Genomic DNA, 57,671 nt, shown 5'->3' on the forward strand with positions numbered 1-57,671 from the left:
AAGCCAGGGCCTTGAGGTGCCGCAGATCCCGACGATGGCTATATTGACGCAGCAAGGACAGCACTTGATCATAGAGACAGGTGGTGGCTGGCATGGCAAAGACCCTGAGATATGCAATTCCAGCGTCTCATGTCACCTCACCTTTTCCCCCTCGCAGCACGAGGTTTCAAGCCTTTCACCCACTTCTGTCAGGCAGTCAGGTCTTGAAGACCCCTGGGTTCTGTGCATTACCGTTAACGTTTAGCGCTCGGTGAGTTTGGTGAGCAGGGTGTTCGACCGCTCCACGAAGGTTTTCATGCCCTCGGCGTCGAAGCCTTTTTGGGCCATCAGGGCGGTGTCGTAGACCTGGTTACAGATCATGTCGGCTAGGGCTCCGGCGGGGGAGGCATTGCCATCGGATCCGAGGATGGTGCTTTGGCTGAGGCCGAGTAGGTTTTGGATGAGCGGGTGGGCGGTGTTCACCATCAGTACATGGTCGTCGGGGAATTCCATCGCCTTTTGCTGAATTAGGGCGCTGATTTCCTGCATTCGACGGGCTTCTTCGGGCAAGAGCACCATGGCCGGGGGCGCATTTTCACCCTTCAAGGCTTGGGGTTTGACATTGACCCTGGGTTTGTTCAGGGATTTTTCAAACATTTCCTTGATTTCATCGTCACGGGTTTTATTAGTGGCCGGATCAACAATTTCGCTTTGCTTTTCTTTGTCGATCAAGGTGTCATCGAGATCGGCATCGACACGGACAAACTTCACCTCAGAATATTCCCGCTCTAGGGTCGGTACAAAGTGGGTATCGATGAAGGAATCCATAAACAGCACTTCTAAGTCCTGTCCTTTGAATAGCTCAATGTAGGTGGCTTGAGAGACTTCATCGGTGGCGTAGAACACGCGATTTTCGTGCTTGTCCTTGTTGCGTTCTAGGTAATCCTTCAGGGTGGTGTAGAAGTTGCCGTTGGCATCGGTGGCGGGCTTGTTGTCGGCTACTTCGGCGCAGGCATCCCCTTCTTCCGTCTGGACTTCCACCTTAGCCGCTTCCTCGGTATTGCCCAATTTAGCAGTGGTACGGAAGATCAGAATGTCTTTAACTTGATCCTTGAATTTGTCGTCGTTGAGGGAGCCAAATTTAACAAAGTTACCCAAATCTTGCCAGCTAGCAATGTACTTAGCGGGGTCATCGCGATACAGAGCCTTGAGGCTATCGCCTACTTTTTTGGCAATGTAATCGGCAATGCGGCGAACGGTGCGATCCCCCTGCAAAAAGCTGCGGCTGACGTTGAGGGGAATGTCGGTGCTATCAATTACGCCGCGCAGGGGCAACAGGAATCGAGGGACAACCTCTTCGCAGTTGTCGGTGACAAAGACCTGGTTGCAGTAGAGTTTGATGCTGCTTTTGGTGATGTCGATATCGGGCTTGAGTTTGGGGAAGTAGAGGATACCGTTGACCACAAAGGGGTAATCGGTATTCAGGTGAATCCACAGCAGCGGATCTTCCTGGAAGGGATACAGATAGCGATAGAACTCTAGGTAGTCTTCATCGGTCAAACTACTGGGGGATTTTTTCCAGGGGGCTTCGTGCTTGTTAACAATTTCACCATCCAACTTAATGGGGACGGGCATGAAGTCGCAGTAGGTTTTAATGAGCTGCCGAATCCGGGCGGGTTCGAGATATTCCTCCTCGCCATCCATCAAGTGCAGGATGATGGTGGTGCCCACGGTGGTGCGATCCGAAGGGCTGAGGGAAAACTGGGTCGTTCCGTCGCAACTCCAGTGAACGGCTTCGGAACCTTCCCGGTAGGATAGGGTGTCAATTTCAACCGTGGATGCCACCATAAAGGAGGAATAGAACCCAAGGCCAAAGTGGCCAATAATCGGGTCTTCTGTGGCGCTATCTTTATACTTGGTGATAAACTCTTCGGCGCTAGAAAAGGCCACTTGGTTGATATATTGCTTCACCTCATCGGCGGTCATACCGATCCCGGTATCGGATACGCTGAGGGTTTTCTTGTCTTTATCTAGCTTGATCTCGATTTCGGGATTGCTGATGTCGCCGCTATATTCCCCAGAACGAGACACCATGGAGAGCTTTTTAATGGCATCTACGGCGTTGGAAACCAGTTCTCGCAGGAAGATCTCATGCTCGGAATAGAGCGCCTTTTTAATAATCGGAAAAATATTTTCGGTGTGGATCGTAATATTGCCCTGTTCCAGAATCGTCGTCATGGCGGTTCGGTTACTCGGTGAGGTATACATTGCTATGGGCATTTTTGACGCTGCACCCCTCCCCACACAAGCGGCGATTCCCTCCCCCGCTAGGTACGGTTGCCCCTACCCGCCACACCTCGCCTCCAGGGCTTTGACTCAGCCCAACCCCTGTCCTGCCAGAGCTTTTCCCTGCGACCCGTGGGTTAGAGTACTCCATGAAAATAACTATCCCTTTGCCATTGCTCTTGGCCCTCACCCCTGCCCCTCTCTCTGAAAGAGAGGGGTTCTCAATCTGGCTCCCCTTCGCCCTCAGGGAGAAGGGGTTGGGGGATGAGGGCCAAGACGGGACGCTTTATTCATTGGATTACGCTTATTCCTTTTCCTTATCTCGCTGAGGCCAGAAGGGTGAGTTAAGTGAGTTAAGGTTGGTTAAGTTCCTTTGCTTCCGAAAGTTTTGGCAGGGGTTGGGCATTTTAAGGCTAGTAAGATGCCAAATAGGCCGTTTACTTTCGTCACCGCCGCCTCTGTGTATCCCCGTAGATGCCATGACTGTTACCCTCGACCAGACGCTATCCTCTGATCCCAGTCGGGCCAATCTACGTAGTTGGGTCGGCCTGGGGGTACTGTTGGCCCTGGTGTTGCTGGGAAACTATTTTCGCTGGTCGCTCTTTTTCCGCATTGAGTTCCTCTTTGGCACCATTGCGGTGTGGTTGGTGCTAAATTTCTATGGCCAGACCTGGGGGGCGGTGGCGGCCATCATTGGGGCAATCTGCACCTATTTTTTGTGGAACCATCCCTACGCCATCATTATTTTTGCGACAGAGTATTTGTTTGTGACGTGGTTCTATGTGCGTCAGCAGCGCCGCAATTTGGTGTTGCTGACGGCCCTGTATTGGGTGGTGCTGGGGATGCCATTGGTGTGGCTGTTCTATGGCCAGGTGATGGGCCTAGACCCCACCCAAACCCAGATTGTGATGCTAAAGCAGGCGGTGAACGGCATTTTTAATGCCCTGCTAGCCAGTTTGTTGATTATCTATGCCCCCGTGCATCGCTGGTTGCAGCGGCCCCAATCGGCCAGTGCCCTGTCCTTGCAGCAAACGGTGTTTAACCTGTTAGTAGCAGCGGCGTTTTTCCCTACCCTGTTGCTGTTGGCCATGGATAGCCATCGGGTGGTGGAGGATATTGTGGCAGAGGAACAAATTCACCTGGGGTTGATTTCCCAGCCCTTGGCCAACCGCATTGATAGTTGGTATCAGCGCCATGTGCAGGCCACCACGGCCCTGGCAGACCTAGCAACGGTGGCCGCGACGGTGGCTCCGCTGTCGAATACGGCACAGCCTACGCTCCAGGCCCAGGCCGCGACGATTCAAGCCCTGCTAGCAGACTTTCGGCATTTGGTGGTGACGAACAGCAGTAACGACATCATTGCCCAGACGTCCACCCAGCAACCCCTCCCCAGTCCGTTGCCGATGCCCAACAGCACGGGATCTCTCCGCCGATCCCCAACCCTAACGCTGGAAAGCCTGGATGGAGACGCCTTGCAGGAGGACAGTGCCCTGCTCAGCCAGCCCATTCTCAAGCGAGGGGAACCTCAGGGCTGGGTGTGGGGCGAAATTGACCTCAACGTGCTGAGAAATATCCTGCTCGACACGGCCCAGGATATTAGCTTCCAGGCAACGCTGCTCGACCCGAATCAGCGGGTGATGGTGAGTACGGATCCAGAACGGCCCTGGGGAACGCCCCTCAGTTTGCGCCAATCGGGGGAAGCGATCCCCCTGAGCGACTCGACCTACCAACTGCTGCCCGCCCTCGGTAGCCCGGACTACCATCCGGTGTATTTGGTGCGCTGGCGCAATTCCCACTTTGTGCGAGAAACGCCCCTATCGATCCTAGAGGGGTGGACGTTGATTGTGGAATCCCCCGCTCGGCCCCATGCCAAACAGGTGCAGCAGGAGAGCAGTAAGTCCTTATTGGTGCTGATGGTGGTGACGGGGCTTGCCCTAGGCATGGCAGCGGCCCTCAGCCACGCGTTTGTCAAACCGCTGTTTGATTTGACCCAGGCCACCACCAACCTGCCCACCCAGGTGCTAGAACGCCAGACGGTTCGGTGGCCCAGCAGCCCCGTGGTGGAACTGCGATCCCTGGTGAACAACTTTCAGCAGATGGCGACTACGCTGACCCAGAAGTTCCAGGAGCTTCAGCAGGCCAAACAGCACGCCGAGGTGGCCAACCAAACCAAGAGCGAATTTTTGGCCAACATGAGCCACGAACTGCGGACGCCCCTCAACGCCATCCTGGGCTTTACAGAACTGCTGATCCGCCGCCCCGACCTTGAACCTTACCGATCTGACCTCAACGTCATCCAAAACAGCGGCAGACACCTGCTGGATCTGATCAACGACATCCTCGATCTGGCCAAAATTGAAGCGGGCCAAATGAGCCTGCGATCCACCGACTTTCACCTCGATGGCCTGCTGGATGGCATCGAAGATTTATTCCAGCCCAGAGCCGAGACAAAATCCCTCGCGTGGGTGGTGGAGCGTTCCCCCGACCTGCCGCCGATGATCAACGCCGATGAGCGCAAGCTGCGCCAAGTTTTGATTAATCTGGTCGGCAACGCCATTAAGTTCACGGATCAAGGTCAGGTGACGCTGCGGGTACAGCCCCTCTCCACCCCACCCCCCACCGAAGCACTGTGGCTCCAACTGGACATTGAGGACACTGGCCCCGGTATTGCCCCGGAGGAACTGCCCCTGCTGTTCAAAGCCTTCTCCCAAACCGAATTGGGCAAGGCCAGCCACGAGGGCACCGGGTTAGGGCTGCGAATTAGTGACCAGTTTGTGCAGTTGATGGGGGGCACCATCGCCGTCCAAAGCCGAGTTGGGGAGGGCAGCCAGTTCCGGGTAACGCTGCCTGTGCAGATTGCCGAGGAGGGATTGCAGCCCGCCCCCGCCAAGACTCGCATCCCCCTAGGGCTCGATCCCTTTTCCCCAGAGTGGCGGATCTTGATTGTGGATGACCAGCCTAGCAACCGCGCCCTGCTCAATCGCTTCCTCTCCGACCTAGGGTTCAGCGTCCGCGAAGCCAGCAACGGCCAGGAGGCCATCGACCAATGGGGCACCTGGCGACCCAACCTAATCTGGATGGATATGCGAATGCCCGTGATGGATGGCTATGCCGCCACCCGCTACATCAAGGGGCACCTGCAAGGACAGGCCACCGCCATCATTGCCCTCACCGCCAGCATTTTTGACTCCGACCGACAACTGGTGCTGGATGCCGGATGTGACGACTTTGTGCGCAAGCCCTTCCAGCAGGCGGTAATTGTGGACAAGCTCATCCAACACCTGGGGGCTGAGTTTGTCTATGCCGATCCCGAACAGGACGCCCCAGCCTCCGAAACAGCCCCCCAGCCCCTCTCAGCGGATAGCTTGGCCGATCTCCCCGCCGAGTGGCGATCCCAACTCTATCGCTATGCCACCCAGGCCGACCAATCCGCTATGCAAGCCTTGGTCGATCAACTCCCTGAAGACCGAGCCCCCCTCCGCCAAGCCCTCACGGACTGCATTGAAAACTTCCAATTTGATAAGATCATGATCCTTACCCGCAGCACCGATGAGCCTCGCCCCTCCCGCTAAGTCCACCATTTTAGTGGTAGACGACATTCCCGATAATTTGCACCTGCTCACCCGAGAACTCACTGACCACGGCTACGAAACCCGCGCCGTTCTGACCGGAGAAATGGCCCTGACCGTGGCCCAATCTGCCGCCATCGATCTGATTTTGCTGGATATTATGCTGCCGGATATGGATGGCTATGCGGTTTGCCAAGCTCTCAAGGAAAATTCCGCTACCCAAGATATTCCAGTCATTTTTGTCAGCGCCTTAGATGACCCCTTTGATAAAGTAAAAGCCTTTGACGTGGGAGGGGTAGACTACCTTTCCAAACCCGTCAAAATGGTGGAGGTGATCGCACGGATTAACACCCAACTCAGTCTTCGCCATGCCCAGCAAAAACTTCAGCTATTTAACCAGAATCTCGAAGCCCTAGTGCAGCAACGCACCCAGGAATTAGCCCAGACTAACCAAGCGTTGCAAGCCGAAATTCAGGTGCGCCAACGGGCCGAACAAGACCTCCGTCTCAGCGAAGCCCGCTATCGGTTAATTGCCAACCACATGGGAGATTTGGTTTGCCTGCACAACCAAGACGGGGATTTTCTCTACATTAGCCCCTCGGTACAGTCCTTACTGGGCTATCGCCCCGACGAATTGCAGGGCAAAAGACTTCAGGATTTCTGCCATCCCGATGATTTGCCCTGTCTACAACTGCATTTTCAAGAGTCTTTTCAGCGGGCTGAATCCATCACCAGTGCCTATCGTTTGCGCAATCAGGCTGGAGGATATGTGTGGATCGAAACCCTAGCCAAAGCCATCATGGACGAGGGCGAACCGATCACCGGAATTGTCACCAGTTCGCGAGACGTAACTCGGCGGGTCAACGTGGAGCGCAAACTGCGCTACGAAGCCCTCCACGATGCCCTCACCCACCTACCCAATCGCGACTGGTTAGCTAAGCGCCTAGAGATGGAAATTCTCCAGTGTCGTCGCCAGCTCGGTCGTCAGTTTGGCCTGTTGATGCTCGATTTGGATCGGTTTAAGGCGGTGAACGATAGTTTGGGCCATTTGATCGGCGATAAATTGCTGATTGCCGTGGCAGAACGACTGAGAGCTACCGTTCGCAAAGTGGATATGCTGTCTCGCTGGGGCGGCGATGAATTTATCATCTTTGTCGAGCAGGTCAACCACATTGATGAACTAGTCCAGGTTGCTGAAGCCATCAACCAAGCCCTAGAAAGCCCCATGGAAGTGGATGGCAAAATTATCTTTACCACCGCGAGTATTGGGGTCTTGCTGGGCGGTGCCAACTACGGCACTAGCAACGAAATTTTTCGCGATGTGGATATTGCCCTCTATCGAGCGAAGGAACAGGGGCGCAATCGCTACGAAATCTTTGGCTTGGAAATGTATCAGGAAGCGCTGTCCCTGCTGACCCTGGAAAATGAACTGCGGGAAGCCATTAAAAACGAAGCATTTGTGGTGTATTACCAGCCCATTATCGATATCAAGACCCGCACTCTGATCGGCTTTGAAGCCCTTACCCGCTGGCAACATCCCCTGCGAGGGCTGATTATGCCGGGAGGGTTTATTGACCTAGCAGAGGATAGCGGACTGATTAAACCCATTGGCAAACAAATTTTATATCAGGTCTGCCACACCATTGCTGAATGGGAACGCTTGGGCTATTTAGAGGCATGGCTTCAGATTAGTATTAATGTTTCTGGTCAGCAGTTCCGAGACCATAATTTTATCGAAACCCTTGATCATATTCTGATTGAGACGGGGGTGAAGGGAACTCGTCTGAAACTAGAAATTACCGAGCGTATTTTGCTGGAACAATCCGATAGTATTGCCCGTACTCTCGACGCGATTCACCAACGCGGCATTACCCTCAGCATTGATGACTTTGGCACCGGCTATTCCTCCCTGCGCTACCTCAGTCAATTTTCGGTGGAAACGCTCAAAATTGATCGTTCCTTTGTGATGCAACTTCAGCCAGGGAAGTCGGGCATTGTGCAGGCCATTATCGATCTGGCCCACAATTTGGAGATGGACTGCATTGCTGAGGGTGTGGAAACGGAAGACCAACTGCACCAACTGCAACGGTTGGGGTGTGAAGCCGCCCAGGGCTACCTATTTGCCAAACCCATGCCCCCCGATCAGGCCGTACAATATCTGCAATCGGCCCCACCAACCTTGGAAACCCTGCTGTCTCAACTGTCTTAACCCATGGCCCTGTCCTCCCGTTCCCGTCTCTCCTTGCCTACGATGGGCTGCGGCACCTGGGCCTGGGGCAACCGCCTGCTGTGGGGCTACGACCCCGCCATGGACAACGAATTGAAGCGGGTGTTTAATGCCTGCGTGGCCCAGGGTGTCACCCTGTTCGACAGCGGTGATTCCTACGGCACAGGCCGCCTCAACGGACGCAGCGAAACCCTACTAGGCCAGTTTGCCAGCGCCTACCAGGGGCCAAACCAAGATCAGATTTGCCTTGCCACCAAACTCGCGGCCTATCCCTGGCGCATCACTCGCCAATCGGTTGTCCAGGCCGGAGATGCCTCAGCCCAGCGCCTCGGACGCCCCATCGACCTAGCCCAAATGCATTGGTCTACCGCCAACTATGCCCCCTGGCAGGAGGGGCCGTTTTTGGATGGCCTGATGGATCTCTACGAGCAGGGGCAGATTCAGGGGGTTGGGCTGTCGAACTTTGGCCCCAAACGTCTGAAACTGGCCCACCAGCGGTTCACCGCACGGGGTATCCCCATCGCCACCCTGCAAGTGCAGTATTCCCTGCTCTCCACCTACCCGGTCACGGAACTGGGCCTAAAGGATCTCTGTGATGACCTGGGGATTCGCCTGATTGCCTACAGCCCCCTGGCCCTGGGCCTGCTAACCGGGAAATACTCCCCCCAGGGGCCATTCCCCAAGGGCGTGCGGGGGCTGCTGTTTCGCCAACTGCTGCCCAAAATTCAGCCCCTTTTGCACACCCTGGCGGACATTGCCGATCAGCGCCAAAAAACCTCCGCCCAGGTGGCCCTCAACTGGTGCATCGCCAAGGGTACCATCCCCATTCCTGGGGCCAAGTCCCTCACCCAGGCCGAACAAAATCTCGGTGCCCTCGGCTGGTCGTTAGACAGCGGCGAAGTAGACGCCCTCGACCAAGCCAGCCGCCGCAGCGACAAACAAATGGTGCAAAACATCTTCCAATCCCGTTGATTCGATGGATTGACAACGTTTTCAAGTGCTACAACCGACTCAGTAAACCCATCTAAAATACATCTACTTGTTTAATCAAGGCTCGGAAAGTCGTTTAGGTCAGGAAAGTGCAGTAGCCTGGTGTGTTCAACTTTGACAAAACCATTTTCGCGATTAGGATCACATAAGTGTCAATGATGAGATATTGGGTCAATGTAACGTTAGTGATAGATTGAGTGACTCCCCCTTGGTGCTTATTCTAGGGGCTAACCATGCTTAGGGTAATTAGCTCAATGGGGCGAATAAAATCAGGGTCAGGGATCTACAAGATGCCCTATTGCCCTCGCTAAAAGCCTAGGTTATTCGGAAGTTTTCATCTTTAAGTTTTCATGGGGTCTCCGTTGAAATTTTGCTATCGATAGCTTAATTATCGTTTCATATTAACGTCATGGCTCGAAAGTGCATCTACTACATTCTTCTGTTCTGTATTGGGTTAGCCTGCTGGTCAATGTTGGCACACCCCAGCCTAGGTCAAGACTCGGATGCGGCACGGGTTCTTTTCATCAACTCCTACCATCGAGGCTATTCCTGGAGTGATGGCATTGAGGCTGGGCTGAGCCAGCGGTTAGCCGAATCGAAGCAGCCCGTTGAACTATCCATCGAGTTCTTGGATAGCCGCCGCTTTGCCTACGGTCAGCAGAGAGATTTTTTAGCCCAGGCCATGGCGGTTAAGTACGATCAGTATCGCCCTGATGTGGTGGTGGTTTCCGACAATGCCGCCTTCGATTTTGCGATGCAATATCGCCAGAAGCTATTTGCCGATATCCCCATTGTGTTCTGCGGCTACAACAACTTTCGTCCCGAAGTTTTGCAAGGCATTACCAATATAACGGGGGTGAATGAAGAAATTGCCATCATGGATACGGTGGAGATGGCCCTCCAGATTCATCCTAGAACGAGAACCCTTGCCTTCATTGTGTCTACGGGGGAAGAAAGCAGTCAACGCATTAAAGACGTAGCGGAGGAGACGATTTTCCCGGCCCTGCGCCAGCGGTTTGAGGTGGTCGTACTGGCGGATGCCCCCATCGAGGAAATCCAAACTCGACTGGCGGATCTGCCTGCTAATACCTTACTTTTCTTGAGCGGCCAAACCAGCACCCAGGGCGATGGCCGTGCCCTTACCCCCACCGAAAACGGACGTTTAATTACAGGGGTCAGTCCCTTTCCGGCCTACACCTTTTGGGATTTCCACATGGGCGAAGGGGCCATCGGTGGGCACATTATCACTGGCCCTGAGCAGGGCATCGCGGCGGCGGATTTGGTCTTGCGCATTTTGGCTGGAGAATCTGCGGATGACATTCCGGTGATCATGACCAGCCCCACCCGCAATATTTTCGACTATCGGGTGATGCGCAAATTTGGTGTGCGGCCTAGCAGTTTGCCCGCTGGGGCTGACATTATCCATCAACCTTTTCTGGTGTGGGAGAACTACCGTTGGCAGGTGATCGGCACGATCTCGTTGGTTGTGCTGCAAGCCCTATTGATTGCCCTACTGCTGAAGATTGCCCGCGAGCGCCGCCTTGCCCTACGTGCCCTCGGTAAAGAACAAGCCCGCCTAGAGGAACGGGTGGAAGAACGCACCATCGCCCTGCAAATGGCCAATCGGCAATTAGCCCATCTCAGCCGCACCGATGCCCTGACAGAACTGGCCAATCGGCGTTATTTTGATGAAACGCTGATGATGGAATTTCTGCGGATGCAGCGCTGTCACCATCCTCTGTCGCTGATTCTGCTCGATGTCGATCATTTCAAACCCTTTAACGACCACTATGGCCATGTGATAGGCGATGACTGCCTCCGTCGCATTGGCACCGAAATCGGCCACATGGTGCGCCACCCGCCCGACTTGGCCGCTCGCTATGGGGGCGAAGAATTTGCCCTGATTTTGCCCGAAACCGACCTGGCTGGGGCCAAAGCTTTGGCCGAACGCCTGCGCCGCCGGGTGGAAGAACTGGCCATTCCCCACCAGTTCTCCAGAACCCAGCCCTACGTCACCGTTAGCCTAGGGGTCGTTATGGTAATGGCCCAGGATGTGCCCCACGCCGAGGACGTGATTCGGCTGGCCGATCAGGCGCTCTACCAAGCCAAACTCCAGGGCCGCAACCGCACCATCATCCAAGCCATCTCTCTGCCCCTGACTCCCCATTCCTAAGCTCTCTGCATCCTGCCCCGCCCCCTCGGATCTACGGTTTGAGGGCGATGACGTACTGGTTCACCAGGCTATCGATTCCGGTAATGGCGGTGCCCACCACCACGGCGTAGGCTCCGGCTTCTAGGGCGGCGTGGGCCATGTCCGGCGAGGCAATCCCCCCTTCGCAGATCACGGGTACGGTGCAGTGGTCTACCATAGCCCGCAGCAAATCCAGGCTAGGGGGTATTTCCGTTTGGGTGGCCTCGGTGTAGCCAAACAGGGTAGTCCCCACGCAGTCGGCCCCGGCCTCGATGGCGTATAGGGCATTTTCCAGACTATCCACATCGGCCATCACGGGTTTATTAAGGCGGCGGTGGATATAGTGAATCAAATCGGCTAGGGTTTCTGCGCCAGGGCGAGGGCGCTGGGTGGCATCCACCGCAATGATGTCGCTGCCTGCCTGGGCCACGGCATCGGCATGGTGGGTCTGGGGGGTGATATACACCGCCGAGGGCGGCAACACCTGTTTCCATAGGCCAATGATGGGCTGACTCACCCGCCGCCGCACCGCTTCAATGTGGCTGGGGGAATCTATCCGCACACCCACAGCCCCCTGTTGCACCGCCGCCGCCGCCATGGCCGCAATCACCTCAGGATGATGCAACGGCGACGCCGCCGGAGCCTGACAAGACACCACTAACCCACCCCGCAGGGCTTGTAAACTCACATTCACGCGATAGACTCCCTGTGGCTACTCTCTATTGCTAACGTGGCTAAAATGTTGTCGAAATAGAATTACCACTGTAAAACAACCCTGCCACCTGTTACCCCATCGGCTAGGGTTAGATGATAATCTTGCGGGTCATGACAGGGGTTACCACTCATTTGCCCCTGGTTGACTGACAAAACGTACTAGAACCCATACCTATCAAAGGGTCAGGAGACCTGACCCCTACTTGACTAGACTTCAACCCACGGAAAATCTTTCACCGTTGGGAATCGCTCTTTCATGCCCCAGAGAACTTTGGGATGCCTAAAACATTCATTAATATCAATTTCTGGTATTTCTGTCTCGCCCAGGGGATTCTTAATGAAGAAGGCATTATAGCCATAGCGATTGCAGCCTACTAATCGATATCCCCTACTTCGTGCAAGTTTGACGAAGGCAGGTAACGAAGCCCCACAGAAATTAGGCATACCGAGGGTCATCGGATATTCACGGGCATTAAAGGAGTCGCTGTAGGGAACGGTTAACGCCCTGTCTGGTCCCAGAATGTCTTGATATTCCACCACCACCACACGGGGGGAAATGCTATCAATGGCCTCCCAGATCCAGTAATCTACGCCATCCATATCGATAGAGAGCAGGTCGATTTCCCCTGCAAACCCGTGGGTAGTGATAATGTCATTGGCATTGTCACGGGTGATCCAAGCAGGCACAAAGGTGGGTGGATAGACATAGGTATGGGGATTTTTCTGGTAAAATTCAAGGCCACGTTTGATACCCGCCTCATTGCCATCTACCAGTAACCCATGCCATCCATGGTGAATGATTAAGTTGGCCGCGTTGCATTCTATGCCGTCCCCAGCACACATCTCCACCGCTTTCTTGCTAGTAGCGCCAATAATGGAGAAGATATAGAGCAGAATACCGTCTTCATCGGTTTGCGAAAAGGCTTTAAAACCCACTTGACTGAACTGGGGTAACGCTCGCCCGGATTCCTTCAATGCCTGATAGGTGAATTGAAGTTGAAGTTGTGACGCCGCATCTGGATACTCAATCGTTGCACCTCTCTGCAAAAGAGGGCTAATCAGGAAGTCTCGACCACGAATTGCCAGTTTCTTGAGTGCATTCATCGTCGTTTCTCCTCCGTAGGGGGTACGTTGGTGGTGGCGCAGGTTCAAGGCCTGGGCAAATCGGGGGTTCACGCTTGGCGGCTGGCTAACCCCTGACGGCTAACAGCCTGACCCAAGGGTACCGTACTGGCGCTTGAAGCGATGATAAACCCAGGGTGGGCTTTTATAGGGGTTCTAGCGCAATGTTCGGCAAAGCCCCTGAAACCCATGTCTGGCAATCTATTGGCAGATCGTTCACGGTTTCCATTTGCCGATGAGTCCGATACCCTGATGCGATGACGGGTTTCTTGAGGCAATCTATGGCAGTTCGGCTTTCCAAAATTGCTCTGGTGGCGTCCATTGGGCTGCTGGCGCTGATCATTGTGGTCAACAACACCACGGATTACAACACCAATTTTCAGTACGTGCACCACGTCCTGTCAATGGATACAATTTTTCCCGATAGCACCCTTACTTGGCGGGCCATTCGCACCCCGGCCCTTCAGCACGCAGCCTATGCGACGATCATTGCCACCGAGGCGACCATTGCCCTCCTTTGCTTGGTGGGGGCGGCTCGGTTGTGGCAACGCCTAACCCAACCCGGATCAGCCTTTAACCAAGCCAAGGCCATTGCCACCTACGGACTGACCCTGGCCTTTCTGTTTTGGTTTGTGGGCTTCATGGTGATTGGGGGGGAGTGGTATGCCATGTGGCAATCTCCCGATTGGAACGGCCAACCCCCCGCCTTTCGGTTTATTGGCTGTGTGGGCCTAGTGTTGATTTACCTCAGCCTCGCCGATGCTGATTTACCCGCTGCCTAGGGTGTGTCATCCATTAGAAGATCCTCCTCGATCTCCTCGTCGGGGTCTTCAATGGCGGTGGGGTTGCCGTTGATGGCCAGTTTCTCGCGCACCTGGGCTTCAACCTTGGTGGCAAAGGCGCTGTCCTCCAGCAGACGGGTGATGGTGTTGTCGCGCCCTTGGCCGATGTTGTCGCCCTCGTAGCTATACCAGGCTCCCTTGCGGGTGATCACCCCGGTTTGTTCGGCCAGATCGACCAAACAGCCCATGGTGGAAATGCCTTGGCCAAAGAGAATATCAAATTCGGCAATGCGGAAGGGGGGGGCAACCTTGTTTTTGGCTACCTTCACCTTGGCCCGAATCCCGTATTCTTCGGTGCCCTTTTTCAGGGTTTGGATGCGGCGAATATCCAGCCGCACGGAGGCATAGAACTTGAGCGCATTGCCGCCCGTGGTGGTTTCGGGGTTGCCGTAGGAAATGCCGATCTTCTGCCGCAGTTGGTTGAGGAAGATCACCGTACACTTCGATTTGCCGATGCTGCCCGTAATTTTCCGTAGGGCTTGGCTCATGAGGCGGGCCTGCAAACCGACGTGGGCATCGCCCATCTCCCCTTCAATTTCAGCCCGAGGCACCAGAGCCGCTACCGAGTCTACCACTACCACATCAATGGCCGAAGACCGCACCAGTTGATCCACCACCTCCAGGCCCATTTCCCCGGTATCCGGTTGGGAGACCAGGAGTTCGTCAATGTTGACCCCCAGCGCCTTGGCATAGACCGGGTCGAGGGCGTGCTCCGCATCCACAAAGGCCGCTACCCCACCAGATTTTTGAATTTCGGCAATGGCATGGAGGGCCACCGTGGTTTTCCCAGAACTTTCGGGGCCATAGATTTCAATCACCCGGCCCTTGGGTAAGCCACCCCCCAGGGCCAAATCTAGGGTGAGGGCTCCGGTGGGGATGGTCTCGATTTGCATCCGGCTGGCTTCGCCCAGACGCATGATGGAACCTTTACCAAAATTGCGCTCAATTTGATTGAGCACCATGGTGAGGGCTTTTTGCTTTTCGGAAACGTCGCTGTTTTTAGGGGCCATAGCTGCCTAAGGGGGTAACGGGTCACAGGGGGCGGGGCGGTGGCCAAAGCCAACCCCAAGGAACTCAATGAAGTGTAATTTCTCTTGGCCAAAAGCTCCATAGCTCAGCCCAACATCCAGGCCAAAGTACGGAGGCATTGCATTCAACAATGCTAGTATAGTACACTTGAACCAAATTGCAAGCCATTGTTGCTGGCTTTCCGGCCCTCGGTTTCCGTCCGCACCGCATCCGCACCGCGTTTGAACTGCAACAGTGTGGCCTGAAGCCCGATCTCGCTGGTGCGGGGGCCACATCTGCTCCTATCCTACTCCCTCCCTTTCGCCAATACGAGGTGAATTTCCATGGCGATCAGTAAGCTTACCCACGTTCTCACCTTCCCTGGATGGATTGCCGCCATCACCTACGAGGCGGGGCAGGGCTACCGCTGCTGGGTGGTCAATCCCGATTTTGTGGTTCTCAATGATGGCGAACGCTACCGAACCAGCGGCGAAGCGATCCAGGCAGGCCGCATTTTCATCCACTACTCCATGGGGGCCGAACCGGATCGAGGCAACCGGGGGGGAATGCCGTAGGGCAGAGAAAGCCGTAAGGTCACTTGTTATGGCAACGAATGAACTTCGGTCGATTGTTGTCTTCAGAGGAACCCTGCTCTGCCTTAGCCCATCATCCTAGCCCGCTTGCTCTGATTGAAAAGGGCTACTTTCTACCGCAAATTGTTGGGCATAGAACTGGGCGTAGCGGCTCTTTTGGGCCAGGAGTTCGCTGTGGGTGCCGGATTCAATGATTTGCCCTTTTTCGATGACTAAAATGCGGTCGGCTCGGCGCACGGTAGCCAGACGGTGGGCAATGATAAACACGGTACGATCCCGCATGATCCGCTCTAGGGCTTCTTGCACCAGGGCTTCCGATTCGGCATCGAGGGCGGAGGTGGCCTCATCCAAAATCAGGATGCGGGGGTTGAGCAGCACCGCACGGGCGATAGCGACCCGCTGCCGCTGACCGCCGGAGAGGTTCACCCCTCGTTCGCCCACCCAGGTATAGTAGCCCTGGGAAAACTGGCTGATGAAACCGTGGGCATTGGCAATGCGGGCGGCTTCCTCGACGGCTTGGATGTCAAACTCTTTTTGGCCAAAGGCAATGTTTTGGGCGATGGTGCCGGAAAATAGGGTGTTTTCCTGGGGCACAATGCCAATTTGGCGGCGTAGACTCCGCAAGGACACCGTGGCGATGTCTAACTCGTCAATTAAGACCTGACCCGATTGCGGATCGTAGAAGCGGGGTAGCAGGTTAACCAGGGTGGATTTCCCCGCACCGGAAGCGCCGACGAGGGCAATTTTTTCGCCCGGAAGGGCCACTAGGTCGAGGTTGCGCAGAATGGGTTCCGCTGGGTTGTAGCCAAAGGTGACGTTGCGATACTCGACCCGTCCCGTCACCGGGGGCATTTCGGTGGCGTTGGGCAGTTCGCGCACGGCGGGTTCAATGTCCAGCAGTTCCACAATGCGGTCTACGGAGGCTTCCCCCTGTTTAAATTCGCTGTAGTTGTGGATGAAGTGGTTGACGGGGTCGATCAGCATCAGGGCGGCGATCACGTAGCTGCCAAAGGACGCCCCCGTGAGGTTGCCCTGGGAAATTTGCCAGGTACCCATCAGCAAAATCATCACCACCACTAGGCCGTAGAGGAAGCCCACCACGGGATACTGCACCGCCTGGAGCCACGCGGCTCGGTACTTGGCTTGGCGGTTCTTTTCGGCCTCCTGGGTGAAGCGCTCGATTTCGTAGTCTTCGGCGGCAAAGGCGCGGACGAGGCGAATGCCGCTAAACACTTCCGTAACCAAGGAGGACAAATCCGACACCAGGTTTTGGCTGCGGCGGGAGGACTTCAGCATTTGGTTGCCAAACCAGCCCGCCAGCACCGCCAATAGGGGAATCAACACCATCGCCGTGAGGGTGAGCTGCCAGTTGAGGTAAACCATGTAGCCCACCACCACAATCAGTTGCAGCAGGGAGGGGATGAAGTCGTGGAACAGCTTTAGCACCACTTCCCCGATGCGGTCGATATCTTCCGTCAGGCGATAGGCCAAATCCCCCGTTTGGCTGCGCTCGAAGTAGGCCAGACTCAGGCTATGAATGTGGGTATAGACCTGTCGCCGCACCTTAAAGGCTACCTCCAACGCCGCCTTCGACATGAAGGAATCCTGGATGTATTGGCCCACCTTCTGCACCGCAAAGCCCGCCATGGTGATGGCAATCAGCCGCGACACCGCCTGCACATTCCCCGCCGCCAGCAGCGCCAAGACTTGGCCCGACAACCAGGCCAAAATCGGCCAATAGCCCACAAAAATCAGCGTCCCAAACATGGCCTTGGCAATGGTGGGCCACTGCTGCCGCACGTAGGGGGCGAGAATCCAATAGTTTGAGCCTTGGCGACGAGGGTGGGTCAACGGGAAAATACCTATGAGCAATTCTTCCCCAAGCTATCAGGTTTAGCGGCCCTGTGCAGGGCAGCGGTGTGACATTATCGCGGTGTGACATTATCAAAGGCGTTGAAAAGGCGCACGGGTTCAAGACATGTTAAGCATGGGGTATTCCTGACGGTTTGTTGGGCCGTTTTCCCGACCCTGGTTTCTCCTGGATTGTTCTAATGGCTTCCTCCCCAATGTCCGCTCGTGCCACGCTGATTGGGTTCACCGCCATTGTGATGTGGGCCACCCTGGCGCTGCTCACCCAACTCAGTGGCCCCATTCCGCCCTTTCAACTAACGGCGATGGCCTTTACCCTCGCCTTTGGGGTGGGGGGCATCCTGTGGTGGCGGGAGGGAGGATCCCCCTGGCGCTACCTAAAGCTGCCCGTTGCGGTGTGGGCGGTGGGGTTGTTTGGGCTCTTTGGCTATCACTTTTTCTACTTTTTGGCCCTGCGCCATGCCCCAGCGGTGGAAGCCAGCCTGATCGCCTACCTCTGGCCGCTGCTGATTGTGCTGATGTCAGCCTGGTTGCCGGGAGAGCGGCTGCGTTGGTTCCACGGGGTGGGAGCGATGTTGGGGTTCCTGGGGGCGGGGCTGCTGATCACCCAGGGGCAGGGGTTATCCCTGCGGGCGGAATACACCACGGGCTACCTGGCGGCCTTGGTCTGTGCCTTCACTTGGTCGAGCTATTCGGTGCTGTCGCGACATTTTGGGGCCATTCCTACCCAGGCGGTGGGAGGCTTTTGCGGCGTCACGGCCCTATTGGCCTGGATGTGTCATGGGCTGTTAGAAACCTCGGTGTGGCCCGTGGGGTGGCAATGGCTGGCGGTGTTGGCGCTGGGCCTTGGCCCGGTGGGGCTGGCCTTTTTTACCTGGGATTACGGGGTTAAACAGGGCAACCTGCGGACGTTGGGCACCCTCTCCTACCTAGCACCGCTGTTGTCTACCCTCTTGTTGGTGGTGGCGGGGCAAGCGGATCCCTCCTGGACGCTGCTGCTTGCCAGTGGCTTGATTGTCGGTGGTGCCCTCCTGGCCTCTGGGACGTTGAAACCCTGAAGGCTGCTGAAGTAGGTCTCCCCGTCTACCCCAATCTCAACCCCAATCCCCTAGCAATTGCTATTGAAGCAATCGCTATCGCATCGGAGTGCCGTTGTCTCTAGGGTTTGGATGGCTTGGTTGAGAAGGCGATCTCCCTCCTCCAAGGTCTTGATTTGGCAGAGCTGATCCCGCAGGGGCGCGGCTCCCTCAAAGCCCTTGACATACCAGGTCATGTGTTTGCGGGCTTGGTGGATGCCCTTTTGGCCCTTGTATTGCCACAGCAAATGCAGATGTTCCTGGGCGCAGCGTAGTCGTTCTAGGGGCGTGGGGGGCGGTGACGGGAGGCCCGTTTTCAAGAACCGATCAATTTCCCCTACCAAAAAGGGATAGCCCAGGGTGCCACGGGAACACATCACCCCATCGGCCCCGGTTTGTTCCAGGCAGCGCAGGGCCGACTCCACTGAGACAATATCTCCATTGGCAATCACCGGAATCGATAGGGCCGCTTTCACACGGGCGATCCAGTCCCAGCGGGCGGGGCCGTGGTAGCCCTGGCGACGGGTGCGTCCGTGGAGGGTCAGCATTTTAGCTCCGGCGGCTTCCATGCGACGGCCAAACTCCACGGCGTTGATGTCGTCATCGTCCCAGCCAATCCGGGTTTTGACGGTCACCGGAACCGCCACCGCCTCAACTACGGCATGGACAATCGCCTCCGCCACCTCCGGCTGACGCAACAGGGAAGACCCGCCTCCCTTTTTGGTGATTTTGTTGACCGGACAACCCATGTTGATATCGATGGTTTTGGCCCCCTCCGCCACCGCCATCCGCGCCGCTTCGGCCATAAAGTCGGGCCGACAGTCGAACAACTGAATGCTAATCGGCTGCTCTTCGGGGCCAATGTCCATAATTTTTTCTAGCTCCCGCGCATGGCACAGCCCCGACGCCTGCACCATCTCCGTGTAGAGCATCGACTCCGGCGCATAGCGGCGCACCAGTTCCCGAAAGGCCCGATCTGTCACCCCCGACAGCGGCGACTGCAACACCCGACTGTGGATGATCACATCGCCAATCACCAAGGGATCTTGCAAGTGGGACGGGATGATGGACGACGGTAGGGTGGGGGTTGGCATGGCTCAGGCGTGGGAAGGGGGTGGGTCGAGGCAGGTGGGCTGCGTTTCTTTAAGCCTAGAATTGGCGAAACCGCCTATTCTAGGGATAAAACATTCTCATAAAACAGGGCGATGGGGCAGGTAACGTCAACGCTGGCTAGGGTCACCGTGTCTCCCGCTTGATAAGCCGTGTAAAGCCACAGACGACCTTCCCCACGACGATAAATCTCAACGTTGATTTGCGTGGAGCTAATGAGGACGTACTCCTGCAAGCTGGGCAGCAGGCGGTATTCCCTAAACTTATCGCCTCGGTCGAGGTGCTCTGTCCCCGGAGGCAGCACCTCAACAATCAGTTTGGGGTATTGAATCGCGGTAACGGCGGTTTTGTCGCGCTCATCACAGCTCATCACCAGATCGGGATAGCGATAGATCGAAGGCGTAACGTTGACCTTGGCGTCGGCAATGTTGATGCGACAGCCTTGGGCGCGTACCTGGGGCCGCAGGGCTGTGAGCACGTTGATGGCAATATCGTTGTGGGGTAGGGTGCCCCCTGTCATCGCCACCACGTCGCCATTCACAAACTCATAGCGCACCTCCTGGCTAGGCTCCCAGGCGAGGTAAGCGTCAACGGTCATGGTTGGGGGCTGAGTGGCGACATGCATAGGGGAGAACCATGGGAAAATCGGGGGATGCCGGGGGCTAGACAGGTTGCGCTGTGGCTATTGTAGACCGCCCTTGGAGGCCGCTGTTGGGATCCCCTCCCCGTCGGAATGTGTCTACACTCAAGGAAACGTCTTTGCCCTGAGAAACCATGCTGCTTCAGCCGGAACAACGCACCAAACTCGACCCCTCCGACGACGCCTATTTTTACGATATGCCCCGGTTTGTCACCCATGTAGACGAGGGCTTTATTCAGCGGCTGACGGATCTCTATCGCCAGCGGTTAATCCCAAGCAGCCGCATTCTCGACCTGATGAGTAGCTGGGTATCTCACCTGCCGGAGGACGTGGCCTTTAGCTGGGTGGAAGGCCACGGCATGAACGCCGAAGAACTGGCCAAAAATCCTCGCCTCGATCACTTCTTTGTGCAAAACCTCAACGAAAATCCCCGCCTGCCCCTAGAGGATGAGTCCTTCGATGCGGTGCTGAATACGGTGTCGGTGCAGTACCTCCAGCAGCCGGAGGTGGTGTTTGAGGAAATCCATCGAGTGCTGAAGCCCGGTGGGGTGGCCATCGTCAGTTTTTCTAACCGGATGTTTTACCAAAAGGCGATTGCTGCGTGGCGCGATGGCAGCGAAGCCGACCGGGTGGCCTTGGTGAAGGGCTATTTCAACGCCATCCCCGGCTTTAGCGCCCCGGAGGTGGTCGCCTACGCCCCACCCCTGCCCGGAATTTTGCAAATGTTGGGCTTGGCCATGGCCGACCCCTTCTATGCCGTCATTGCCCGCCGCCTAGCAAATCCCGGTTCCCCCCTTTTTAAGGGGGGCTAGGGGGGATCGATCCCCTATATCGTCTACGTCAAGGACTTATGTGTACCCAGTAGCCCTGGCAAGGGGGGCTAGGGGGGATCACGGCTAGGAGCCAAGCCAAATCGCCACTTCCATCGATAAGTCGTCGGGTGGTGATGGCCAGAGCGCTGGGGTGTCGAATCGTGAAAATTGGTTAAGCGCCAGCAACAGCCCGCTGCTCCTCAACTCCCGCAGGCTTCTCAATGGATGTGATAGGACGTTTGCCGGGATCTCGCCCCTGTCAATAGAAAAGTCTCTGGCCAAGAAATAGATCCCTGCGCCATCCGGGTATCGCATTGTAAACGAGTGTTGCAATCTGGTTACAACCTCTCAGGTACGGCCTGATCCGCCCAAATTGGCGTGATAGGATGCCACTCGTAGCTTTTGCGATTTTGGGAGACACATCCTTGTCACTTCGGGTAGCAGTAGTAGGATCAGGTCCGGCAGGCTCCTCGGCTGCCGAGACCTTGGTAAAAGCAGGTATCGAAACCTATTTGTTTGAGCGCAAGTTAGACAACGCCAAGCCCTGCGGTGGGGCCATTCCCCTCTGCATGGTGGAGGAGTTTGACCTGCCCCCCAGCATCATCGACCGCCGGGTGCGGAAGATGAAGATGATCTCCCCCTCGAATATTGAAGTCAACATCGGCGACACGCTGAAGGATGACGAGTACATCGGCATGTGCCGCCGCGAGGTGATGGACGGCTTCATGCGGGATCGGGCCGCGAAGCTAGGGGCCAAGCTGATCAACGGCACCGTCTACGCCCTGGATATTCCTAAGTCCAGTAACCAACCCTACACCCTGCACTACACCGAACACCGGGAAGACGGTTTGGTGGGCGACAACAAGTCTCTACAAGTGGATCTAGTGATTGGGGCCGATGGGGCGAACTCCCGCGTGGCCAAGGCCATTGATGCTGGAGACTACAACTACGCCATCGCCTTCCAAGAGCGCATCCGTCTGCCCGAAGACAAAATGGCCTACTACGAAGACCTGGCGGAAATGTACGTCGGCAACGATGTCTCCCCCGACTTCTACGCCTGGGTGTTCCCCAAGTACGACCACGTTGCGGTCGGTACGGGCACCATGCGGGTGAACCAAGCCAAAATCAAGCAACTCCAGGCCGGAATCCGCGCCCGTGCGGCCAAGCGCTTGGAAGGTGGCGAAATCATCAAGGTGGAAGCCCACCCCATCCCTGAGCATCCCCGTCCTCGCCGCGTCGTCGGTCGGGTGGCCCTGGTGGGCGATGCCGCTGGTACCGTCACCAAGTCCTCCGGCGAAGGCATCTACTTTGCGGCCAAGTCGGCCCGGATGTGCGCCGAAACCATCGTGGAATTCTCCAACGGTGGTCAGCGTATCCCCACCGAAGATGACCTCAAGGTGTACCTGAAGCGCTGGGATCGGCAGTACGGCATGACCTACAAGGTGCTGGATCTGCTGCAAACGGTGTTCTACCGTTCCGACGCCACCCGCGAAGCCTTCGTGGAAATGTGCTCGGATATCGACGTGCAGAAGCTCACCTTCGACAGCTACCTCTACAAAACCGTGGTGCCTGCCAACCCCCTCGTGCAGATGAAAATCACCGCCAAAACCGTCGGTAGCCTGATTCGTGGCCACGCCCTCGCCCCCACCCGGAGCTGGTAGCCCCCTGGCGATGATCTAGCTTCGGCCCAGGCCATGTTGCCCAGTGACTCACACCACGGGCGGCTAGGGTTCATCGCGTTTAAGCGCCCCTCTTTCAGCTTGGAAGGGGGGCGTTTAGCGTTGCCTCTACGGTTGAATGGGGTTGGGAATTGGGGTCGTCCCATGCGGATTTGGTATGAGGTCATCGGGTCTCCTCTCAACAGGGGCACTAAGATGTGAGGATACGCCTGCCCCAGTCTGTGCCTATGTCCACCACCGCCGAACGTCTGCACACCTTTGTGAATTACGTTTCTGAATATCTGAAGGGAGACGAAAAGGGGGAAGCCCAGAGTTTCCTGAATCAATTTTTTCGCGCCTTTGGCCACGCCGGAGCCATCGAAGCCGGGGCCACCTACGAAGAACGCATCCACAAGGGCAGCAAGAAGGGCAAAACAGGCTTTGCCGACCTGGTGTGGAAGCCCCGTGTGCTGATTGAAATGAAGAAGCGGGGGGCCGACCTCAGCAAGCACTATTCCCAGGCGTTTGACTATTGGCAGCGGGCGGTGCCGAATCGGCCTCGCTATGTGATGCTGTGCAATTTTGATGAATTTTGGGTCTACGACTTCGATACCCAAATCGATACGCCCATCGATAGGGTGCCCCTGGCCCATCTGCCGGAACGGGTGGCCACCTTTGGCTTTATGGAGGTGCAGGAGCGGAAATCGGTCTTTGGCAACAACCAGGTGGTGGTGACGGAAAAGGCCGCCAAACGCATGGGCGAGCTATACCAAACCCTGCAAGAACGCCTGATGCACGTTCGCCGCATTGACCGACCAGAGGCGGCCCTGGTGGCCCAGCGGTTTGTGTTGCAGTGCGTGTTGGCCATGTTTGCCGAAGACCGCAACCTGTTGCCCAACAGTCTGTTTGTAGCCTGTGTGCAAGATTGTCTGCAAACGGGGGCCAGTTCCTACGATGTGCTGGGGGGGCTTTTTCGAGAGATGAATACCCCCGGCATTACCCCCGCCGGACGGTTTGAAGGGGTTGAGTATTTTAATGGTGGGCTGTTTCGCCACATCGACCCTATTGACCTCACCAAGCAAGAGCTAAAGCTGCTGGAAATTTCGGCCCTAGAGGACTGGAGCAAGGTACGCCCCGCTATTTTTGGCAGCATTTTTGAATCCGCCATCGACAGTAAAGAACGCCACGCCCACGGCATTCACTACACCTCCGAGGCGGACATCATGAAAATTGTGCGCCCCACCATTTCCCGCTATTGGGAAGACCGCATCGACCAAGCCAACACCATCGGCGAACTCAATGCCCTCCAGCTAGAACTCCAACAATATCGAGTGCTAGATCCGGCCTGTGGATCTGGCAACTTTCTCTACATTGCCTATCAAGAACTGAAACAAATTGAACAAGACCTGCTAGACAAAATTGCCGAACGTCGCCGCTCCCCTCGCGACCAAATTCAGATGGGTTTTGTGACGCCCCTACAATTCTTTGGCCTCGATAATAACCCCTTTGCCGTAGAATTGGCCCGCGTGACGCTGATGATTGCCCGCAAAGTCGCCATCGACCGCCTTGGCCTAACGGAAGCCAATTTGCCCCTAGATACCCTAGACGACAATATCCGCTGCCAAGATGCGCTGTTTACTGAATGGCCCAAGGCTGACGCGATTATTGGGAATCCGCCATTTTTGGGTGGAAAATATATGCGTATTGCTATGGGAGATGACTATATTGATCGCGTTCTTAAACATTTTCCAGAGGTCAAGGACTCCGTTGACTTCTGTTGCTACTGGTTTCGGCTAGCTCATGATCATATGTTTGAAGATGGCAGAGCTGGCCTCGTAGGTACTAATTCTATAAGCCAGGGTAAGAGCCGAATAGCATCCTTAGACTACATAACTCAAAATAGTGGATTTATACATGAAGCCGTATCTACGCAAGACTGGTCAGGAGAAGCAAACGTTGATGTAAGTATAGTTAACTGGACAAAGAAAACACCCGCCTTACTTTATCTAGACAACTGTCTAGTGACTAAAATTAACTCGTCTTTAACATCTACAGCAGATATTTCAAACACTCAGAAAATATCATCAAATCTAAATTATTGCTTTCAAGGAATTACGCCAATTGGCAAAGGATTTATCCTAAGCAGAGAAGATCATGGAAAATTTCTAAATAAAAATTCAGTTTATGGCGATATTATAAAGCCCTTTTCAACTGGTGAAAATTTAACCAAAAATGCTCTGTGTATACCTGATAGATTTATCATTGATTTTAGGGATATGGCAATTGAAGATGCTATGAGTTATTTGGATGTCTTAGCTCATTTGGAGAAAACGGTTAAACCCGTCAGAGAGAAGAATAGAAGGAAGTCATATCAGGAAAATTGGTGGAGGCACGGAGAGGGTAGGCCAGCTTTAAGAGAGAAGTTAGACAAAATTGCATATTATTTTGCTGTCCCAGAGACTTCAAAATGGGCAGCATTTATTCCATGTTCTTCAAAGTGGCTACCTGGTAATGCAGTGCGAGCAGTCACATCTGATGATTTTTATATATTTGGAATTTTGGCATCAAAGATTCATCGTTTTTGGGTCAGCGCTCAAAGCTCTACTCTAGAAGATAGAACTAGATATACTCACCAGACCTGCTTTGAAACCTTCCCCTTTCCCCAAACCCCCAGCCCCGCCATTGTGCAAAAAATCCGCGACAAAGCCCTAGAACTGCACCAATACCGCAGCCAACAGATGGAGCAAAAACAATGGGGCATCACCAAACTCTACAACGCCTACTTTGATGAACCCGCCAGCCAGCTCTATAAGCTCCACAAACAACTCGATGCCCTCGTCCTCCAAGCCTACAGCTTCAGCCCAGACGACGACCTCCTCGAAAAACTCCTAACCCTCAACCTCGCCCTCGCCGCCCAAGAACAAAACGGCCAACCCGTCATCGGCCCCTGGGATCCGACCACTCCACACCCCCCTTCCCAAGGGGGCCGGGGGGGATCTAATCTCAGCCGCAGTGGAGATCCCCCTAAATCCCCCTTAGAAAGGGGGACTTTGAAAGGGAATCCTTCTTCCCAAAAGGGAACGCTAAATAAACACCCCCCTTCCCAAGGGGGGCCAGGGGGGATCTAATCTCAGCCGCAGTAGAGATCCCCCTAAATCCCCCTTAAAAAGGGGGACTTTGAGTAAACCCCCCCCTTCCCAAGGGGGGCCGGGGGGGATCCAATCTCAGCCGCAGTGGAGATCCCCCTAAATCCCCCTTAAAAAGGGGGACTTTGAGGAAACACCCCCCTTCCCAAGGGGGGCCGGGGGGGATCCAATCCTTAACGAGTAAAGATGAGTATTAGCAATGACCAGACTTAGCAGCAGTGAATTTCATCTACCCTACAACCCTGCCCTAGTGGAGAGGGCCAAGCAACTTCGTAAAAACATGACCCCAGCCGAGAAAAAACTATGGTATCAATACTTACGAGACTTCAAGTATCGTGTTTTAAGGCAGCGCCCCATCAATCAATTTATTGTTGATTTCTACTGTGCCCATCTGAGATTAGTCATCGAAGTTGATGGAGACAGTCATTTTAGTGACAACGCACAAGCTTACGATAGTGACAGAAGCCGAGTTCTAGAAGGTTATGGATTAAACGTCTTGAGGTTTACAAATGAACAAGTCTTACAGGATTTTGAGGCTGTGTGCGCCTCAATCGCTATTCTCGCAGAAAAATCGTGATTCCATAAAAATCGAGGAGTTTGAAATTAGCTTACTCAGCGAACCCATACTCGCTGAAGAATGGCTTACCCCTGAAGAGGATGAAGCATGGAAACATTTGTAAAAGGAAGCATGGCCATTTTTCCTTTTTGATCACGATTCTGAGGCATTAAAGTCGGATAAATTTGATAGCCATATGTCCCTGACTAATTACCAAGAAGTCCAGACCTACCTTAAATTTCTACCCCTTTTACAAGACTTACCCAAACAACCTTTTTTCATTGTTTATGATGCTGAAGCAGATGTACTTTATATCGACTTCAACAATCCCCCTCAATCCGCCGACGATAGCGAACTTACCGACGACGACATTGTAATTCGCTACGACGAAACCGAGGCCATCATTGGGTTAACCATTCTCAACGCTAGCCAGCGCTAATCGTGAAGATAATCACACAGGCTGTCATCAAGTCAAGAACGTTGCCGCCATTCTATAAATTTTTCAAGAAAGACGCGATCTTTTTCAGGAGATCATCTCTGAAGCCTTAGAAGACATGGCCTTAGTGAAAGCCATTGACGAAGGAAAAGACTCTGAGCCCGTCAGCCGAGAAACTATCTTTGCGATTCTGGAGCCGACAGAGTGAACATCGAATTTCGTAAAACCTTTGAAAAAGACCTTAGAAAAATCGAAGTTAATCATCATTCTGGCTTGACACCTCCACTATGGCCACAGGGCAGCACAACGCGAACGGTGGTTCCAGCTTCAGCGGTAGATTCAACCGTCAACATTCCCCCGTGGGCTTCCACAATGCGCTGGACGATGGCAAGGCCCAGGCCATTGCCCCCCGCCTTGGTGGTGAAAAAAGGTTGCCCCATCTTGTCTAGCACCGCTGGCGGAATCGGGTCGCCGCCATTGTGGATGCTGACCCAGAGGTGATGGGGTGTGGGGCCAGGGGCAATGTGCCACGTCACCGACTCCCCAGGGGGGATGGCCTCACAGGCATTGCGTACCAGGTTGATGAACACCTGCTTAAGTTTGTCCACGTCGCCCAAAATCCAGGCTTCGGGGAGGTCAGACCTAAACACTAGCGACCGTCCCTTGGCCATGGGCAGGGTGGCGAGATGGTTCTTGAGTTGCTGGGCAAAGGCGACAAAATCAAAGGGGAGGGTTGTGAGGACGGGTTCGCGGGCGTACTGCAAAATTTCGTTGAGCAATTGCTTGAGCCGATCCGCTTCCTCTAGGGCGAGGGATAGCCGTTGTTGGGCACGCTCTGGCAGGGCCATCTCCCGAAAGGACTCTAGCCCCATCAGAATGGTGGTGAGGGGGCTACGGACTTCGTGGACAATCATGGCGGCGAGTTCGCCAATTTCCGCCAGTCGTTCGGTGGCGACCTGGGCTTGTTTGCGTTCGGTAATGTCTCGCACCATGGAGATGATGCAGTGTCGTCCCTCCAGCGACACCACCGCCGCCGAAATTTCGGCGGGCACCGCCACCCCCCGTTTGGTCATGCAGGAGAGTTCGTTTGTCCAGCCGTGGCCCTCCTGCAATACCGTCCGGCCAAAGGCTTGGAAGGCCGATAGGTCATGGGGATGAATGGCGGAAACGGCCACCGTGGTCAGCAGTTCTTCGTGGCTATAGCCCAACATCTGGCTGGCCTTTGGGTTGGCTTCCAGGAAGCGGTCGGCCTGGGGGTCGATTAAGAAAATGGCGTCGTTGGAATGGTGAAAGATGGTTTGCAGCCGTTGTTCGCTCTCTGACGGTGATCCATCAACTACGGCTGACGCATCATCGGCCCATGATTCCGACCGTTCTCCTGGTGGCCCTATGGTCATGGCGTACCCTAATGTGTGGCCCAATGGCTTGGGCTACCATGGTAACAGATCACAAAAATGGCCCAAGCCCTTAGCTAATCTTGACTTGAGCCATTTGAGTTTGTCCTAGGTTTGGGCATAGCGATGATGGCTACGGCCCAAACCTTAAGCTAGGATCCACGCTGGTCGCGGTTGTAGTCCACCAGTTCTCCCAGGCTAACCATGCCGTCGCCATTTAAGTCTGCGACTGGATCGTGGATTGTGGTTTGGGAGGCCATCGCCGCTGAGGCCAGGGTCAAGCTGGAGATCAGAATCGTCAAACCAGAGATGATAGTCCGTTTCATGGGGTTCTCCTAGGGAGGGAAATGTCCCTCGTGTTGTGTGTGGTTTACAGTTCCCATGGTGCGGGTCTGGCCTGAGTCCTCCCTAAGCGGCGGATAGACGATTGCCTAGAATATCGTGAGATTACGCTGAGAAAGCGGCTTCTCGCAGCACATAGCCGACGCCGCGCACGGTTTGAATCAGGCGGGGTTCGCCCTCGGCCTCTAGTTTGAGGCGCAGGTAGCGAATATAGACCTCGATGATGTTGGAGTCGCCCATGAAGTCGTAGCCCCACACTTCTTCGAGGATGCGGTCGCGGGTGAGCACCTGGCGGGGGTAAGTCATCAGGTAATCCAGCAGGTCAAATTCCTTGGCGGTTAGTTCAATGGATCGCCCATTACGAATCACCTGGCGGCTTTTGCGGTCTAGGGTGAGGTCGGCATAGACTAACTGCTCGGCCTCCTGGGGCTGGAGGGAGCGCAGGTGTGCCCGCACCCGTGCCATCAGTTCTTCGATGCTGAAGGGTTTGATCACATAGTCATTGGCTCCCGCGTCTAGCCCTTCCACCCGGTCGCTGATGTCGTCCTTGGCCGTCAGCAAAATGATCGGGATCTTCGATCCAGTTTGGCGTAGGCGACGGCAGACCTCCACCCCGCTCAGTCCCGGCATCATCCAGTCCAAAATAATCAGGTCGGGCGCTTGCTCACGGGCCGCCATCAACCCCGACAGACCATCGTGGGCCACGCTCACCTCATAGCCTTCGTAGGTCAGTTCAAGCTGCACAAACTGGGCCAGGTTCGCCTCATCCTCCACCATGAGAATCTTTGCTAGCGTCTTTGCTGTCATCGCCTGCCTTGCCTCCTGTGGATTCATGGATACTTGATGAATGGATGTTTGATCAATGGATACGAAATCCGACTGGTTTTCCCTGGGTATCAGTGGGCGAGGAGACCTCGCCCCTACGGTCTCTGCTACCCTGCCGAGGATCGGGGTAGCGCAATGGTAAAGACGCAACCCTGCTGGGGCTGGGATCGCAAACTCACCTGGCCCGCCATCGCCTCCACCAAGGATCGCACTAGGGTCAGCCCCAGGCCGGTGCCGCCGCCCTGGCGAGATCGGTCTTCATCCACCCGGTAGAAGGGGTCGAACACCGCCGCTTGATCCGGCTCTGGAATCCCCGGCCCTTGGTCGTGGATTTGCACCAAGGCCCAATCCGGCTGGCCCAACACCTGCACCCGAATCGGCTGGTGGGAATAGCGCAGGGCATTGTCTAGCAGTTCCACTAAGGCCGCACACAGCCTCTCCCGATCCACCAGCACCACGGGGGATATGCCTGGAGCCTCCAGCCGAATTCGCGACGGGCCATCGGTTGGGTCATCCGCCTGATCCTCAGCCAGAGCGATGGCAGCTTTGACGATATCCACCAGGTCGGCAGGGGCCAGGGTCAGGGTTCGCTGGTGGTTGTCGAGGCGGGCCAGTTCCAGTAGTTCCGTCAATAGGTGGATGGTGCGGTGGGTTTCGGCGGCGGCAATTTCTAGCCCCTGGCGCTGGGGTGGGGTGAGGGTATCGGCTCGTCGCAGGGTGCTGTCGAGATAGCCCTGCACCAGGGTCAGCGGTGTGCGTAGCTCGTGGGAAATGTCGTTGATAAACCGCTTTTGCTGTGCCCAAGCCTTGGCCAGTCGGGTCAGCATCAAATTATAGGTCTGCACCAACTCGGCCACCTCCGTGGGGGCGGTGGGCAGGGCAAACGAGTGATGGCCTAGGGTTTCCGCCGTCACCTGGCTGGCGAGGTGGTTGATCTGGCGAATGGGCCGCAGAGCACGACGGATATACCAGGTACAGACCAGGGCGAGGAGCGCCACCATCACCAACCCCGTTAGCCACAGCATCCGAATCAACTGCTGAAGCCCTTGGTATTCCGCCGTGATGTCGTTGGCCAAGTGCAGGGTAGCGGCGGGGAAGCCCTCCATCGCCAACGGCTCGGCACAGACCACAAACACCCAGGTTTGAATCGGCTGGATCGCGATGCCTTCCGCCATCGCCTGGGTAAGCAGCGCCTCAGCCACCCCAGATCCCTGCCACGATCCCATGGTGAGCGTTTCCGACTGGGCCACCACATCCCCCGCCGAAGTCGTCACCCATAGGGCCAGATCCCCGGTGGTGCGGTGATTGATCACCTTCTGCATCGCCATTTGAACAGACATCTGATCTGCGTAGTGATCCACATCCTCCCGAAAGCGGGCCACCACCAAACTGGCCTGATGAACGTGACTATCCAGCAAAATCGCCTGGGTACGCCAGCCCAGCCACCCAGTTAGCCCCGCCATCGCCACCAGCGACGCCAAAACCACCCCAGCGGTGAGCCTCACCTGAAGCGAGTTGAGGTCAACCCAGCGTTGGAAAAAGGTGTGTAAGCGGTGCCCTACCGTGGCCATGGTCGCCCCAGGAATGGTCAAAGATTCGCTAACCCTAGCGCCTCATGGGTTTAAACCTAGCAACCCCACCTGAGAGTTTCCTGATAAAATCAGGGCAATTTGCAGGCTATTGGGCCTAGGCATCGCCATTTTTGCGAGGGATGATCAGCATGGCGAGATGGCAAAATCGTACAGATGTTGAGTCGAATGGATTTTAATATCGAATGGATCTCAATGCTGACAAAATTAATCGTCGCCACTTTTTGATGGGCGGTGTAGCGGCGGGTAGTGCGGCCACCTTTGGCACTGAGTCCATGCGTCGGCAGCGGGCCGCCGAGCGACAGGCGATGATTGATGCCTACGCGGCCCAGTTCTATAACCCCAACGACATCATCCAGGCGGCGGTGACGGGCGATACCCGCATGGTGGAGGAGTTTCGGGCCATCCAAGACTCGGCAGCGTTTCCGGCCCCTCCCATTCCCTACAACCGCGAAATTTCCAAGCGACTGATTTTACTGAGCCGCCTTGCCACTCAGCAGTACATCACCGGGCGCAACGACCCCACCTACGACGGCAACCTTCAGCAGTTATTTGACTATGACAAGAGCCTGGATAAGTACCGCTTGGTCACAAATTTTCGCGGCCAGGAACGCCAGGTTAACGACACCGTGGAAATTCAGATTCCCCAGGAGTTGATCGACGACCCCACCCTGATCAACAACCCCACCGCCTTAGAAGACGGCCTCTCCCAAACCGAAGATGTCATCCGCACGGGCGTGACCACCGCCGTCAGCGTGGGTCGCCGCATTGAGGTGTTTTTCGGCTTTTTGTTGGAATCTGACGACGACAGCATCCTGGTGTTTCGCGGCACCCAGCGCACCTCCGAATGGATTGGCAACATCTACGCCGTGCAGCAAGACTACATCGACCCCAATACCGATCAGCCCATCGGGCGCATCCACACCGGATTTCGCCGCATCGCCGATGGCATCATCAACCCCTTGGCGGTGGATGCGGTGCGCCAAATTAACCCCAACAAACCCTGCTACGTGTCCGGTCACAGCCTCGGTGCGGCTCTGGCGACGATTTTGGCGTTGGATATTGCCCTCGCCATGCCCACACTTCAGTCCCAGCTTCAGGTCTATGTCTATGCCACGCCCAGGGTGGGCAACCCCAACTTTTCCCGTAGCTATGCCCAAATTTTGCCCAACAGCTACCGCATCACCAACCTAGCCGACCCCATCCCCACCATGCCCCCCACCCGTCTGCGGGCGGAATTTGTCCACATTGGCGAAGAATGGGCCTTCCTTAGCCAGGGCGGCGACATTTTGCCCAACCACATTGTGGACACCTACCGTCGCGCTATCAATGCCGAAGTGGAAAGTAACCAGGGTCGAAATTTTCCCCTATCAGGGTTAGCCTAGACCTAGTGTCGAACGCCCTGTCTTCCCCCACCCGTGCCCCGTGCCCACTCCCGCCGAACTCAACCGCGAAGCCAAAACCGACCTGCGTCGCCGCCTGCTCCAGGCTCGGCAAAAAATCCCTGCCCAGGTGTGGCGACAGAAGAGCGACCAAATTTGCGATCACCTCGACCACTGGGACTATTTCCGTCGTTGCCGCGTGATTCTGGCCTACACCAGCTTCCGCCAAGAACCTGACCTCAGCCCCTTGACGCAGCGCCATGCCTACTGGGGCCTGCCCCGCTGCGTGGGGAAAGACCTACATTGGCACCTCTGGACAGCCCAGAACCCCTGGCCCCTCACCAAGGGAGCCTACGGAATTTTAGAGCCTCACCCAGAATCTCCTGAAGTGGATGCCAACCTGGTGGATTTAATCCTAGTGCCCGCCGTCGCCTGCGATGTGAAGGGCTATCGCCTGGGTTATGGGGCCGGATACTACGACCGCATGTTAAGCCAGCCGCCCTGGCGCACGGTGCCCACGGTGGGAATTGTGTTTGAATATGCCCGCCTGCCCAGCCTGCCTAGGGACGTTTGGGATCGGCCTATGCGAGGCATCTGTTCGGAAAGTGGCCTATTTTTGTCCTAGCTCTTTTGGGGGCGATGGGGTGGTGAATGGGGTTGGGCCTAGGGGGCTGGGTGCGCTGTTCCCTTCCCCTGTCCACCCATCTCAATTTGTGTCTAATTTAGCGTTTGGAACCCAAGTAGGGCATTACTAGACTATGTTTCATCATGGGTAAAAGCGTGTTGATCCGTCCTGATGCTGATCTATTCCCAGACTTTAACGCCGCTGCCAAGGCCGTTTTGACCTACCTTCAGCAGACCTTGGGCTTTGGGCTGTGGATGGTGACCCGCACCGAGGGCGAAGACTGGATTGTGCTCCAGGCCCAGGATCAGGGCTACGGGGTGAAACAGGGGGATGTGTTTCGCTGGACAGATTCCTTTTGCTCGCGCATGGTGGCTGGGAAAGGCCCTTGCATTGCCCCCAATTCCATTTTGGTGCCCGCCTACGCCGAGGCTCCCATCGCCGCCCAGGTGAAAATTGGAGCCTACGTGGGGGTGCCCCTGGCTACCGAGGATGGCACCCTGTTTGGCACCCTGTGCGCCATCGACCCCACCCCCCAACCCGACGCCATTACCGAACATCTGCCCCTGATTGAACTGTTGGCCAAGCTGCTGAGTTCCATCCTCCACGCCGACATGGCCGCCGCCGAGCAAGCCCGCCGCGCCGACCGCCTCCAAACCGAAGCCTTCACCGATGCCCTCACCGGGCTCTACAATCGCCGAGGCTGGGATCAACTCATGGCCGAAGAGGAAGAAAGCTGCGCCAACTATGGCTTTCCCGCCTGTGTGGTGGTGATTGATTTAGACAACCTAAAGGTGGTGAACGATAGCCTGGGCCATGCCGCCGGGGATGATTTGATCCAACGGGCGGGGCAAATTTTGAGCCAGGAAACCCGCAAGCACGACGTGGTGGCTCGCATTGGTGGCGATGAATTTGTGGTGCTCTGTACCGAATGTTCGACTATCCAGGGGCAATGGCTGGCCGAGCGGCTTCAACGTGCCCTCTTCAGTGGCCAGATTCAGGCATCCGTGGGGGTGGCTACCCGACACCCCAGCCGAGGGCTCAAAGCCGCCTGGGCCGAGGCCGACCACGCCATGTACCAACAAAAACGCGGGAGTAAGCGCGTCCCCATCCCACCCCATTGAGATACCTCAACCCAGGGGTGCTGAAGACCGTCCGGGACAGTCGGTTTGGCGATCCTTCGGCTTTGGGAAGAGACTGCTATGATTTCTGTGATTTAGATGATTTGATGTCCCCATGGCCTAGGTCTCGGTCACCGGGCCACCCCATCCCCCATTCTGAGCAGCCCTATGTTCTACTTCGATCCGATTTATCTGTTGCTGATGCTTCCCGGCATGGCCCTGATGTTCTTAGCCCAATCCAAGGTCAAGGGCACCTATCGCCGCTATTCTCAAGTGCAATCCACCATGGGGATGACGGGAGCCCAAGTGGCCCAAACCATTTTGATGAAAAAAGGGGTCAGCGGTATTCGCATCGAACCCGTGGCGGGCGAACTCACCGACCACTACGACCCCAGCGCCAAGGCTGTGCGGTTGTCCGAGGGGATCTACAACTCCACCTCCCTCGCCGCCGCCGCCGTGGCCGCCCACGAATGTGGCCATGTTCTGCAAGATGTGGAAGGCTACAAGTTCATGAACCTGCGAGCGGCCCTCGTTCCTGCCGTAAACCTGGGTTCTCGCCTTGGCCCCATCTTGATTATGGCAGGGCTGATTCTCAATTTCCTCAACCTCGCCTGGATCGGCATCTTCTTCTTTGCGGCGGTGCTGCTGTTCCATGTGGTCACCCTGCCCGTAGAATTTGACGCCTCCGGTCGCGCCCTCCGCCTCATCGACGAACTGGGCATCCTGCAAGGCGAGGAAAACAAAGGCGCTAAGGCCGTCCTCAGTGCCGCCGCCCTCACCTACGTGGCTACGGCCTTCTATGCCTTCCTCAATCTGCTGTACTACATTGTGTTGATCAACCGCCGCCGCTAGTCATCCAGGGATTCGTCTTCTATCGCCCCGGTTTCTCACGGGTGCAGAGACCTTTGGATTGGCTCAGGGTGGGCTGTTTCAAGCCAGGGCTTAGGCTAAGGTAGGGAGAGTCTTAAGGTCGGGATAGCCTACCGTTAGGGCGATTCCCGATCCTTTCAGCCCATTCATAATTTTTGGCCCATTGACTCCAGTTCTATGACCCTCCAACGCTCGCCGCTGCCGATTTTGACCCTGGTTCATCAGGCTACTTCCACCCCTGGGCTGGTAGGGGCAATTTTGGCGGAGATGGGCTATCGCCTGGATATCCGCTGTTTGGCAGTGGGGGATGCGTTGCCGCCAACCTTAGATCACCACAGTGCCGCCATCGTGTTTGGTGGCCCCATGAGCGCCAACGATGATCACCTGCCCTTCATTCGCCAAGAACTAGACTGGATTCCTACGGTGGTGACCGCCCAAAAACCCTATCTGGGAATTTGCCTAGGGGCGCAGTTGTTGGCCCGTACCCTAGGGGCGAAGGTGGCTCCCCACCCCGATGGTCTGCGGGAAATTGGCTATTACCCAATTACTCCGACCCCAGTGGGGCGAACCTTCCTGCCCCGGCCCATGCTGGTATATCAGTGGCACCAGGAGGGCTTTGAGGTACCCCAGGGTGCCCACCTGTTGGCTAAGGGAAACACCTTTAGCCATCAAGCCTTTGGCTACCAGCGGGCCTATGGGCTGCAATTTCATCCCGAAATTACCACCACCATGGTGAACCACTGGACGACGGAGGGGGCCGATCAACTCGCCTACCCCGGTGCCCAGGGCCGCACCTACCACATCAGCCACCATCGCCTCTATCGGCAATCGGTGGAGGGATGGCTGCGGCGATTCTTGGCCCAGTGGCTAACCACACCTACTCAGGCGGAACGGGCTTGGGGGGAGTGCCACAGTCCCAGCCACGCTCAGTCCATGGCCTATCGGGATAGATCTCGGGCCTAGGGATAGCGTTGCAGAATACCGCTGCAAATCCCGACTTCGGACTATGGTGGAGGAGGTTCTGCGCCGTCTCCCGTGGTGGCCAACCGTTGCCTGAGTCCTGGGTGAGTATCCATGCCAGATCGAGCGGATCCTATCTCTGCGATGCCCCCAGGGGATTCCTCTGCCGATTCCTCCGTAGCGTTCTCTGCCGATTCCTTGGGGCATTCCTCCATCGACCCCGATCCGGCCCCGGCATCGGGGTCGGCAGCACAGGCCGCTTTTTTAGTCTGTGGGTTAGGGAGTTTGGGCCAGCATTGTGTGATCAATCTGAAAACCTTTGGGGTACCCGTATATGGAGTGAATGACGCCCAACCGGAACAGTGGGAAACCGCCCAGGTTCCCGATCTCATCGACCATTTGGTGATTGGTGATTGTCGTTCTAGTGAGGTGCTAGAACGGGCGGGGGTACACCATTGTCGGGCGGTGTTGCTAGTCACCCAAGATGAGCGGGTGAACCTGGAGGCGGCCCTAACGGCGCGGGTACTGAACCCCCAGGTGCAGTTGGTGATGCGATCAGGTCAGCAAAACCTGAATGACCTGATGGAGCAACAGTTGGATCACTTCGTTGCCTTCGAGCCCACCCAACTGGCGGCCCCCGCCTTTGCCCTAGAGGCACTGGGAGACACCCTACTGGGCTACTTCACCCTAGAGGGCCATCGGTTTCAGGTGGTGCGGCAGCGGCTAGAGGCGGGTCATCCTTGGTGTCGCCATCGTCCCCTGCACGAACTGAACAGTCGCCAGCGGCGGCTCCTGTCCCACCATCGGCCCCAGGCTGGGGATGAGAAGGTCTCCCCGGCCCAGGTGAGCCCGTCGGCTCTGTTTTATGGCTGGCAACCCCACGACCTCCTCCAGCCCGGTGATGAGGTCGTCTGTTTGGACTGTGATAGTCCCCCTGTGCAAGCGGCTTCCCCGATGGCCAGGGAGGATCAGGGGCGCTTGGCGCGGCGTGGCCAAAAGCGGGGCCAAGGGCAGGGAGATGGGCCAGCGATCCACCAGGGGGCTCAGTGGACGGCCCTCCGAGACCGCCTAGTGCGTTGGTGGCAGGGGGGCGAGACACCTAACCCCATTCGTCAGGTGGCGATGCTTTGCGGGGGAACGGTGGCGGGGCTGTGTCTACTGGGCACGGCCCTGCTGGATGCCAATGCTCCGGCGGAAATGTCCCGCTTTGAAGCTTTTTTGCTCACCTTCATTACCCTGTTTGGTGGCTACGGCGATGTCTATGAAACCCTGGCCGAGTTTGATCACCCTCGTCTATTGCAAAGCTTTGGGGTGGTGTTGACCGTGGCCGGGGCCGCCTTTGTGGGGGTGCTCTATGCCCTGTTGACGGAAAAGCTGCTCTCCCTGCGCTTCGAGTTCATGGAGCGGCGTCCGCCCGTGCCGGAACGGGATCATGTGGTGGTGATCTGGCTGGGCCGGGTGGGGCGTCAGGTGATCAGCCTGCTGCAAGATCTAAAGCAGCCCGTGGTCGGCATCATGCCCCAGATGGTCGATACCGACCTGCTGCCCACCATTCCCCTGCTGACCGGGGACATTGCCACCGCCCTAGAACGGGCCAACCTGGGCACCGCCAAAAGTGTGGTGGCCGTCAGCGATGACGAAATTCAAAACCTAGAACTTGGCCTCATGGCCCACCGCCTCAATCCCCACTGCCGCGCCATCATTCGCACCTACGACCAGCGCTTCACCAACCGGGTGGCCCAGATTTTTCCCTTTACCCAGGCGATTTGCGCCTCGGCTATTTCCGCCGAAGCCTTTGCGGGAGCCGCCTTTGGCGAGGATGTGATTGCCCTGTTTCGGCTGCATCACCAAACGGTGCTGGTCACCCAATACACCATCGAGGCCCACGACACCCTCAACGAGTTGCTGCTGTCGGACATTGCCTATGGCTACGGCGTCGTGCCCGTTTGGCACCAGCGGCCAAATCACACAGGACAGGTGATGCCCTCGGAGGACACCGTGCTCTACCCAGGGGATCGCCTGGTGGTGTTGGCCTCCATCCAGGGGTTGCGCCGCATCGAGCAGCGACAACTGGCCCCCAAGGTCTGGGCGGTGGAGGTAGAAGCCGCCCTCACCGCCGATGCTGGCTTTGATGGAGCCTCCGAAATTGCCCGCATCACGGGGCTCAATCTAGGTACTGCCCGCCAGTTCATGGCCCAAATCCCAGGCACCATTCCCCAGCCCCTCTACCACCACCAAGCCCTGCGGCTGGTGCGTCACCTCCGTCGTGTCCGTGTGCAGGCTAGGGTGGTGTCATTCTAGGGTGGCGTCATGCTTGGGATGCGACCCACAACAGTGGTGCATGGAACCTGGTAGCCTGATCTGTCGTCTAGGGGTTCTAAGTCTGGCCCTTTTGGCCAAATACCTGTTGCAGAACGGCCCAGCGAGAACAGTCCCAATGGTCGATGTGGGCACAAATTTTGCCCGCGTCATTCAAGGTGAGTTCGCTACGTCCGGGGATACCCATGGCGGGCTTCCAGGGCAGCGGCGCGACCCAGTTCAAGGTCCAGCGGCTGTGGATGTGGTGGGGGTCAACGTACTCAATGGCGTGGAGTTGTAGGTCAATGGCTTGGAACCAACGGGTGATGAAGCCAATCATCTGCTGGTAACGCTGAAGGCCACGAAACTCGTTGAGGGGATCCTTAAAATACACATCCTCCGCATAGAGGTGATAGCTCTGCTGGTGGGGAAAGCGCTGATAATCTTGGCGCAGTTGTTCTAATACATCCATGGTGATTCCGACTTGATTAGGGGGACGCTGTGGCTTTGAACCCGTTGGGCCGATCCACCGTTGGGGGCCGATCCAGTCTGATACAAGGGCGACTTCCGGAGGGCTTGATGCAGGGGGCAAGGGGCAGGATTCAGAGGGCAGAATTCAACAACTTCAATATCGACAACTTCAATAACCGTGTGATTGTGAGGCATGAATCATGATGATGACAAAGTTTAAGGGGCGCTCGGCAGGTTGGTTAGGATTGGCCGCTTTGGCCACCGTGGTTGCGGCTTGTTCCGCCCCTGCCACCACCGCTTCTTCAGTTACCGAAGCGACGACCACCACCCTGCCCCCCTACCTCCCCGATTGGGAGGTGTACGACATCGTGGATGACGCCAGCTTTGACCTGCCAACGGGGGAGTTAACCCCCTTTAGTTTGGCGCAATCGCTCCTGCAAGAACCAGAAACCTGGGAGTGCTTTCGGGTTTCCCAGGTGCGGGTGGAAGCTCTGGACGACGGTGGCATGGCCGTTCTCGCCACCAAGGTGGGCCTGTGTGATGATTCGGTGGCCGCCATTGAGCAGCGCATTGATCTGACCCTCACCGAGACGGGCTGGGCCTTAGATCAGGCGGGGCAACGCTTCGGCTGCGCCAGACCCGAGTTTGCCTGGGCCGCACCGGGCACCCTTTGTCCCTAGGCCCAGGGTTTTAAGACCATCTTGGCCTTCAGGATGGGTTCCCCGTCCCGCCATTCCAACTGGCCAATGCCTAGGAAGTCGCGGCCCTCGGCGGACAGAATGCGGTAGGGCTGATCGGCCTCTAGGGGCACCGGGGGCGGAAACTTTTGACCCTGCTGCCAGCGACGGGCCAGATCGGTGTCTAGGGGCAGGGTTGGCAGATGGGTGAGGGCCGATTCTGGGGCATGGAGTTGGATGGTCTGGCTCTCTACCTGCTGCTTCACCTGATCGAGGGTCAGACTGGAGGCCAGATCAAACCCATTGCTGCGGGTGCGGGTGAGGTGGGCGAGGGTGGCCCCCGTCCCTACCTGTTGACCCAAATCGCGGGCCAAGGATCGGATGTAGGTACCGGGGCCACAGTCCACCGTTAGGGTGAGTTCGGGATAGTCTCCCGGTTGCCAGCCCTGCACCGTGAGGCGGTGGATCACGACGGTACGCGGGGGCGGCGTCACCACTTGGCCTCGGCGGGCCAAATCGTACAGGCGCTTCCCCTGCACCTGAATGGCGCTAAACACCGGGGGCACCTGGGCCAGAGTGCCTACAAACTCCGGCAGGGCCGCTTGGACGGTCTCTAGGGTCAAATCCGTGGCGAGGCAATGGCTCAGCACGTCGCCCTCTAGGTCGTCGGTGGTGGTGGTCAGGCCAAAGCGAATCACAGCTCGGTAGGCTTTGTCTGCCGCCAGGTAGGGTAGCAGCCGCGTGGCCCGTCCCACCGCTAAAGGCAGCACCCCCTCAGCCAAGGGATCGAGCGTGCCGCCATGGCCCACTTTGGGAGTGCCCAACAGCCGCCGCACCGTCGCCACGCAATCGTGGGAGGTGACCTGACAGGGCTTGTTTAAGTTTAAAAAACCGTCCACAGCGACTTCAACGCCCTACAGCTAACGACCTGACCTAAAACGACCTAACCTATATGCGGGAGTTTGTCGTAGCCGCCACCGAGATAGATGGTCTACGTCATGGGGTTAAGTTCTGCAACCGTTTCAGGCAAACCCGATATTAGCGTGATTGCGGTCTCTAGCCCAGGCTCCAGCCGCAGCAGGGCCAACCGTAGGCAAGTACAATAAGCATTATGCTCAATGCTGACGGTCATGTCAGCGCTCTTATCAAAACCGTCTCCCCGACCATCCCGCACCCTAGGCAACCCTATGCCCCTCGGCCACGAACCTCCCCAACTGCTGAAACGGCGCTTATTCTACGAAGGCCGTAAGTTCAACTTTGAGGTCAATCGTCTGCGTCTGCCCAACCAGGCCGAGGGAGAGTGGGAATGTGTGCGCCATCCCGGCGGTGCCCTAGCGGTGCCCCTCACCGATGATGGTCGCCTGATTTTGCTGCGGCAGTATCGGTTTGCGGTATTGGGGCGGCTGCTAGAATTTCCGGCAGGCACCATCGAACCCAACGAATCGCCAGCGGAGACCATTCGCCGCGAAATCCAGGAAGAAACGGGCTATGCCGCCACCACCTGGCTCCCCATCGGCACCTTTCCCCTCGCTCCGGGTTATTCCGACGAGTTCATCTATGCTTTTCTGGCCACCGACCTGGAACCCGTGGAGGCCGTGGAGGGGGACGAAGACGAAGATATGGAAGTGGTGTTGATGACCCCGGCCCAGTTTGAAAAGGCCATCATGGCCGGGGAAGCCGTGGATGCCAAAACCATCGCGAGTTTTTTCCTAGCCAGACCCTTCATCGCCAAACTAACCGATTTTTAGCGTTCTCTCCCAGCGCAACCTACGGCGACATCTACGACAACTGGCGGAACTTGGGCGGCGTTTAGGGCACCGGGCCGAAGCCTGGGCAGCTTATAAGCAAGGCTCAGGGGCGTGGGCGGCGGGAACGCTGGCTGCGACTAAAGCCCCATGTTGTGCATTGACCTCAGGGAGGATCGCTGTGTTTAAGTCCGTGGGTCAGCGGGTGTGTGCGTTTGACTTGGAATGGGTGCCCGATGCACCCTCAGGGCGGCGAGTGTATCGGTTGCCGGAGATCCTACCCGATGGAGAGGTGTTTCAGGTGATGTGGCAACAGGGCGGAGCCACGGAGGAGAAACCTCGGCCCTACCTGAAAACAGCCCTGTGTCGGGTGGTATCGGTGGCGGCGGTGATCCGGGAACAATCCCGTAAGGGCGAGGTGACGCTGCGGCTAACGGCCCTGCCCAAGCACCTCGACCAGCCCATGGCAGAAGGGGAATTAATCGCCACGTTTTTGGGCTACGTGGGTCAGCAAAAGCCCCAGTTAGTCGGGTTTAACTCCCACACTTCCGATCTACCGATTCTGCTCCAGCGGGGCATGGTCACGGGCATTGCCGCTAAGGATTTTTGCCATCGCCCAGACAAACCCTGGGAGGGCATCGACTACTTTGCCCGCCACACCGAGGCCCACATCGACATTAAAAACCTGGTTAGCGGTTGGGGCATTGGCACCCCCTCTCTGCACGAGCTGGCGGCGGCGATGGGTATTCCCGGCAAGATGGGCACAGACGGCAGTAGCGTCGTCGATCTCTGGGTGGAGGGCAACCTGCGGGCCATTGTGGAATACAACCACTTTGATGCCCTCACCACCTATCTGGTGTGGCTGCGAACGGCCCTGTTTGCGGGCTTTTTTAGCCCTGAGCAGCACCAAGTGGAGGAAGACCGAGTACGGGATCTCCTGCATCGACGCATTGCAGCGGGCGACCAGCATTTGGCCCAATATTTAGAGCAGTGGAACCGCTTCCAGCCCCAGCCCGCCGATACCGTGGCCATTGACCTCTCCCCCATTACCGAGGTGGCGATGGCCGAAATAGCGGCCTAATGGTTCAGCAAGATAGGGCGGCGGGTCGGTAGAACATCAAGCCGATAGGATGGTGAGGGTTAATGCAAACCATCGTCAATAAAGGGTAGGATGTCTGGCAGGGTGGGCCTTACCTTCCCCGTTGCCCACAGTGACTCACGCGATGACTTCCCAGGATATTCTGCGCCTTGATGCCATTACGAAGCGATATACCCCCCATGGCCCCCCGGCGGTGGACGGGGTGAGCCTCGGGTTGTGCCAGGGCGAGATTTTGGCGTTGCTGGGGCCTTCGGGTTGTGGCAAAACCACCCTGCTGCGGCTGATTGCCGGGTTTGAACACCCCGATCAGGGCACCATCTACCTGGGGCAGCAGCCCGTCTGTGGCCCCTGCTGGATCCCCCCAGAGCGGCGGGATGTGGGCATTGTGTTCCAGGACTATGCCCTGTTTCCCCATCTGACGGTGGAGAAAAATGTGGCCTTTGGGCTTCAGTCCTTAGTTCGTCTGGGCAGTTTGAACCCTAAGCAGGTGCAGGCCCAGACCCAGGAATCCATTGCCCTGGTGGGGTTGACTGGGTTTGAGACGCGCTTTCCCCACGAACTGTCTGGCGGGCAACAGCAGCGGGTGGCCCTGGCCCGTGCCCTGGCCCCTCGGCCCACGATTATTTTGCTGGATGAACCCTTTAGTAACCTAGATGTGCAGGTGCGGATCCATCTGCGCCAGGAGGTGCGAGATGTGCTGAAACAGGTGAACGCCTCCGGGGTCTTCGTTACCCACGATCAGGAGGAAGCCCTCGCGATGGCGGATCAGGTGGCCGTGATGCGCCAGGGACGGTTAGAGCAGTGGGGCAGCCCCGAAATGGTCTATACCGCCCCCGCGTCCCGTTTTATTGCCAGCTTTGTCACCCAGGCCAACTTTCTCCCGGCCCGCCGCACCCCCCAGGGCTGGGAGACCGAATTGGGCACCCTGACCCAGGTGATCCAGGCTGATGGGCTCCCTCCCGCCGATACCCTGGCCCAGGGGGAGGTGATGATTCGTCAGGAAGATCTGGCCCTGCAAGCGGTCGATCAGGGGCTGCTGCACGTCAAAAGTCGCCAGTTTTTAGGTCGAGAATACAACTATTGTCTCGCTACTCCCTCCGGGCACACCCTCCACGCCCGCCTACCCATCAGCCAGGTTATCCCAGTGGGAGGGCAGGTAAACCCAGTGATCCCACCCCACCCGCTGTGGATCTATCCCAGCCCAGCCCCGGAGGCCTGAGCCCGCATCGCACGGGGAGGATTTAGAAGACGTGCGGCCATTGTCCGGGTGCATACCGCAAAAACACGGAATAGCTAGGGTACTATACGAAAAGAAGCATTAACTGATATAAATACTGATATAGCTATTCTTTGACGGGTAGGTATACCTCAGCAATATCACCCCTGAGACATTGGGGGTTGAACCCTTTGACAGGGCTGCATCTCACCGAAATTCGATTGATACGTCACTGATCCTGGTCACTCATTCTAAATTAGCCCAGCCGTCCTAGCGGATTTTACTGATGAGGTGAGTGTTGCCTAAGACCTCAATACGCCCGTGTTGTGTGCCCCCCTGTGACCCGTTGCGACCCCCTTTGCGACCACTGATGCCTCTCCGGTGATTGCCATGAGCCCCTGGGATTCCCTTGATTCTTGGTCTGACTACTCGAATCGCCCTCCCGCTAGTTTGGAGGAGACGATTTATCAGCATTTTCAGCAGTGGCGGCGGCAGGAAGCGCCCCACGAGTTGCTGAATCGGTTTCGTCAATTGCTGACCCAAGGGGACAGCTACCCCGATGCCACCGTGGCGCGGGCCTTGTTTGCCCTGGCGAAGGAGCCCAATGCCGAGCGGGAATTTAAGTACGTCCTCAACCGCTGTTGCTATACCCTGATTAATTTCTGGTATACCCAGCCTCGGGATCACTGGGCGATTCCTGAACTGATTGGGTTGTTTGACCACAACTCGGCCCCCGCCAATGCGCCCGATGTGCGGCGGGTTCAGGCTTTGATGAAGTCCTTTGCGACCAGTGACCAGTATGCGGCCCTGGGGCGTTTGGCTCAAATTTTGAGCGCGCCAAAGCGGGGATCCGGAACTCAGGCCGCCGTGGAAGAACAGCCCCTCGGCTACCGGATTTCCCACTATCCCTTTCTGTATCATGGCAGTTTGCTCACCAAGGATAGCGACCAGGAGCAGGCGCAAAACGTCGGCGATCTGCGGCACAAGGCTGAGCTAAAGTTGGCGGTGAATTTGGCCCGTTACCACAGTGGCCTAAAGCAGCGGGGTGAAGATCGGAGGCTGGCTAGCCCAACCCTGCTGCCCGCCGCCGATTTTCAGCAGGCCATGGGCTACTACACGGGCAAGGTTGATGGCCACCGCGCCCAAAGGGACTTGGCCTCCTGGTTTTCCACCTATAGCAAAACCGCCCGATCCTTTGGCCGTTTTAAGGATGAGTTTGTGGATTATTTGATCGGGCCAATTGCGGCCCTTGAACCCAAATACAGCGGCAACCACTTTACCCGTAATCTGCGCCAGCATCTCTACGACACCCTGCCCCAGTTTGATGACCAACCCATCAACGACTTTATCCTGGTGGAAACCTGCCGTCAGGTGCTGAATTTTCTGGTGGTGGATAACCCCAAAAAGCCCGTTTTCCGACGCTATTGCCACCTGATCGAGGACATTGGCCACACCCTCACCATGGGGCTGTTGCTGCGGATTGTGCTCTTTTGCGCCAAAGCCAAACCCTGGTTAGAGCGGCGCTTTTCGATTCTGTTCAATCTGCACGAACGCCGCCTGTGCAAAGAGGTACCCTGGCTGGTCACCAGTTTGGAACATGCTAACCTAGCACTTATCACTAACTTCAATGACGTTGGCTACCAATTTTAGGTAGGAAAAATTTCCAGGAACAGTGTTTAGGAACGGTCTGGCATGGGACAATCTCGCATCGATCTGCCTGAGACAAAACAACCCGGTGCCCAATCCTGCTCAGTCACCCCCGATTTCCCCTCTAAAGCCGGATGGCGGTGGAGGGGTTTGCTGGCTGGATGTTTAGGTTGGAGCCTTTTGGCTGGGCCGAGTTGGGCTTTGTTATCCCCAGTGCCAGCCCCCCTGTCCACAGGAGGGGAATTGCGGTCAGCAACCCCGCCCTTGCCACCGCTGGGGGAAGCGACCGACCACTTGCCGCCGAGGGTCGATCCGATCTATGCCAGCCATGTGGTGCTGCGGCTGTCGGATCGTCGCGTGTATCTCTATGATGGCGACCAGCTATGGGTGTCCTATCCGGTGGCGGTAGGGCGCGAAGGCTGGGCCACCCCCACCGGGAACTTTATGGTGCAGCGCAAACAGGCCGATCCCACCTGGCGGCATCCCTTCACCGGGGCACTGGTTCCCCCCGGCCCAGACAATCCCCTCGGTCGTCATTGGGTGGGCTTTTGGAGCGATGGGAATAATGTGATTGGTTTCCACGGCACCCCCCAGGAGGAGTTGATTGGGCAGGCGGTGTCCCATGGCTGTGTGCGGATGCGCAATGCCGATGTGGCGGAATTCTTTGAGCGGGTGCAGGTGGGGACTCCGGTGGTGGTGGAACCCTAGGCGAGGTGGGTTGGTTCTAGTTTGTACCTGTCATGATCCCTAGTCTGTGCCTGCCATGATCAGGTCGAAGCCGTAGTCGATGTAGGTGGCGTTGGGCATGAGGGTACCGAGCAGATTGGCTCCGGTGAGGTCGGTGCCCGTTAGGTCGGCATTGCGTAGGTCGGCCCCTTGCAGGTTGGCTTGGCTGAGGCTGGCCCCGCGTAGATTCGCCCGCTTGAGGTTCGCCCCGCGCAGGTCGCAACCGCTGAGGGATGCATCCACCAATTGGGCATGGCTGAGGTTGGCCCCGGTCATCTGTGCCCCAGAGAGGATGGCTTGGTAGAGGTTCGCCGCCGATAGATCCACCCGGATGAGTTCGGCTCCGATCAAATTGGCCCGATGCAGGATAGCCCGGTGCAGACTCGTGCGATCTAGCACCGCACCGGGCAGAAACGCCCCCGCGCCGTTCACCCCTTGTAGATTGCATTCCACCAGTTCAATGAAGGGAAACTTCACATCTTTAAACGACAGATGATGCAGATCTAGGTGCTCAAACCGCAGATGGCCCTGGTTGTAGCGCTGGATGAGATCGGTAATGGAGAAGCGATTGAGCGGCAACATGGGTACACCACAAACACAGCTAAGGACGGCGACCACACCGCCGAGGCGAAAGACCCTTGAGTCCGCCGCCCTTGACCTGATAGGAACGAGTAGATGAGCGCCCTGGAGATATCCTTAGCACAGGTGGGCGGGCTACCGAGGAGGTCAATCCGACTGTCACAACCGCAACCAAGGATAACCATGCCGTTGGCCGCCAGGGTTGAGAGCCCGTGGAGATGCCCTACTTCCATACTATAGGTTGTACCAAGAAACCGAGATTCAACGGTTGCGAAGAATTTATTAAATTACCGAGGTACAGCGCTCTTGCACCCTTGGGGATCAAGGTCTGCTCCCCTGGAGTAGCCGTGGCTGAACTCCGAACCACGCGGGCCTGTGAAGGTACGCTTCATTTGCGCATCGTCCATCGGGAAGCAAGCTACACTGACCATGTCTGTGCCTGGGTAAACGGGAGATTGTGGCCATGGCTGGGGTGCCGCTGCCGGGGATCGATCTAATCAAAACCTTTGAGGGGTCTCATCTGGAGGCCTATCCCGACCCTAAAACGGGGGGCGCACCCATCACCATTGGCTGGGGTTCCACCCGCGACCGTCAAGGTCGTCCCTTCAAACTGGGAGACCGCATCACCCAGCAGGAGGCCGATGACCTGCTAATGGATCAAGTGATTCGATCCTACCTACCGCCCCAATCCCGCATCCCCGGTTGGGATCGCCTCAACGACAATCAGCGGGGGGCCATCCTCAGCTTTGCCTATAACCTGGGAGCCCAGTTCTATGGGGCCAACGGCTTTGAAACGATTTCGCGGGTACTCCGCAACCAAGAGTGGCACAACCTAGAAGCGGCCTTGATTTTGTATCGCAACCCCGGCAGTCGGGTGGAGGAAGGCTTGCTGCGGCGTCGGTTGTCGGAGGCCAATGTGTTTTTATCGGGCACTCCAGGGGTGTCCCTCAGTGCGGCGGGGCAGCGCTACCTCTCTGGAGGCCGCACCCGTGACCCCAACTCCCCCCTCAGCCGCGAGGCCCAAGCCTACCTGGCCAATCGGCCCCGCGTCACCAGTGGCGGTGCGGCGGCAGCCAATCCCCCGGTGTCTCCCGGTAGTCGGCCCCTGCGGCTAACGACGCCCTACCTGCAAGGGCCAGATGTGCAGCAGGCTCAAGCGGCCCTAGTCCGCTGGGGAGCCAACCTGGTGCCCGATGGCGTCTTTGGCCCCACGACCCAACGAGCCGTCATCCAGTTTCAGGCGGCCCAGGGGTTAGAACCCGATGGGGTGGTAGGGTCTCAAACCTGGACGGCTCTCCAGCGCCAGGTGGCCGTTCCGCCGCCGCCCGCTGTCCCGCCCCAGCCGCCTCGATCCTTGCCATCGACCCCAGCAACCGCCCCTAGCCTACCCCGCACCCTGCGGCTAACGCACCCCTTCACCACGGGGTCTGATGTGCGTGATTTGCAGCAGGCTCTAGCCCGGTCGGGGGTGGCCCTCGTGGTGGATGGTGTCTTTGGCCCCGGCACGGATCGGGCGGTCAAGTTGTTTCAATCAAACCGGGGGTTAGCTGCTGATGGCGTTGTGGGGCCGCGCACTTGGGCCATGCTCCAGGGATCGGCCACTCCCGCCGCCCCTACCGCCAGCCCCCGCGCCCTACGGCTTACCCACCCCTTTACCACGGGGCCAGATGTTCGGTTGCTGCAACAGGGGCTCACCCGATCTGGGTTTACCGTCGCCGATGATGGCATCTTTGGCCCCGGCACCGAACGAGCCGTAAAACAGTTCCAAGCCAGCCGTCGCCTCGTGGCCGATGGCATTGTGGGGGCACAAACCCGCGCTCGGCTGGGGCTTTAGATGAATGCCGGAGGTTAGCGGTAGTTCGTGAATTGCAGGGCTAGGGGCCAATCTTCCTGCTTCACCAACTGCATGGCCTGTTGCAGGTCGTCTTTGGATTTACCCGACACCCGCACCGCATCCCCTTGGATGGAAGCGGTCACTTTTTTGAGGTTGTCGCGGATCAGCTTCGACACCTGCTTGGCCATCTCCTGACTCATGCCCTTCTTGAGGGTAATCTGCTGGCGCACTCGGTTGCCGCTAGCGGATTCCACCACACCGTAGTCAAAAATTTTCAGGGACAAGTCCCGCTTCGCCGCCTTCTGATGCATCAGTTCCTTCACCGAATCCAGGCTCATCTGGCTGGCGGTTTCGATGGTGATGGTGTCGTTACTGAGTTCGATGGTGGTTTTGCTGTCCTTCAGGTCGTAGCGACTGGTGACATCGCGGCGGGTTTGGTCGAGGGCGTTGACCAGTTCTTGGCGGTCAAAGTCGCTGACAATATCAAAGGAAAACGTAGAGGCCATCGTGGAGGGTCTCCCAAATACCAACAATTTCTAACTACCGCGTTCTAGCCGTTGTGTTCTAACTATCGCGTGAATCACCACCAGCCTACAGGAAGGCGGCACGACAACTCAAGACATACAGGGTGAAGGTGCCCAGGTTGGCCAACCCAAACATCAGCGAACGCAACATAGGCACATCGGCAATATAAAACACCGGATACAGCGACCGGGCCACCAAATAGACCACCGTGGCCCCTAACGCAACCGAAGACTGGATCTGGGTGACGTAGGCCATCAATGCCGCCGGAGCAAAGAGAATCATCGACTCGAAGGCGTTTTCGTGGGCCCAGGTGGCCCGCTGAGCGTAGGGGGGCAACTGGGGCAGCATGGCACGAGGGGCAGATTTGTCGTAGCCCAGCTTAAAGCGGGCATAGCCCACGGCCAAGAAGGGCAGATACACAAGTACCGCTGCCAGGGGAATACTGAGCAGGAGAAAATCGGGCATGGCCATGACAATTTCCTAATCGAAGTAAAACAGCGTCACGATTTTACGCTGGTCTTCGGCATCCTGGCAGGTGCGCAGCAGGGTGTGGCTGTCGTGGAAGGCGAAACAGATCAACTGCTGGCAACGGGAGATAATTTCCTGGTTGCAGATGGAACTAGCCTCCGCCAAGGATAGAACATCGTTGGAGGGATTCTCCACCAGGTGCATCACGTCCTCCAGTTGATCCCGTGATTCGCGAGGCTGGCGCTCTAGGCTTTGGGGCAAAATTACCGTCAACAGGTTGGGATCGGCCTTCATCGCCCCCCGAATGGCCGCCGAATTCGTGCCCGTCGCGCCGGAGGTGATGACTCGGTTTCCCCCCAGCACGAGGGCATAGGTCATCAGCTCGATGAGCTGCTGATGGGTGATGGGCACATGGCGAGACCCCAGAATGGCCACTCGCTTAGAACCGGACTGTTGAATAGCGGCCAGTTCCTGGAGGAAGGTATCGACTTTGGATGCTTCGATAGACTGACTCAACGGCTACACCGATTAGGAGAAGACGGGCTTCATTGTATCAGACCCCTGTTCTCCCTGGGCAGACCTGGGCAGGGTTCTGGGGTAAGGTCGCCTCTAGCCCGCTGAGACGGGCAGTTTCAGGTCAATCAGGCTGAGCAGGCGATCTAGATCCAGATGGGTGGAGACTAAATCTTGGACGCACTGCACTTTGATGGGCTGATGGAGTCGTACTTGGCCAAACAGCTCGTCGATGCGCTCCACGGTGGAGAGGGTGTCGGAATCCACCGCCATGATGGGAATTTCGAGATCCGTGGCCCGCTCTAGGATGGGGGGAGTGGGGGGGATTTGCCCGGTCAGCACGAGGCACTGCGTGGAGGTTTCTAGGGCGGCAAACTGGATGTCGGTACGGTCTCCCCCGGTCACCACGGCCATGTTCAACCCCTTGCGGAAGTAGCGCAGGGCAGAGTTGACGTTCATGGCCCCAATGGTGAGGCTTTCTACCATCAGTTCCATGCGGTCGGGGCAGCACAGCACCTCGGCGTGCAGTCGGGCCACAATTTCTCCCACGGTGATGCTCCGCATGATGGGGGAACGGGGAAACAGCGCCAGCACCGGGATGCCTTGCTGTTCGAGGAAGGGCTGGGTAATGTGCTGGGCCGATGCTAGGCTGTCATCGGGCACATCGTTGAGGATTACCCCCACCAGATGACGCCCCAGTTGGGCCTTAGCCGCCAGCAGCCGATCCACCAGCAGGGGGGAATCGTAGCGGGTGACCAACAGCACCGAGGCATCAAGATCAGCGGCCATGCGCGGGAGGGATAGATTGAGCAGGATCCCCTCCGTGAGGTTACCGGGGCCTTCTAGCAGCAGGAGGGCTTCCCCCCGACTTTGGCTGTAGGCGGATAGGCTATGGTCAGCCAGGGTGCCCTGGGTGAGGCGCTGCTCCACCGACGCTTCGGTGAGAGAGGCCAAGGGGGGATAGTAGCGATTCGCGGGTAACTTCAGGGTTTCTAGGATGAAATCGAGGTCGGGATCGAGGGCGTTGTCGTTCAAGGCGCTACCGAGGGGTTTGCCAAAGGCAATATCCACGCCCATGGCCTGGAGTTTGAGGCCAATGCCCAGGATGGCTGCCGACTTGCCACTGTAGGGCTCGGTCGATCCAATTAATAAACGCTTTGAACTGGGCACGCCATCACTCCTTCACATGGGGGAACCATCTAGTCTCTAGGGTAGACCAAACTAGACCCTTCATAATACCTGGGACGTGGGTAACCCAGGGCAAACCCGTCATCATTCACACGCTGAGGGTGGTGAGTTTGACCAGGAGCGGATCGACTAGGGTTTGTTGTTTGTCAGCCAGCAGTTGTTGGATGTAGGCCCGCAGCCCTTGGCTTTGCTGGGGATTGGGCACATACACCTGGGGGGTAGGGCGGCTAAACAGGGGAGCCATGCCCAGCCGTTTGAGGGCCGGATCTGCGCTAGGAATCAGCAAGGGGCTGGGGGTGGCGGTAGGGAGAAGGCCGGGGGGCAAACGTCCTTCTAGCAGGGCCATGAGGTGGGCTTCACATACCGATACATTGAGCCCCTGTTCCTGGAGCAGGTGGAGGATACCGCTGAGGGGCAGGGGTTGATCCGTACAGGTGCGCAGCAGTTCCATCAGCAGAAACATATCGCTGTACTGGTGGCGGTTGAGGTCGAGCACCTGGGGATAGCGGGCCAAATTCACCAGGCCATAGGCAACACGGCTGCAACTGGGGGGACGGTCGCTGTGGTAGGTGTCTTGGACGATGGTGGCGTTGGGGAACTTTTGCCGTAGCCAGCGGGCCATCTTGGGCAGTGATGCACTGCCGCCCGTACAAACCACCTGATGCACCGCCTGACTGGCCATGCCCACTTCGCTCAGCAGGCGATTGAGATGGCCGTTGATGCGCTGAATGTAGGGCAGGATGATTCGGTCTTCTAGATCCTTGCTGCGCACCACCCAGTGTTGATCGGCTAAATCAAGCTCAAATTGGGACTGGTGCTGGAGGATGATTTTGAGGTGGCGGGCCGCATCTAAAACGCTCTGCCCCAACGCCGAGGATTCTAGCCGCTGCCAGATCCGTTGCCGACGGGCGAGGTCGGGTTCGGCGGGGCGGGGTAGATCTAGGTCATCCAGGCGTAGGTCGGCCCAGTGGGCATTCTCCAATTCTGGCACCTCTGCCTGCCAGCCCCAGCCATTGGCCCCAGTGGATTGACGGGCGGGCGGGCGGGCGCGAGGCTGCCGACGGTCGGCGGGGTGCAGCAGTTGGCAGACGATATCGAGGTCAATGGCATCCCCAGCATAGGCGAGGGAATGGAGAGCAAAATCTTCGTAACTCAGGTTAGCCAAGGGTTCTGGGATATTGACGAGGCCCACTTCGGTGACGGTGGATCCGGCGGAAATCACCACGGTGCCCCCTGTCCACTGACAGGCGTAGAGGGTTTGCTGTTGGATGGGCTGGCTTTGGCCCTGGGGCACGGGGGTGGCGGGATCGGGCAGGCCCGACAACACCGCCGCAATGGCATCCTCAATGAAGTACACATCATCGGCACTAGCCACCAGCCCTGCCCCTAGCACCGCTTCTCTGAGGTTAAAGGTGTAGGTGTCGGGCCAGTTGGCGGGGTAGCTCACCACCACTCCGGCTAACTGCCCTAGGGCTTGGGCAATGGCCTCGGCCTTCAGCCCCACAGCCCCTAAGGTAAAGGACGCCTCGCGCTGGAGAGCCTGGGGTAGGGTGGCCAAGAGCCCCTGCAAACTGTCTTGAAACGCCTTTAGGGGGAGTCGGGTAGCCTCCGACCACTGGATTTGTGGCTGGGAGGTGGCCCCACAACCGAAGGGAATGCCAAGGCGCAAAAACGGCTTCAGATTTTTGAGCGTTACCGTACTATCGTCGGGGTCACCCTCGCTCCAGGTGACGGTGAGAGCCGATGATCCAACGGACTGCACTTGGTAATCGCCGCTAGCCGCCACCCGCACCAACCCCAAGGTTGGCAAGCGGAAAAACTTATCGGCGGTGGCCCCAGAAATGCCATTATCCACCCAATAGAGCGGGTGTACCTGGCCGCTGTATCGTTCTAGCAGCACCGCCGATAGTCCCGTGGTGCCCAAATCTAGCCCTAAAAACCACAGGGATTCTGGGTCACGCCGAACGGGGGGCGGTGGTGGAGGCTCGGCGGGGGGCAGGGGTTCCGCCAGCAGGGCTTCCAGGTTGGCCAAGTCAGCCTCGTCTAGGGCGGAACCCCCTGAGGAGATCGGCGGGAAGACGGGTTGTCCAGGCGTTGGGGAGGCCAGGGGAACGGTCTGCGTGGGGGTGGCCCGATCCGTCAAGACTTCATCGACAAGATCCTGCGCCACATCGCCCGTTAAACTGGCAATCCGGTCTTGATCCAGGGAGCCCAAGATGCTGTCTAGGCTCATTTCCCGGTGCCAGTCACTATCTCCATTCACCGTCATGTCTGGCGTCATATCTGGCGGCCCAGAGGACATCGCACCCTCGTTACCTAGGGACGCTAGGGAAATATCGGGAGAAATTTCGTTACCTAGGGATGTTAGGGAGATATCGGGAGAGACTTCGGCGGCGGCAGGTTCCGGTTCCAGCGCTCCCGTATCGCCTAGGCTCAAATCCAGGTCATCCAGGGTAATCGAGAAATCAAAGGGGTCGGTAGCGGCGGATGGTGGACTAGGATCTGGATCCGAACCCCCAAAATCTACCCCCCACGCCGCTAGGGAGTCGTCACCCGGACGAGCGGATCCAGCGTTGCCTAGGGATGGTTCTGAAACGGCAAACTCTTCCAAGGTTGGCCCAGACGTGCCGAAGTCCTCCAAGGTTGGCCCAGACACAGGGAACTCATCCAAAGTCGGTTCGGTAGTCCCGAAGTCCTCCAAGGTTGGCCCAGACGTGCCAAAGTCCTCCACCGTTGGCCCAGATATGGCAAACTTCTCCAGGGTTGGCTCGGTAACCCCAAAGTCCCCCAGGGTTGGCCCAGACGTGCCAAAGTCCTCTAGCGTTGGCCCAGCTATGGTTGGGGCCGTTGGCGCAGGCTCCTGGGGTGCGGATGATTCCCCCCAACCCAGGCTATCCAAGCTATCCCCCTCTAAGCTGAACGACAGATCGGGGACTTCCACGCTGGGCTGAATCGGCGGGGTGGGCAGGGAGGCGGGGGAATCTTGGTCGGTCTCCGGGCCACCGAAATCTCCAAACACGTCCTCGGCGGTTACGGCCTGCGTTTCCGGCTCTGGCAGGGGGAAGCGAGGATCAAGGCGAATATCGCCAATTAAGTTTTCTAGGCTGAGGGATGGATCCGATACCTCAGGAGCAGCGGTGGGCGGGGTCGGTGGCCCCTCACCAAACAGGTCAAGTCCGACATCGGAGGGCATCGGATCCACGGTGGGGTCTGACGCTGAGTCCGTCGCGAACTCGCCTAGGGCATCCAGGGTCAAGCCCGCATCTGGGGGGTCTGGCTCCGTTGGCCCCAAGGTCAGGTCTAAGTCCGACAGAATCATCGATAGGCTATCCGCCGTACTTAGGCCCGGATCGATGGGCGGGCGAGCCGGAACACTGGGGGGATCGGGCAGGAGCCTGGGGGCTAAATCGCCAAACAGGTCATTGCCCAAGGTCTTGCTCAGGTCTTGAATCGGATCACGACCAAGATTCTGATTCAGGTCGTCACCCAGGTCGCCGCCCAGGTCGCCGCCCAGGTCGTCGCCAAAGTCGCCAAACACATCCGCCGCCGTTAACTCTGGGCTGGTGGAGGCATCGACCGGGAAGGAGGGCTCTGGGGGCGTGGGGGGGGGAAATTCCGTCGCAAAGCCGCTAAACAGCTCCCCGGTGATCAGGCCGGAGCGACCTACGGGCGGTTCTAACGGCTCCGCTGGAGAGACATCTCCAAACCCATCCACCGCCTCGAAGCCCTGGACATCAGCGACATCCTGAACATCAGCGGCGATATCGCCAAATAAATCCTCGGCGTCGGTGGGCAAATCGTCTACGGGGGTATCCTCCATGGCCACCTGCTGCGCCCACTGATCCACCCGTGTAGACCAGTCCACCTCGTCCTCCACGGGGGCATTGAGAGCCTCTGGCAACCCCTCCCTTGGGGCGTCTACCGGAACTGGAAGCATTGTGGACTCCAAGGTTTCTAAGTCCTCGGAGAGGGTGCTGATGACCTCGCTATTGAGGGGTAAGGCGTAGCTATCGGCCTGGATAGACTCGGCGGCGGTGAGGAGGTCTTCGTCCTCTGGAGCCTGAATTTGCTGGCTGGGGTTCAGCAGAATATCCAGGGCATCCAGTTCGGTGGAGGCCCCTGATCCATCGGGCAAGAGTTCATCGAGGGAGGCAATGGTGGCGACGGCGGGAGCTGGGCTGGGGATAGACTCTGCCAGGGTGCCCTCCACCAGTTGGGTTAGGCCATCGGCGGGGGGGGCAACCTCGACAGCCTCAGCCTCCCCCAGGTCTTGGGGGCCATCATCGGCTAGGGATCCCCAGTCCTGGCTGTCGGGTGGGGGTGGGATAAACCCGAGCGGAGCCTCTGGCCGATCTAGGGGGCCAGTCGTCCTCGGTTGCCCCTGGGGCGGGCGAAGCGCACTATCGCCAAACAGGGTTTGGTAGAGATCATCAATCTCCTCGGCGTCCTCGGTTTCGTCTTCAGCGTCCTCTGGTACGGCATCGACTTCGGCTTCTGGGGCCACCGGAACCGACACCGACGCGCTGGGATCGGAATCGGCTAGGTTAAGCTGGCCCAGAATTTGCAGCGGCTCCAGGAAACGAGTGGGCTCGTCCTCGGCCTCTAGGCTAGGTGTCGGCGCGGCCTCATCCCCATCGAGGCGCAACTGCGAAATTTCCTCGTCAATTTGTAGCAGCGTGACTTCATCGTCGTCAAAGTCAATGTCGAGATCGAGCCCCTCTAGGTCGAATTCCTCTTCTTCGCTGGCCAAGACCTCTGGCGATGGGGGCGGCGTCACGACTTCGGCCACGGGCAGTTCGGGGGGGGCCGTGCGTCCCGGCGACTCTAGATAGGCTAGGGCTTCCTGGTTCATGCGCTGGGCCACATGGTTCACCAAGGCGCTGAACATCATTTCGCCCTGCTGCCCCAGGGTGTGCATTTTGTTGAGCCCCTGGTTGAGGGAATCTTGGTAGCTGTAAACGCTCTGTTGCAGGGCATCGAACACCGCCCGCAGGGATAGGTCTAGGTTGCGGATTAAGTCGTCGGTTTGGGCCTGAATTTGCTGGAGATAGGCCAAGCGCTGGGCCGGGGAGAGTTCCCCCAACCCCTCGGCGATGGACGGATCATCGGGGGCCGATTGGCTGAGCAGATAGTTGTTGGATACCGAGGTTTCTAGGCGACGCACCGCCTGTTCTACCTGCCCCGCCAGATGGGCATCGAGGTGTTGGGTCAGATCCGCCAAGGTTCTCTCCCACAGCCCTGGGGAGAGGAGGGGGTTCCCCTGGGCGGCTTCTAGGCGCTGCTGCTGAAGCTGTTGCACCTCCAACAACAGGGTTTCGCGCTGTTGGCGCAGGGCCGATACTTCGTTTTGCAGTGGGGTTAAAATCTGTAGGGTTTGCCCCCGTAGGTACTGCATTTCCTGGAGCAAGGCATTCAGCACTTGGCTCGCCGCCTGACTGGTGGCATCCCCAGGCAGACCAGCGGCCCCAGCGGGCAAGCTATCCATACCCTGAGGATCGGCCTGCATTTGGGCTAGGCAAGCCCTCGCCTTCGCTAAAAGCTGGCGTTGCTGCTGGGTGGCGCTCGACATCACCCAGGGCAGCTTTGGTGCAGCCTCCCCCAAGGTTGCGTCAATCTCAGCAATTAAGGCTTCTAATTGTTGCCGCTGCACAGTCACGTCCCTAATCCCTTACTTCCCCAAGTATTGCCAAAGTGTATGCCAGACGGTCTGAAAAATCACCTTTCCGCCCGATACATTAAGTTCGATGTCTTCCTAACCCCCAGGCCCGCTAGGGCGTGAAATGGTATACTGAGTTCCCCGGTTTGAAGCAAGTTGGAGCAAGGCTAAGGGGTAACCATGACACACCATCCCAGCTTGACCCATGCCTCGGTCGGCGTTCATCCTCGTTAGACCATCCTCTGGTGATACCATCCCATCGAGCTCTGGCTGTAGCATAGCGATAGTGAAGCCTCGGCTAGCGATTTTTGTTACCAGACTAGACAATTTTTTAGCGTTGGAGTAGTCAATGGATGCTCGCCACGGTCATCGGGATCCTCAGATTGATCTCCAGCTCGTTCGTTCGGCGCTGATATTCAAAGATTTGCCCGAAGACGCAGTGATTCAGGCCACTAGCCATGTGGTATCGCGTAGCCATCCCGCCAATCAGGTGATTTTGCTCGAAAATGACTGGGGCAGCTCGGTCTACTTCATTCTCGACGGCTGGGTAAAAATTCGCACCTACAACCTAGACGGCAAAGAGGTCACCCTCAACATTCTGGGCCGGGGGGAACTGTTTGGGGAAATGGCCCCCCTTGATGAGGTGCCCCGATCCACTGACGTGATTACCCTCGTTCCTACGGTGATTGGCAGTGTGCCCGCCAGCGATTTTGTGCATCTGCTGAACACCCAACCCCTGGCTGGAATTCGGCTCTCCCAGCTCATGGCCCGACGGCTGCGCCAGGTGAACCGACGGCTGCGGCTGCGGGAGTCGGACAGCACCTCGCGGGTGGCGGATATCATTTTGTTTCTAGCCGATGGCCAGGGCAAAAGTGGCCAGGGCGGCCTCGAAATTCCCAACCTGCCCCACCGCGAACTCAGCAGCCTCAGTGGCCTTGCCCGCGAGACGGTAACCCGCGTCCTCAGTAAGCTAGAAAAGAAAGGGCTGATCGTTCGGGATAAAGACCTCATGGTCATTCCAGATATCAACGCCCTGGAAAAGCTGCTCGTCTAGGTATCCATGAGTTCTTCCGTGCCCCATTCCGCTGACCCCAACGGCC

At 57.3% G+C, this 57,671-nt stretch carries 46 protein-coding genes; 27 read left to right on the plus strand and 19 right to left on the minus strand.

Features of this window, described 5'->3' with window-relative positions; translation table 11 throughout:
• Positions 1-240 precede the first annotated feature (240 nt).
• On the minus strand, positions 241-2,217 hold the full coding sequence (gene htpG / locus H6G62_RS07920) for a molecular chaperone HtpG (RefSeq protein ID WP_190493807.1): 1,977 nt from the start codon (positions 2,215-2,217) through the stop codon (positions 241-243).
• Between the two features lie 527 nt (positions 2,218-2,744).
• Between htpG and H6G62_RS07925 the strand changes: the two genes are divergently transcribed.
• The 4 genes from H6G62_RS07925 (at position 2,745) to H6G62_RS07940 (ending at position 11,224) form a co-directional block, all read left to right on the plus strand.
• On the plus strand, positions 2,745-5,837 hold the full coding sequence (locus H6G62_RS07925; RefSeq protein WP_190493809.1) for an ATP-binding protein: 3,093 nt from the start codon (positions 2,745-2,747) through the stop codon (positions 5,835-5,837).
• Positions 5,815-8,043: an EAL domain-containing response regulator gene (locus H6G62_RS07930; RefSeq protein ID WP_190493811.1), complete on the plus strand. Its 2,229-nt coding sequence runs from the start codon at positions 5,815-5,817 to the stop codon at positions 8,041-8,043. Before H6G62_RS07925 ends, H6G62_RS07930 begins: the two co-directional genes overlap by 23 nt.
• Before the next feature lie 9 nt (positions 8,044-8,052).
• A complete protein-coding gene (locus H6G62_RS07935; protein ID WP_199324831.1) occupies positions 8,053-9,033 on the plus strand; it encodes an aldo/keto reductase in 981 nt (326 codons plus the stop codon).
• A gap of 427 nt (positions 9,034-9,460) precedes the next feature.
• The gene (locus H6G62_RS07940; RefSeq protein WP_190493821.1) at positions 9,461-11,224 is read left to right on the plus strand and encodes an ABC transporter substrate binding protein; all 1,764 of its coding nucleotides are present in this window, start codon (positions 9,461-9,463) and stop codon (positions 11,222-11,224) included.
• Between the two features lie 31 nt (positions 11,225-11,255).
• Here the strand turns inward: H6G62_RS07940 and H6G62_RS07945 are convergent, their stop codons facing one another.
• Positions 11,256-11,936, minus strand: coding sequence for an N-acetylmannosamine-6-phosphate 2-epimerase (locus H6G62_RS07945; protein WP_347239309.1), 681 nt, complete (start codon positions 11,934-11,936; stop codon positions 11,256-11,258).
• A 227-nt stretch (positions 11,937-12,163) separates the two neighbouring features.
• Positions 12,164-13,060: a hypothetical protein gene (locus H6G62_RS07950; RefSeq protein WP_190493823.1), complete on the minus strand. Its 897-nt coding sequence runs from the start codon at positions 13,058-13,060 to the stop codon at positions 12,164-12,166.
• Between the two features lie 299 nt (positions 13,061-13,359).
• Here H6G62_RS07950 and H6G62_RS07955 point away from each other — a divergent pair, with 299 nt between their 5' ends.
• Positions 13,360-13,860, plus strand: coding sequence for a DUF2165 domain-containing protein (locus H6G62_RS07955; protein WP_190493824.1), 501 nt, complete (start codon positions 13,360-13,362; stop codon positions 13,858-13,860).
• On the opposite strand, the gene recA is transcribed toward H6G62_RS07955, so the two are convergent.
• Positions 13,857-14,930, minus strand: coding sequence for a recombinase RecA (gene recA / locus H6G62_RS07960; protein ID WP_190493826.1), 1,074 nt, complete (start codon positions 14,928-14,930; stop codon positions 13,857-13,859). The two genes, H6G62_RS07955 and recA, sit on opposite strands and share 4 nt — an antisense overlap.
• A gap of 176 nt (positions 14,931-15,106) precedes the next feature.
• Between recA and H6G62_RS07965 the strand changes: the two genes are divergently transcribed.
• Positions 15,107-15,286 (plus strand): hypothetical protein, encoded by a 180-nt coding sequence (locus H6G62_RS07965; RefSeq protein WP_190493828.1) that lies wholly within the window; start codon positions 15,107-15,109, stop codon positions 15,284-15,286.
• A complete protein-coding gene (locus H6G62_RS07970; protein WP_190493830.1) occupies positions 15,273-15,503 on the plus strand; it encodes a hypothetical protein in 231 nt (76 codons plus the stop codon). The genes H6G62_RS07965 and H6G62_RS07970 overlap by 14 nt, the downstream gene beginning before the upstream one ends.
• Positions 15,504-15,599: 96 nt before the next feature.
• Here H6G62_RS07970 and H6G62_RS07975 read toward each other — a convergent pair whose 3' ends face one another.
• Positions 15,600-17,372, minus strand: a complete 1,773-nt coding sequence (locus H6G62_RS07975) for an ABC transporter ATP-binding protein (protein WP_242051882.1) — start codon at positions 17,370-17,372, stop codon at positions 15,600-15,602.
• Positions 17,373-17,572: 200 nt separating this feature from the next.
• Here H6G62_RS07975 and H6G62_RS07980 point away from each other — a divergent pair, with 200 nt between their 5' ends.
• Positions 17,573-18,448, plus strand: a complete 876-nt coding sequence (locus tag H6G62_RS07980; protein WP_190493832.1) for an EamA family transporter — start codon at positions 17,573-17,575, stop codon at positions 18,446-18,448.
• 50 nt (positions 18,449-18,498) lie between these two features.
• On the opposite strand, the gene dusB is transcribed toward H6G62_RS07980, so the two are convergent.
• Complete coding sequence (gene dusB / locus H6G62_RS07985; protein WP_190493834.1) at positions 18,499-19,560, minus strand: tRNA dihydrouridine synthase DusB; 1,062 nt, start codon at positions 19,558-19,560, stop codon at positions 18,499-18,501.
• Between the two features lie 74 nt (positions 19,561-19,634).
• The gene (locus tag H6G62_RS07990) at positions 19,635-20,201 is read right to left on the minus strand and encodes a Uma2 family endonuclease (protein ID WP_190493835.1); all 567 of its coding nucleotides are present in this window, start codon (positions 20,199-20,201) and stop codon (positions 19,635-19,637) included.
• A gap of 149 nt (positions 20,202-20,350) precedes the next feature.
• Between H6G62_RS07990 and H6G62_RS07995 the strand changes: the two genes are divergently transcribed.
• The 5 genes from H6G62_RS07995 (at position 20,351) to H6G62_RS08015 (ending at position 26,827) form a co-directional block, all read left to right on the plus strand.
• Positions 20,351-21,028, plus strand: coding sequence for a class I SAM-dependent methyltransferase (locus H6G62_RS07995; RefSeq protein WP_190493837.1), 678 nt, complete (start codon positions 20,351-20,353; stop codon positions 21,026-21,028).
• Between the two features lie 425 nt (positions 21,029-21,453).
• Positions 21,454-22,689 (plus strand): geranylgeranyl reductase, encoded by a 1,236-nt coding sequence (gene chlP / locus H6G62_RS08000; protein WP_190493839.1) that lies wholly within the window; start codon positions 21,454-21,456, stop codon positions 22,687-22,689.
• A 245-nt stretch (positions 22,690-22,934) separates the two neighbouring features.
• A complete protein-coding gene (locus H6G62_RS08005) occupies positions 22,935-25,814 on the plus strand; it encodes a DNA methyltransferase (protein ID WP_190493909.1) in 2,880 nt (959 codons plus the stop codon).
• A 217-nt stretch (positions 25,815-26,031) separates the two neighbouring features.
• Entirely contained in the window at positions 26,032-26,409 is a 378-nt protein-coding gene (locus tag H6G62_RS08010; RefSeq protein WP_190493841.1) for an endonuclease domain-containing protein, read from the plus strand.
• A gap of 175 nt (positions 26,410-26,584) precedes the next feature.
• Positions 26,585-26,827, plus strand: coding sequence for a DUF2283 domain-containing protein (locus H6G62_RS08015; RefSeq protein WP_190493843.1), 243 nt, complete (start codon positions 26,585-26,587; stop codon positions 26,825-26,827).
• A gap of 260 nt (positions 26,828-27,087) precedes the next feature.
• On the opposite strand, the gene H6G62_RS08020 is transcribed toward H6G62_RS08015, so the two are convergent.
• From H6G62_RS08020 to H6G62_RS08035, 4 genes are all read right to left on the minus strand, one after another.
• Positions 27,088-28,221, minus strand: a complete 1,134-nt coding sequence (locus H6G62_RS08020; RefSeq protein WP_190493845.1) for an ATP-binding protein — start codon at positions 28,219-28,221, stop codon at positions 27,088-27,090.
• 149 nt (positions 28,222-28,370) lie between these two features.
• The gene (locus tag H6G62_RS08025) at positions 28,371-28,544 is read right to left on the minus strand and encodes a hypothetical protein (RefSeq protein ID WP_190493847.1); all 174 of its coding nucleotides are present in this window, start codon (positions 28,542-28,544) and stop codon (positions 28,371-28,373) included.
• A gap of 121 nt (positions 28,545-28,665) precedes the next feature.
• Positions 28,666-29,367 (minus strand): response regulator transcription factor, encoded by a 702-nt coding sequence (locus tag H6G62_RS08030; protein WP_190493849.1) that lies wholly within the window; start codon positions 29,365-29,367, stop codon positions 28,666-28,668.
• A 125-nt stretch (positions 29,368-29,492) separates the two neighbouring features.
• Positions 29,493-30,956 (minus strand): HAMP domain-containing sensor histidine kinase, encoded by a 1,464-nt coding sequence (locus H6G62_RS08035; RefSeq protein ID WP_190493851.1) that lies wholly within the window; start codon positions 30,954-30,956, stop codon positions 29,493-29,495.
• A 203-nt stretch (positions 30,957-31,159) separates the two neighbouring features.
• On the opposite strand from H6G62_RS08035, the gene H6G62_RS08040 reads away from it, so the two are divergent.
• From H6G62_RS08040 to H6G62_RS08065, 6 genes are all read left to right on the plus strand, one after another.
• Entirely contained in the window at positions 31,160-32,359 is a 1,200-nt protein-coding gene (locus H6G62_RS08040; protein WP_190493853.1) for a lipase, read from the plus strand.
• Positions 32,360-32,399: 40 nt separating this feature from the next.
• On the plus strand, positions 32,400-32,981 hold the full coding sequence (locus H6G62_RS08045) for a 5-formyltetrahydrofolate cyclo-ligase (protein WP_190493855.1): 582 nt from the start codon (positions 32,400-32,402) through the stop codon (positions 32,979-32,981).
• 155 nt (positions 32,982-33,136) lie between these two features.
• The gene (locus tag H6G62_RS08050) at positions 33,137-34,102 is read left to right on the plus strand and encodes a sensor domain-containing diguanylate cyclase (protein ID WP_347239310.1); all 966 of its coding nucleotides are present in this window, start codon (positions 33,137-33,139) and stop codon (positions 34,100-34,102) included.
• A 165-nt stretch (positions 34,103-34,267) separates the two neighbouring features.
• Entirely contained in the window at positions 34,268-34,951 is a 684-nt protein-coding gene (locus H6G62_RS08055) for a zinc metallopeptidase (RefSeq protein ID WP_190493859.1), read from the plus strand.
• Positions 34,952-35,146: 195 nt separating this feature from the next.
• A complete protein-coding gene (locus tag H6G62_RS08060; protein WP_190493861.1) occupies positions 35,147-35,932 on the plus strand; it encodes a glutamine amidotransferase in 786 nt (261 codons plus the stop codon).
• Positions 35,933-36,043: 111 nt separating this feature from the next.
• Positions 36,044-38,230, plus strand: a complete 2,187-nt coding sequence (locus H6G62_RS08065) for a potassium channel protein (protein WP_199324828.1) — start codon at positions 36,044-36,046, stop codon at positions 38,228-38,230.
• Between the two features lie 76 nt (positions 38,231-38,306).
• On the opposite strand, the gene H6G62_RS08070 is transcribed toward H6G62_RS08065, so the two are convergent.
• On the minus strand, positions 38,307-38,699 hold the full coding sequence (locus H6G62_RS08070) for a DUF2358 domain-containing protein (protein WP_190493863.1): 393 nt from the start codon (positions 38,697-38,699) through the stop codon (positions 38,307-38,309).
• A gap of 199 nt (positions 38,700-38,898) precedes the next feature.
• Here H6G62_RS08070 and H6G62_RS08075 point away from each other — a divergent pair, with 199 nt between their 5' ends.
• Positions 38,899-39,378: a hypothetical protein gene (locus tag H6G62_RS08075; RefSeq protein ID WP_190493865.1), complete on the plus strand. Its 480-nt coding sequence runs from the start codon at positions 38,899-38,901 to the stop codon at positions 39,376-39,378.
• On the opposite strand, the gene truB is transcribed toward H6G62_RS08075, so the two are convergent.
• Positions 39,375-40,274 (minus strand): tRNA pseudouridine(55) synthase TruB, encoded by a 900-nt coding sequence (gene truB, locus H6G62_RS27740; protein ID WP_190493867.1) that lies wholly within the window; start codon positions 40,272-40,274, stop codon positions 39,375-39,377. The two genes, H6G62_RS08075 and truB, sit on opposite strands and share 4 nt — an antisense overlap.
• A 288-nt stretch (positions 40,275-40,562) precedes the next feature.
• Here truB and H6G62_RS08085 point away from each other — a divergent pair, with 288 nt between their 5' ends.
• The 5 genes from H6G62_RS08085 (at position 40,563) to H6G62_RS08105 (ending at position 45,790) form a co-directional block, all read left to right on the plus strand.
• A complete protein-coding gene (locus H6G62_RS08085; RefSeq protein ID WP_190493913.1) occupies positions 40,563-41,123 on the plus strand; it encodes an NUDIX hydrolase in 561 nt (186 codons plus the stop codon).
• A gap of 178 nt (positions 41,124-41,301) precedes the next feature.
• Positions 41,302-42,201 carry a 3'-5' exonuclease gene (locus H6G62_RS08090; protein ID WP_190493869.1) on the plus strand — a complete coding sequence of 300 codons (900 nt, stop codon included), beginning with the start codon at positions 41,302-41,304 and terminating at the stop codon, positions 42,199-42,201.
• A 142-nt stretch (positions 42,202-42,343) separates the two neighbouring features.
• On the plus strand, positions 42,344-43,438 hold the full coding sequence (locus tag H6G62_RS08095) for an ABC transporter ATP-binding protein (RefSeq protein ID WP_190493871.1): 1,095 nt from the start codon (positions 42,344-42,346) through the stop codon (positions 43,436-43,438).
• Between the two features lie 387 nt (positions 43,439-43,825).
• Positions 43,826-45,085, plus strand: coding sequence for a hypothetical protein (locus H6G62_RS08100; RefSeq protein WP_199324829.1), 1,260 nt, complete (start codon positions 43,826-43,828; stop codon positions 45,083-45,085).
• Between the two features lie 240 nt (positions 45,086-45,325).
• On the plus strand, positions 45,326-45,790 hold the full coding sequence (locus H6G62_RS08105) for a L,D-transpeptidase (RefSeq protein ID WP_242051883.1): 465 nt from the start codon (positions 45,326-45,328) through the stop codon (positions 45,788-45,790).
• 39 nt (positions 45,791-45,829) lie between these two features.
• Here H6G62_RS08105 and H6G62_RS08110 read toward each other — a convergent pair whose 3' ends face one another.
• Positions 45,830-46,390: a pentapeptide repeat-containing protein gene (locus tag H6G62_RS08110; RefSeq protein WP_190493875.1), complete on the minus strand. Its 561-nt coding sequence runs from the start codon at positions 46,388-46,390 to the stop codon at positions 45,830-45,832.
• Between the two features lie 460 nt (positions 46,391-46,850).
• On the opposite strand from H6G62_RS08110, the gene H6G62_RS08115 reads away from it, so the two are divergent.
• Positions 46,851-48,221, plus strand: a complete 1,371-nt coding sequence (locus H6G62_RS08115; protein WP_190493884.1) for a peptidoglycan-binding protein — start codon at positions 46,851-46,853, stop codon at positions 48,219-48,221.
• Positions 48,222-48,235: 14 nt separating this feature from the next.
• On the opposite strand, the gene H6G62_RS08120 is transcribed toward H6G62_RS08115, so the two are convergent.
• The 5 genes from H6G62_RS08120 to H6G62_RS08140 form a co-directional block, all read right to left on the minus strand.
• A complete protein-coding gene (locus tag H6G62_RS08120) occupies positions 48,236-48,727 on the minus strand; it encodes a YajQ family cyclic di-GMP-binding protein (protein ID WP_190493886.1) in 492 nt (163 codons plus the stop codon).
• Between the two features lie 85 nt (positions 48,728-48,812).
• Positions 48,813-49,217: an MAPEG family protein gene (locus tag H6G62_RS08125; protein WP_199324830.1), complete on the minus strand. Its 405-nt coding sequence runs from the start codon at positions 49,215-49,217 to the stop codon at positions 48,813-48,815.
• A gap of 9 nt (positions 49,218-49,226) precedes the next feature.
• Positions 49,227-49,730 (minus strand): DNA recombination-mediator protein A, encoded by a 504-nt coding sequence (locus H6G62_RS08130; RefSeq protein ID WP_190493888.1) that lies wholly within the window; start codon positions 49,728-49,730, stop codon positions 49,227-49,229.
• 93 nt (positions 49,731-49,823) lie between these two features.
• Positions 49,824-50,897, minus strand: coding sequence for a DRTGG domain-containing protein (locus tag H6G62_RS08135; protein ID WP_190493890.1), 1,074 nt, complete (start codon positions 50,895-50,897; stop codon positions 49,824-49,826).
• Between the two features lie 106 nt (positions 50,898-51,003).
• Positions 51,004-56,571: a hypothetical protein gene (locus H6G62_RS08140; RefSeq protein WP_190493892.1), complete on the minus strand. Its 5,568-nt coding sequence runs from the start codon at positions 56,569-56,571 to the stop codon at positions 51,004-51,006.
• Positions 56,572-56,920: 349 nt separating this feature from the next.
• On the opposite strand from H6G62_RS08140, the gene H6G62_RS08145 reads away from it, so the two are divergent.
• Complete coding sequence (locus tag H6G62_RS08145) at positions 56,921-57,625, plus strand: Crp/Fnr family transcriptional regulator (RefSeq protein ID WP_190493894.1); 705 nt, start codon at positions 56,921-56,923, stop codon at positions 57,623-57,625.
• Positions 57,626-57,671: the final 46 nt, after the last annotated feature.

Origin of the sequence: Phormidium sp. FACHB-1136, assembly GCF_014697375.1 — a bacterium.
Lineage (GTDB): Bacteria > Cyanobacteriota > Cyanobacteriia > Phormidesmidales > Phormidesmidaceae > Nodosilinea.

Excerpts from the sequence above, each read along its gene's own strand:
- H6G62_RS08065 (WP_199324828.1), top strand. The coding sequence starts at position 36,044 with ATGCCAGATCGAGCGGATCCTATCTCTGCGATGCCCCCAGGGGATTCC.
- H6G62_RS07970 (WP_190493830.1), top strand. The coding sequence starts at position 15,273 with ATGGCGATCAGTAAGCTTACCCACGTTCTCACCTTCCCTGGATGGATT.
- H6G62_RS08055 (WP_190493859.1), top strand. The coding sequence starts at position 34,268 with ATGTTCTACTTCGATCCGATTTATCTGTTGCTGATGCTTCCCGGCATG.
- H6G62_RS08145 (WP_190493894.1), top strand. The coding sequence starts at position 56,921 with ATGGATGCTCGCCACGGTCATCGGGATCCTCAGATTGATCTCCAGCTC.
- H6G62_RS07925 (WP_190493809.1), top strand. The coding sequence starts at position 2,745 with ATGACTGTTACCCTCGACCAGACGCTATCCTCTGATCCCAGTCGGGCC.
- H6G62_RS08085 (WP_190493913.1), top strand. The coding sequence starts at position 40,563 with ATGCCCCTCGGCCACGAACCTCCCCAACTGCTGAAACGGCGCTTATTC.
- H6G62_RS07955 (WP_190493824.1), top strand. The coding sequence starts at position 13,360 with ATGGCAGTTCGGCTTTCCAAAATTGCTCTGGTGGCGTCCATTGGGCTG.
- H6G62_RS07950 (WP_190493823.1), bottom strand. The coding sequence starts at position 13,060 with ATGAATGCACTCAAGAAACTGGCAATTCGTGGTCGAGACTTCCTGATT.
- H6G62_RS08040 (WP_190493853.1), top strand. The coding sequence starts at position 31,160 with ATGGATCTCAATGCTGACAAAATTAATCGTCGCCACTTTTTGATGGGC.
- H6G62_RS08115 (WP_190493884.1), top strand. The coding sequence starts at position 46,851 with ATGGCTGGGGTGCCGCTGCCGGGGATCGATCTAATCAAAACCTTTGAG.
- H6G62_RS08100 (WP_199324829.1), top strand. The coding sequence starts at position 43,826 with ATGAGCCCCTGGGATTCCCTTGATTCTTGGTCTGACTACTCGAATCGC.
- H6G62_RS08060 (WP_190493861.1), top strand. The coding sequence starts at position 35,147 with ATGACCCTCCAACGCTCGCCGCTGCCGATTTTGACCCTGGTTCATCAG.
- H6G62_RS07940 (WP_190493821.1), top strand. The coding sequence starts at position 9,461 with ATGGCTCGAAAGTGCATCTACTACATTCTTCTGTTCTGTATTGGGTTA.
- H6G62_RS08120 (WP_190493886.1), bottom strand. The coding sequence starts at position 48,727 with ATGGCCTCTACGTTTTCCTTTGATATTGTCAGCGACTTTGACCGCCAA.
- htpG (WP_190493807.1), bottom strand. The coding sequence starts at position 2,217 with ATGACGACGATTCTGGAACAGGGCAATATTACGATCCACACCGAAAAT.
- H6G62_RS07980 (WP_190493832.1), top strand. The coding sequence starts at position 17,573 with ATGGCTTCCTCCCCAATGTCCGCTCGTGCCACGCTGATTGGGTTCACC.
- H6G62_RS07990 (WP_190493835.1), bottom strand. The coding sequence starts at position 20,201 with ATGCATGTCGCCACTCAGCCCCCAACCATGACCGTTGACGCTTACCTC.
- H6G62_RS08070 (WP_190493863.1), bottom strand. The coding sequence starts at position 38,699 with ATGGATGTATTAGAACAACTGCGCCAAGATTATCAGCGCTTTCCCCAC.
- H6G62_RS08015 (WP_190493843.1), top strand. The coding sequence starts at position 26,585 with ATGTCCCTGACTAATTACCAAGAAGTCCAGACCTACCTTAAATTTCTA.
- H6G62_RS08035 (WP_190493851.1), bottom strand. The coding sequence starts at position 30,956 with ATGGCCACGGTAGGGCACCGCTTACACACCTTTTTCCAACGCTGGGTT.
- H6G62_RS08030 (WP_190493849.1), bottom strand. The coding sequence starts at position 29,367 with ATGACAGCAAAGACGCTAGCAAAGATTCTCATGGTGGAGGATGAGGCG.
- dusB (WP_190493834.1), bottom strand. The coding sequence starts at position 19,560 with ATGCCAACCCCCACCCTACCGTCGTCCATCATCCCGTCCCACTTGCAA.
- H6G62_RS08025 (WP_190493847.1), bottom strand. The coding sequence starts at position 28,544 with ATGAAACGGACTATCATCTCTGGTTTGACGATTCTGATCTCCAGCTTG.
- recA (WP_190493826.1), bottom strand. The coding sequence starts at position 14,930 with ATGGCCCCTAAAAACAGCGACGTTTCCGAAAAGCAAAAAGCCCTCACC.
- H6G62_RS07995 (WP_190493837.1), top strand. The coding sequence starts at position 20,351 with ATGCTGCTTCAGCCGGAACAACGCACCAAACTCGACCCCTCCGACGAC.
- H6G62_RS07930 (WP_190493811.1), top strand. The coding sequence starts at position 5,815 with ATGAGCCTCGCCCCTCCCGCTAAGTCCACCATTTTAGTGGTAGACGAC.
- H6G62_RS08005 (WP_190493909.1), top strand. The coding sequence starts at position 22,935 with ATGTCCACCACCGCCGAACGTCTGCACACCTTTGTGAATTACGTTTCT.
- H6G62_RS08125 (WP_199324830.1), bottom strand. The coding sequence starts at position 49,217 with ATGGCCATGCCCGATTTTCTCCTGCTCAGTATTCCCCTGGCAGCGGTA.
- H6G62_RS08075 (WP_190493865.1), top strand. The coding sequence starts at position 38,899 with ATGATGATGACAAAGTTTAAGGGGCGCTCGGCAGGTTGGTTAGGATTG.
- H6G62_RS08020 (WP_190493845.1), bottom strand. The coding sequence starts at position 28,221 with ATGACCATAGGGCCACCAGGAGAACGGTCGGAATCATGGGCCGATGAT.
- H6G62_RS08110 (WP_190493875.1), bottom strand. The coding sequence starts at position 46,390 with ATGTTGCCGCTCAATCGCTTCTCCATTACCGATCTCATCCAGCGCTAC.
- H6G62_RS08095 (WP_190493871.1), top strand. The coding sequence starts at position 42,344 with ATGACTTCCCAGGATATTCTGCGCCTTGATGCCATTACGAAGCGATAT.
- H6G62_RS08010 (WP_190493841.1), top strand. The coding sequence starts at position 26,032 with ATGACCAGACTTAGCAGCAGTGAATTTCATCTACCCTACAACCCTGCC.